This is a genomic window from Streptomyces sp. NPDC033270 (assembly GCF_055576575.1).
This window is the reverse complement of the sequence record NZ_JBVIRA010000018.1, coordinates 91,669-149,339: the sequence shown is the minus strand read 5'-3', so window position 1 is coordinate 149,339 and position 57,671 is coordinate 91,669. Positions and strand designations below refer to the sequence as shown.

The following is a 57,671-nucleotide window of genomic DNA, read 5'->3' as shown; positions in this document are numbered from 1 at the left end:
CCGCCGACCTCCAGCTCACCGATGTCGCGGCGCTGGCCGCCGAACGCGTCGACTCCTGGCGCCCGTTGGCCGACGACAAGGGCGTCCGCCTCACCTACGAGGGGCACAGCGCGGTCACCGGCTGGGCCGACCCGGTCGCCCTCTCCAGCGCCCTGGACGCCGTCGTCGACAACGCCCTGAAGTTCACGCCGGCCGATCAGCCCGTCACCGTCGGGGTGGCGCCGGACGGGGAGCATGTGCACATCACCGTGGCCGACCGCGGCCCGGGCCTGACCGACGACGAGCTCGCACGGGTCGGCGACCGCTTCTGGCGCAGCGGCCGCCACCAGAACGTCTCCGGCTCCGGGCTCGGGCTGTCGATCACCCGCGCCCTGCTCGCCGCGGGCGGTGCGTCCATCGCCTACGCCCCGCACCCGCCGCACGGGCTGAGGGTCACCGTCACCGTCCCGCGCAGCGCCCCCTGACCGGGCCGCCGGGGGGCTCCGGGAACCTGTGCTACCGTGAACAGCGTTGCAGTTGTGGTACCCATGAACTTTGTGTGCGCCCGGAGGCTTGTAGCCCCGGGCGTTCCTTGTTTTCCGGAGGTTTCCGGTGTGGGGCGATCATCTCGGCGACAAGGGGACCGCGCAGTGCGGTCTCCGCCTTGCCCCATGATATGGAGAGAAACATGGCTTCCGGCACCGTCAAGTGGTTCAACTCGGAAAAGGGCTTCGGCTTCATCGAGCAGGACGGCGGCGGCCCCGACGTCTTCGCCCACTACTCGAACATCCAGTCCCAGGGCTTCCGTGAGCTCCTTGAGGGCCAGAAGGTCACGTTCGACGTGACCCAGGGCCCCAAGGGCCCGCAGGCGGAGAACATCATCCCCGCCTGACGCCCCCGCGTCCCGCGGACGGGGCCCGCACCGGCCAGCCCGGTGCGGCCCCCGTCCCGTATGACGGCAGCGCATCCCCGTCCCTCGGTCACCGAGTGTCGCCTGCGGGAGAGTGTGAGGCCGGCACGACCCCACCATCGCCTCCCCTGAAGGGTTTTCCGTGACACGAGCGACCGCATCGCGACCGAGCGCCGCCCCCCAGACGCCCGCCCCGGCGTCCGCCCCCACGCCGGCCGGCTCCTTCGACGAGTTCCCGCTGGCACCGGCCCTCCTCACCGCGCTGCGCGCGCAGGGCGTCACCCAGCCGTTCCCCATCCAGGCCGCCACCCTCCCCGAGACCCTCGCCGGCCGCGACGTGCTCGGACGCGGGCGGACCGGGTCGGGCAAGACCCTCGCCTTCGGGCTGGCGCTGCTCAGCCGTACGGCGGGCAAGCGCGCCGAGAGCAAGCGCCCCTTGGCGCTGGTCCTGGTGCCCACCCGCGAACTCGCCGGCCAGGTCACCGAGGCGCTCGCCCCGTACGCCGCGGCGGTGGGGCTGCGCACGACCACCGTCGTCGGCGGCACCTCGATCAACCGGCAGGTCGAAGCGCTGCGCAAGGGCGCCGAGGTGCTGGTCGCCACGCCCGGTCGGCTCGCCGACCTGCTGGACCGGCGCGCCTGCAAGCTGGACCAGGTCGCCGTCACGGTCCTCGACGAGGCCGACCAGATGACCGACATGGGCTTTCTGCCGCAGGTCACCCGGCTGATGGAGAAGGTCGACCCGGACGGGCAGCGGATGCTGTTCTCCGCCACCTTGGACCGCAACGTCGACAAGCTCGTACGCCGCTTCCTGACCGACCCGGTCACCCACTCCGTGGACCCGTCGGCCGCGACCGTCACCACCATGGACCACCACGTCCTGTACGTGGAGGACGTCGACAAGCGCGCCACCGTCGCCGAGATCGCCGCCCGTGACGGACGCGTGATCATGTTCGTGCACACCAAGCGCGGTGCCGACCGGCTCACCAAGCACCTGCTCGCCCAGGGCGTGCGCGCCGCGGCGCTGCACGGCGGCAAGACCCAGCCGCAGCGCACCCGCACCCTGGAGCAGTTCCGCACCGGCCAGGCCGCCGCGCTGATCGCCACCAACGTCGCCGCGCGCGGGATCCACATCGACGGCCTCGACCTCGTCGTCAACGTCGATCCGCCGACCGAGGCCAAGGACTACCTGCACCGCGGCGGCCGGACCGCGCGGGCCGGCGAGTCCGGCACCGTCGTCACCCTCGTCACGCCGGGGGAGCGCCGCGAGATGACCCGGCTGATGCGCCAGGCGAAGATCACCCCGGCCACCGCGAAGGTCCGGCCCGGAGACGCCGAGCTGGCACGGATCACCGGCGCGCGGACCCCGAGCGGCGTCCCGGTCCAGCTGGCCGTGCCGGCCCCGGCGCAGGGCTCGGGTGCCCGCGCCGGGTCGAGCGGTGCCGGTGGCGCAAGCGGTGGCGGTGGCGGCCGCCGGCGCCGCCCCCGCCGCGCCAGGCCCGCGCGCCGCACCGCCGGGGCCCCGCGCGCCTGACCGGCCGCGCGGGCTGCGCGAGGCAGCGCCCAGGGCGGGTGTTCAGGGCTTGACGGACACGTAATAGCGCCGGGCGCCCTCGTGCAGCCGCAGCGGATCGGTGAACACCGCCGTGCGCAGGTCCACCCGCTGCGCGGCGTGCACCTCGCGCCCGATCCGGTCCCGGCTGTCGATGACGGTCCGGGTGATGCCCTGGGTCAGGGCGGCGTCCGCGCGGTCCAGGGTCACCAGCAGGTTCGCCACCGCGATCGTCTTCACCGCCTGCCCGTCCTGGACGCGTGGATAGGCGTCGGCGGGCATCACCGCCGCGCGGTAGTAGCGGGTGCGCTCGCCCTGCCGGTGCAGCCCCTCGGCCAGATCACCGAGCTGGACCAGCCGGATCGGGAACCGCTGGGCGAGCAGCTGCACCGCCGTCGTCGGCAGCCCGCCCGACCAGAAGAAGGCGTCCAGCCTGCCCTGCTCCAGCAGCTTCGGCATCCGGTCGATGCCGACCCGCACGGGCGTGATGTCCTTGTCGAAGTCCAGCCCCGCCGCCGTCAGCAGCCGCCGGGTGATCAGCTGTACGCCGGAGCCGTCGGCGCCCACGCCCACCCGCAGCCGCCGCAGGTCCTTCGTCGAGCGCACCGCGGACTTCTTCGGCACCACCAGCTGTATGTAGTCGTCGTACAGCCGGGCACAGGCCCGCAGCCGGTCCGCGCCGGGCTCGCCCCGGCCGCGGTAGGTGGCGACCGCGTCCGCCGTCGCGATGGTGAACTGCGCGCGCCCGGCGACCAGCTGCCGCAGGTTGTCGATCGACCCCTCGCTGCGGGCCAGCCGGAGATCCACCTCCGGCATGTCGTGGGCCAGATCCTGCTTCAGCAGCTCCCCGTAGCGCGCGTACACCCCGGTCGGCACACCCGTCGCCAGCGTCACCCGCCCGCCCGGGGTGGGCTCGCCGCCCATCGACACCAGCCACCACAGCGCCGGCCCGAGGGCGACCAGCGCCGCGATCGCCACCAGGAGAGTCCGGCGGCCGGTACGGGAGAGTGCGGTGAACATGGGCGGGATCCTGCCAGCCGCACGGCCTTATGGGGAGGGGCGGGCCGGTTTCCAAAGGTCATCGCCGGCCGGGCCGGACCTCCGGGCCGGCGGACCGGGGTACTCCCGGCACCGCCTACCCTTGTCGTATGACCAGCAGTGACCGGAGCCAGGCAGTGGACGTTCAGGAACCCAAGAGCTACGAAATCCGCACCTACGGGTGCCAGATGAACGTCCATGACTCCGAGCGGCTGTCCGGGCTGCTGGAGGAGGCCGGGTACGTACCGGCGCCCAAGGGCGGCGAGGGCGCCGACGTGGTCGTCTTCAACACCTGCGCGGTGCGGGAGAACGCCGACAACCGCCTCTACGGCAACCTCGGGCAGCTCGCCCCGAAGAAGGCCGCGCGCCCCGGCATGCAGATCGCCGTGGGCGGCTGCCTCGCCCAGAAGGACCGCGACACCATCGTCAAGAAGGCCCCCTGGGTCGATGTGGTCTTCGGCACCCACAACATCGGCAAGCTGCCGGTCCTGCTGGAGCGCGCCCGCGTCCAGGAGGAGGCGCAGGTCGAGATCGCCGAGTCGCTGGAGGCGTTCCCCTCGACCCTGCCCACCCGCCGCGAGAGCGCGTACGCGGCCTGGGTCTCCATCTCGGTCGGCTGCAACAACACCTGTACCTTCTGCATCGTCCCGGCGCTGCGCGGCAAGGAGAAGGACCGCCGGCCCGGCGACATCCTCGCCGAGGTCGAGGCCCTGGTCGCCGAGGGCGTCAGCGAGATCACCCTGCTCGGCCAGAACGTCAACGCCTACGGCTCCGACATCGGCGACCGCGAGGCCTTCAGCAAGCTGCTGCGCGCCTGCGGGTCCATCGAGGGCCTGGAGCGGGTCCGCTTCACCTCGCCGCACCCGCGCGACTTCACCGACGACGTGATCGCCGCCATGGCGGAGACGCCGAACGTCATGCCGCAGCTGCACATGCCGCTGCAGTCCGGCTCCGACCGCGTCCTGAAGGCCATGCGCCGCTCGTACCGCCAGGAGCGCTTCCTCGGCATCATCGACAAGGTGCGCGCCGCGATGCCGGACGCCGCGATCTCGACGGACATCATCGTCGGCTTCCCGGGCGAGACCGAGGAGGACTTCGAGCAGACCCTGCACACGGTCCGCGAGTCCCGCTTCGCGCAGGCCTTCACCTTCCAGTACTCCAAGCGCCCCGGGACCCCCGCGGCCGACATGGAGGGCCAGATCCCCAAGGCCGTCGTCCAGGAGCGCTACGAGCGCCTGGTCGCCCTCCAGGAGGAGATCTCCTGGGAGGAGAACAAGAAGCAGGTCGGGCGGACGCTGGAGGTCCTGGTCGCCGAGGGCGAGGGCCGCAAGGACGACGCCACGCACCGGCTGTCGGGCCGGGCGCCCGACAACCGCCTGGTGCACTTCAGCCGCCCCGAGGAGCCGGTCCGGCCCGGCGACGTGGTCACCGTGGAGATCACCTACGCGGCGCCGCACCACCTCCTGGCGGAGGGGCCGGCCAAGGCGGTCCGCCGCACCCGGGCCGGCGACGCCTGGGAGAAGCGCAACGCCACCCCGGCCGAGAAGCCCAAGGGCGTGCTGCTGGGCCTGCCCACCATCGGGGCCCCGGCGCCGAGCCCCGCGCCCGCGGCCGGCTGCGGCTGCGACTGACCCGCAGGGAACGACCGGCCCCGGGGCGTTACGCTGCGTGGCATGCTCGTAGCCGCCGCCATCTGCCCCTGTCCGCCCCTGCTCGTCCCGGAGGTGGCCGCCGGCGCCGCACCCGAGCTGGACGCGCTGCGCGCCTCCTGCGTGGACGCGATCGGTGTGCTGGCGGCCGCCCGCCCGGACCGGCTGGTGGTCCTCGGCCCCGCTGAGGAGACCGGCCGGGGCCCGCACCCGCAGGGCGCCGTCGGCTCCTTCCGCGGCTTCGGCGTGGACCTCCAGGTCTCCCTGGGAGCCGCCGAGCGCGCGCCCGAGGGGGAGCTCCCGCCGTCGCTGGCCGTCGGCGCCTGGCTGCTGTCCCGTACGGACTGGAACGACGCGCCCGTGGAGGGGCTGGGCGTGGGGGAGTCGCTGCCCCTTGAGCGGTGTCTGCCGGTGGGCCGGGAGATCGCCGCCGCCGCGCCCCGGGTGGCGCTGCTGGTGATGGGCGACGGCAGCGCCTGCCGGACGGTGAAGGCGCCCGGCTACTTCGACGAGCGGGCCGAGGGCTTCGACGCCGCGGCGGGCCGCGCCCTGGGGGCCGCCGACCTCCCCGCGCTGACCGCGCTCGACGCGGAGCTGGCCGCCGGCCTGCAGGCGTCGGGACGCTCCTGCTGGCAGGTCCTGGCGGGTGCCGCCGAGGGCGCGGGCCTGACCGGCCGCCTGCTGCGCGAGGAGGCACCGTACGGCGTGGGCTACTTCGTCGCCACCTGGTCGTAGCCGGCGACGTCCCCGGGACACGACAGCGGCCGCGGGGTCGAGCCACCCCGCGGCCGCTGCGCCATGCCCGCTCCGGGCGCGGCGGGGCTACTGCCGCGCGCCCTCGCCGGACTCCCGGTCCGCCGCGGCCCGGGCCGACTGCTGCCGGGGGATCCCGGCGCTCTCGGCCGCCTGCTCGGCGCGGGGCTCGCCGTCGTCGGCCCGGGGGCCGTCCTCGGGGGCCGTCTCCCCGGTCGTGTCACCGGTCGTGTCACCGGTCGTGTCACCGGAAGCCTCCGGCGCCGCGCCCTTGGCCGCATCCCCTGCTTCCGCCGTGGCCGCCGCGTCCTGCGAGGCTTCGCCGCCCCCCGGGGCCTCCGCGGCCTCCTCGGCGCTCTCGGTCCGGTCGGCCTGCGCGGCGCCGGTCCGCTCGGCGGCGTCGGTGTCGTCGGCGGCGACGGTGTTCCCGGCGTCCTCGGCGTCCTTGGCGTTCTCGGCGTCCTTGGCGTCCGCCGAAGCGCCCGACTCCGCCGGCTCCTCCGCCTCGGCCGTCACCACCGCAGCGGCAGCCTCCTCCGTCGATGCTTCGGACTTGCGGCGGCGAAACCGCGAAAACACGCCCATAACTGCTCCTACGCTATTCATGTTGGGCGAAATCCCAGGCCGCCCGGAGCGGACCGTTGCGCCGCCCACGGGCGCCGGTGCTGCACCGGCTCTCGGGACCTCGCAACAGGCAACGACCCTCATCGGTGGCCCGTCACGTCGCTCGTTCGAGATGGGGGCGTGATGTTTGCGAGACTGACGGGGTGAACACCGCTGTTCCCGCTCCGCGGGTCATCGCCGTCGTCGGCCCCACCGCGGCCGGAAAGTCCGATCTGGGCGTCGCGCTCGCACAACACGTGGGCGGCGAGGTCATCAACGCCGACTCCATGCAGCTCTACCGAGGCATGGACATCGGCACCGCCAAACTCACGCCCGAGGAGCAGCAGGGCGTACCGCACCGCCTCCTGGACATCTGGGACGTCACCCGCGCCGCCAGCGTCGCCGAGTACCAGCGGCTGGCCCGCGCCGAGATAGACCGGCTGCTCGCCGAGGGCCGCACCCCGGTCCTGGTCGGCGGCTCCGGCCTGTACGTACGCGGCGCCATCGACGCCCTGGAGTTCCCCGGCACCGACCCGGAGGTGCGCGCCAGACTGGAGGCCGAACTGGCCGAACGGGGCAGTGGTGCCCTGCACGCCCGTCTGGCCGCCGCCGACCCCGAGGCCGGCCGCGCGATCCTGGCCAGCAACGGCCGCCGCATCGTGCGCGCCCTGGAGGTCATCGAGATCACCGGCCGTCCCTTCACGGCCAACCTCCCCGGCCACGACTCGGTCTACGACACCCTGCAGATCGGTGTCGACGTCGAGCGCCCCGAGCTGGACGAGCGGATCGCGCGGCGGGTCGACCGGATGTGGGAAGCGGGCCTGGTCGACGAGGTGCGCCGCCTGGAGGCCGAGGGGCTGCGCGAGGGCCTTACGGCGTCCCGGGCGCTGGGCTACCAGCAGGTGCTGGCCCAGCTGGCGGGGGAGTGCACCGAGCAGGAGGCGCGCGACGAGACGGTGCGCGCGACCAAGCGCTTCGCACGCCGTCAGGACTCGTGGTTCCGCCGGGACCCCCGGGTCCACTGGCTCAGCGGCGCGGCCGACCGTCGCGCGGAACTTCCCGGGCAGGCCCTGGCCTTGCTCGAACGACCGGTCACAGCCTGATCACGTCATGGCATCGGGACGCTCCGGCCGTCATCCGGGCCCCTGAGGCCGTGTCATCATCGACCTTCGATCGAGGCGTGCAGTCTGCAGTGGGGAGGGCGCGTGGCAATGGAGGCCGGCCCTCGCAACAGAGCCCAGCAGTCGGACGACGACGCTGATGCGGCACGGCTCGCCGACGACGGCCCGGACCCCCGGGACGCCCTGTCCGGCGCCGCCGACGTCGGTTCCGGACCGCTCACCGACCCGGACGCCCTGGACGACTCGGACGGCCCGGACGCCGGCGCCGACGGGCCCGGCGAGGGGGGCGAGTCCTTCCGGGAACTGCGCCCGCCGCGCCGGCTGCGCCTGTGGCAGCTCGCGCCGATCGTCGCTCTCGCCGCCGTCGGCTCGCTGATGTTCGCCTTCCCGCTCGCCTTCGAGTTCGGCGGTGACGGTGGCGCGGTGATCGCGATGCTCGGCCTGCTGCTGTGCTGCTGCGCCGCCGGCTGGGGCATGATGGCCGCCCGCCGCGTCGGCTACACCTGGCCCGGCCTCCCGGCGCGCGGCTCCGGCCGCCGCGCCAACTGGCGCGTGGTGCTCCTGTACGCCCTGGTGGTGGCCGTCCCCGCCTCGCTCGCCATCTGGCGCGTGGCCCGGCTGCGCTGACCGGCCGCCCACCGCGCGCTGCGCCCGTCGGGAGGTGCCGGGCAGCCGAGCCCCGCCTCCTCCGGGACGCCGCTCTCCGCGCCCCCGTCAAGCCGTTCCTCCCGTCACCCCCGTACGATGCAGGAGTGACCAGCACCGAGCGCATCGCCTTCCTCAAGGGCCACGGCACCGAGAACGACTTCGTGATCGTCCCCGACCCGGACGGCCGCCTCGATCTGCCCGCGACCGCCGTCGCCCGGATCTGCGACCGGCGGGCCGGGCTCGGCGGCGACGGGGTGCTGCGCGTCGTGCGGTCCGCCGCGCACCCGGAGGCGCGTGCCCAGGCCGACGAGGCCGAGTGGTTCATGGACTACCGCAACGGCGACGGCTCGATCGCCGAGATGTGCGGCAACGGCACCCGGGTCTTCGCCCGCTATCTGCTGCACGCCGGCCTGGTGGAGCCCGGCGACCTCGCCATCGCCACCCGCGCCGGCGTACGCCGTGTGCACCTGGCCAAGACCGGTGACGTCACGGTCTCCATGGGCCGCGCCGAGCTTCCCGAGGAGGGCGTCGTCGTCACCCTGGGTGGCCGCAGCTGGCCGGCCCGCAACGTGAACATGGGCAATCCGCACGCGGTGGCGTTCGTCGAGGATCTGGCGCACGCCGGTGACCTGCTGTCCGTACCGCCGTTCAGCCCAGCGGCGGTTTATCCCGACGGCGTGAACATCGAGTTCGTCGTCGACCGCGGCCCGCGCCATGTGGCGATGCGGGTCCATGAGCGCGGCTCGGGCGAGACCCGCTCCTGCGGCACCGGCGCCTGCGCGGTCGCCGTCGCCACCGCCCGCAGGGACGGCCTGGACCCGGCGCGGACCGGCACGCCCGTCACGTACACCGTCGACGTCCTCGGCGGCAGCCTGGCGATCACCGAGCTGCCCGACGGCACGGTCGAGATGACCGGACCGGCCGAGATCGTCGCCGAGGGCACCTTCGATCCCGCCTGGCTGACCGCCGCGCTCGCCTGACCGGACCGGGACGGATCCGGCCCGACCGGCCCCACCGCAGCGGTTCCAGCCAAAAGATTCGCTCGAACGGGTGATCCGTATCACTCTGAGCGAGAGGTGGACAGCGCTGCGTGATGGGCTCGATAGCATCAAGCACCGGCCCGGGCGTCCCAACTGACGCGTCCGGCCGCCGGTCGACGCTGCCGGAGGTGCCCATGAGCGCAGAGGCCACTGACCCTGGTAACGCTGGAGCAGCGGGCCGCAGGCGCGGCCGTCGCCGACTGGAACTCAGAGGGCTGCGCCGCATCGGCCGGGCCGCGCTCCTCGGCCCGGCACCGCGCGACGGCCTTCCGCACGCCCTCGAACACGTCGCCAAGGTGCATCGCGGCCATCACCCCGACGCCGACCTGGACACCCTCGCCAAGGCCTATCAGCTCGCCGAGTCCTCGCACCGCGGCCAGCTCCGCAAGAGCGGCGAGCCGTACATCACCCACCCGCTGGCGGTGACCCTGATCCTCGCCCAACTGGGCGCGGAGACCACGACGTTGACCGCCTCTCTGCTCCACGACACCGTCGAGGACACCGAGGTGACGCTCGATCAGGTGCGGGAACGGTTCGGCGCCGAGGTCAGCTACCTGGTCGACGGCGTCACCAAGCTGGAGAAGGTCGACTACGGCGCGGCCGCCGAGCCGGAGACCTTCCGCAAGATGCTGGTGGCGACCGGCAACGACGTCCGGGTGATGTCCATCAAGCTCGCCGACCGGCTGCACAACATGCGCACCCTCGGGGTGATGCGGCCCGAGAAGCAGGCCCGGATCGCCAAGGTCACCCGCGATGTGCTGATCCCGCTCGCCGAGCGCCTCGGTGTCCAGGCGCTCAAGGCCGAGCTGGAGGACCTGGTCTTCGCGATCCTGCACCCGGAGGAGTACTCCACCACCCGGGCCCTGGTCCGCGAGTACGCCACCCGGCCCGACCCGCTCGCCGCCATCGCGCAGCGGGTGCGCACGGTCCTGGCCGAAGCCGGCATCGACGCCGAAGTCCTCGTCCGCGCACGGCACTTGGTCTCCGTGCACCGCGTGCGGCTGGCGCGCCACGAACTGACGGGCGCGGACCTGGGGCGGCTGCTGGTGCTCGTGGCGGAGGACGCGGACTGCTACGCCGTCCTCGGTGAGCTGCACACCTGCTTCACCCCGGTCGTCTCCGAGTTCAAGGACTTCATCGCGGCGCCCAAGTTCAACCTCTACCAGTCGCTGCACACCGCCGTCACCGGCCCGTCCGGGGAGATCGCCGAGACGCTGATCCGCACCCACCAGATGCACCGGGTCGCCGAGGCCGGGGTGATCGCGCTGGGCAATCCCTACGCCCCCACCGACGGCGCGGACACCCCCGAGGGCGAGCGCGCCGACCCGACCCGCCCCGGGTGGCTCTCCCGGCTGCTGGAGTGGCAGCGCACCACCCCCGACCCGGACACGTTCTGGACCTCACTGCGTGACGACCTCGCCCAGGACCGGGAGATCACGGTCTTCTGCGCCGACGCCGACACGGGTCGCGCGGCGGGTTCGACCGGGGCCGGCGGCGGCGCCATCGGCCTGCCCGCCGGGGCGAGTTGTGTGGACGCGGCGTACGAGCGGCACGGCGAGGCGGCGCACTGCTGTATCGGCGCCCGCGTCAACGGCCGGCTCGCCACGCTCGCCACCGTCCTGCACGACGGCGACAGCCTGCAGCTGCTGATGGCCCCGGACTCCGCGGCCGGCCCCTCGCCCGAATGGCTCGACCACGCCCGAACACCCGCCGCCCGGCTGGCCATCGCCCGGTGGCTCGCCGGGGAACCGGGCGCCCGCCCGGCGGCCCCCGGTGAGGGACCCGCCGCGGCGCCCCCCGCCGACCGCCCCGCCGCCGGCCCGGACCGCTCGGGGGCCACCCAGGCCACTCGCGGCTCGGTCCTGGCGGTCGCGGACCTGCCCGGCGCCGCGGTCCGGCTGGCCGGCTGCTGCACCCCGGTACCGCCGGACACCGTCACCGGATTCGCCGTACGCGGCGGCACGGTCACCGTCCACCGCGCCCTGTGCCCCGTGGTGGCCCGTATGGCGGCCACCGGCCGTCAGCCGGTCACGGTGCGCTGGCGGGGCGCCGGCCAGGGCGGCCACGGCTGCCGGGTCACCCTGACGGCGGAGGCCTTCAGCCGGCCGCACCTGCTCGCCGACCTCACCGAGGCGATCGCCTCCCAGGGCGCCGCGGTGGTGTCGGCCGCCGTCGAACCCCCGCACGAGCAGCGGGTCCGCCATACGTACACGCTCCATCTGCCCAACGCCGCCGGCCTGCCGTCCCTGATGCGGGCGATGCGCCAAGTGCCCGGCGTCTTCGACGTGTTGCGGGCCGGCCGCACCCGCCAGGCCGCCGCCCTGCGCCCCTGAGCCGCCACCGCCCGCCCGCCGACCGGCCGCAGGGAACGCGCCCCAGGGCCTGTCCGATGGGTCAGGGCCGGAAAGGCCCCAGGTCGTGTCCGCAAAGTGCCGTCGTCCGCCCGCAGGCCAGGCGGGACTTTGCGGACACGACCTAAGACGGACGCACGATCCGCCGCCCGTTCGGGTGTCGTTTGCCGCCTTGCCCACGGCGGAGGCGGCCGCGTTGGTAGCCGTAGTTCATGTCCCTTGACTCGCGTCGACCGTCCGCCGACTCCGACCGCCCCCTGCCCGCTGCCCCGAGCGGCCGGATCCGCTGGACCGGCCGCCGGGCCACCGCCCTGGGGCTGGCCGCCGTCGCCACCCTCGGCGTGGCCGCGCCGCAGCCCGCGGGGCCGCAGGGCCTGGGCGACCGGCTCTTCCCCACGCTCGGCAACACCGGCTACGACGTCACGTCCTACGACGTCACCCTGGACTACTCGGGCCACAACGACCGGCCGCTGAAGGCCACCACCGAGATCACCGCCAAGGTCACCACCGAGCTCGACCACCTCAACCTCGACTTCGACCGTGGCGCCGTGAGCTCCGCGAAGATCGACGGGCAGCCCGCCCAGCACGAGCAGCACGGTGAGGACCTCGTGCTCACCCCGGCTGCCCACCTGTCCCGGGGGAAGGAGGTGAAGATCGTCATCCAGCACACCAGCGACCCCCGCGGCAAGAGCGACGGCGGCTGGATCCGCACCTCCGACGGGCTGGCGATGGCCAACCAGGCGGACGCCGCGCACCGCGTCTTCCCCTGCAACGACCACCCCTCCGACAAGGCGCTGTTCACCTTCCACATCACCGTGCCCCAGGAGCTGACCGCCGTCGCCAACGGGCTGCCGGTGGGCTCGGGCAGCCGGGCGGCGCGGCGCACCTGGACCTATCGCACCGGCCACCCGATGGCCACCGAGCTGGCGCAGGTCTCCATCGGGAAGTCCAGTGTGCTGCTGCGGAACGGGCCGCACGGCCTGCCGATCCGCGACGTCGTACCGACCGTGGACCGGCACCTCCTGGAGAAGTGGCTGGCCAGGACCCCGAACCACGTCTCCTGGATGGAGCGCAAGCTCGGCCCCTACCCCTTCGAGGCGTACGGGGTGCTGATCGCCGACGCCAGGACCGGCTTCGAGCTGGAGACCCAGACCCTCTCGCTCTTCGAGAAGAGCCTGTTCACGAACCCGCAGCTGCCCGCGTGGTACGTCGAGTCCGTGATGGTGCACGAGCTGGCCCACCAGTGGTTCGGCAACAGCGTCAGCCCCCGGCGCTGGTCCGACGTCTGGCTCAACGAGGCCCATGCCACCTGGTACGAGGCCCTCTACGCCCAGGAGAAGGGCGGCCGGATCTCCCTGGACAGCCGTATGCGCAGCGCCTACGAGCAGTCCAACGGCTGGCGCGCCGAGGGCGGGCCGCCCGCCGCGCCCAAGGCCCCCAGCCCCGGCGAGAAGATCAGCCTCTTCCGCCCGGTGGTCTACGACGGCAGCGCACTGGTCCTGTACGCCCTGCGGCACAAGATCGGCGCCGCCGCCTTCGACCGCCTCGAACGCGAGTGGGTGACCCAGCACCGCGACGGCGTGGCGGACTCCGCCGACTTCATCGCGCTGGCCTCCAAGATCTCCGGACAGAACCTCGCGAGCTTCTTCAAGGGATGGCTCTACGGCGAGCGGACGCCTCCGATGCCCGGCCACCAGGAGTGGCGGCCGAGGAAGGCGACCGGGAACCCCGGAATGCCCGCAAGGCCCGGAAAACCCGCGTGACGGCCCTCCCTGGCCCGTGCGACCATCTTCGGGTCGACGACGACCGGCCCGGGAATCTCCGGGACGCCTCGTACGTTGACACCAGCGACAGTCCCGGTGGGACCGGCAGGTCCCCTTGAGGGCTTCCCAACGACGCAAAGGATCAAATGACCTCCTCTTCTTCCCTTCCGCAGGACCGGCAGCGCCTCCCCGAGAGCCTTCGGGCCGACGCCCTGATGGAAGAGGACGTCGCCTGGAGCCACGAGATCGACGGGGAGCGTGACGGCGACCAGTACGACCGCTCGGAGCGGGCCGCGCTGCGCCGCGTCGCGGGCCTGTCCACCGAGCTCGAGGACGTCACCGAGGTCGAGTACCGCCAGCTGCGCCTGGAGCGCGTGGTGCTCGTCGGTGTCTGGACCGCGGGCACGGTGCAGGACGCGGAGAACTCCCTGGCCGAGCTCGCAGCGCTGGCCGAGACCGCCGGTGCCCTGGTGCTCGACGGCGTCGTCCAGCGCCGTGACAAGCCCGACCCGGCCACGTACATCGGCTCGGGCAAGGCGCTGGAGCTGCGGGACATCGTGCTGGAGTCCGGCGCCGACACCGTGGTGTGCGACGGTGAGCTCTCCCCGGGCCAGCTGATCCACCTCGAGGATGTCGTCAAGGTCAAGGTCGTCGACCGGACCGCGCTGATCCTCGACATCTTCGCCCAGCACGCCAAGTCCCGGGAGGGCAAGGCGCAGGTCGCGCTGGCGCAGATGCAGTACATGCTGCCCAGGCTCCGTGGCTGGGGCCAGTCGCTGTCGCGGCAGATGGGTGGCGGTGGCTCCGGTTCGGCGGGCGGCGGTATGGCCACCCGTGGTCCCGGTGAGACCAAGATCGAGACGGACCGGCGGCGGATCCGCGAGAAGATGGCGAAGATGCGCCGGGAGATCGCGGAGATGAAGACCGGCCGGGACATCAAGCGCCAGGAACGCCGGCGCAACAAGGTCCCCTCGGTCGCCATCGCCGGCTACACCAACGCCGGCAAGTCCTCGCTCCTCAACCGCCTCACCGGTGCCGGTGTGCTGGTGGAGAACGCCCTGTTCGCCACCCTGGACCCGACCGTGCGGCGGGCCGAGACGCCCAGCGGGCGGCTCTACACCCTCGCCGACACCGTCGGCTTCGTCCGGCATCTGCCGCACCACCTCGTCGAGGCGTTCCGCTCCACGATGGAGGAGGTCGGCGAGTCCGACCTCATCCTGCACGTGGTCGACGGCTCGCATCCGGTGCCGGAGGAGCAGCTGGCCGCCGTCCGCGAGGTGATCCGCGATGTGGGCGCCACGGACGTGCCCGAGATCGTGGTCGTCAACAAGGCCGACGCGGCCGATCCGCTGGTGCTCCAGCGTCTGCTGCGCCAGGAGAAGCACGCCATCGCGGTCTCGGCCCGTACGGGCCAGGGCCTGGCGGAGCTGCTGACCCTGCTCGACGACGAGCTGCCGCGGCCGCAGGTCGAGATCGAGGCGCTGGTGCCCTACACCCAGGGTGCCCTGGTCTCGCGGGCGCACGCCGAGGGCGAGGTCATCTCCGAGGAGCACACCGCGGACGGCACGGTCCTCAAGGCGCGGGTGCACGCGGAGCTGGCCGCGGAGTTCGAGCCGTTCGTGCCGGCGGCGTAACCGGCCCGCAGGAGACACGACGAAGGCCCGCCCCGGGGAGACCGGGGCGGGCCTTCGTCATGGTCGTTCATGGAGCGGCGCGGGGACGCCGTCGGCACGCCGGAGCGCCCCCGCCGTGGACGGCTACTGCTTGGCAGCCCACTTCTTGCTCATGTTGTCGAACAGGGTCTTGGCCTCGGCACCCAGGTGCGGACCGGCCGACCAGCGGGCCGGACGCGGACCCATCGACATGTTGGAGACCAGCACCGGCTTGCCGTCGGCGCCCTTGATGAACCAGGGGCCACCGGAGGAGCCACCGGTCATGGTGCAGCCGATGCGGTACATGGTCGGCTTCTTGGCGTCCATCGTCAGACGGGTCGGCTTGTCGGTGCACTGCTGCTGCGCCGCACCGTCGAACGGCGCCTCGGCCGGGTAGCCCTGCGCGGTCAGGCTCGGGATCTTGCCCATGGCCGGGGCGTTGAAGTCGACCGCGTACGCGCCGCCGGCGACCTCTTCCAGCGACTTGCCGCCGGTGGACGACTCCGGCTTCACATGCATCAGCGCGTAGTCGTACGGAGCCATCGGCACGCCCGGAACGGCGCCGCCGTCCTTGATCCACTCATTGGACGTCGCCATGTCGTCGGCCCACCACTTGCCCGCCGGGACGCGGTCCTCGAAGGGCGTGGCCTTCAGCTTGTCGGCGGAGACGCCGTTCTTGTTGAAGTTCGGCACGAACATCATGTTGCGGTACCAGCCGCCGTTCTTGCCGGCGTGCACACAGTGCGCGGCGGTCCACACGAGGTTGGACTTGCCGGGGTGCGCCGGGTCCTTGACGACGGTGGCCGAGCAACGCGACTCGCCCTCAGGGGTGCTGAACAGCAGCAGACCCACACCGGCAGCGGTGGAGGTGTAGGGGGTCTTGACCGGCTGAGCCTGGACGGCGGCCGGCTCGGGGTCGGTCTTGCCCTGGTCCTCGGAGATGTCCCCGGGCTTGCTGGGGTCCTTCGGGGGCTTGACCTTTTCGATCTTGTCCGGGTTCCAGAAGTCCTTGATGATCGGGTTGATGAACTCCCCGGCCTCCCGGAGCCACTTGTCCCTGTCCCAGTTCTTCCACGCGCCGTTCTTCCACTTGTCCAGGTCGACGCCGTGCTCCTTGAGCTTGTCCTGGATGTCCTGGGGGATCTTGATCTCACCCCCACCCGTGGTGTCCGCCGCGGACTGGCTGGGCTTGGCGTCCGCGTTGCCGCCCTCGGGGCCGCAGCCGGTGGCGGTCAGAGCCACGACGGCGGTGAGAGCGGCGGCGGCCAGGACTGGCCGGCGTATGGATCGCATGGGTGTTGTCCCCCTGGGTGAATCGGGCTGAGCCGGTGTGGCATGAGCGGAGTCGCGCCGGATGGAACTTGTCATGAACCCCAAGATCTCGGCGCAACACCCCACTATGCCGGTGACGAGGGAGACGGCGGTACTCGGGGTCCCGGTTCCCAGCCGTCAAGGATCTTGTTCGCAACCGTGATCCGGCGTCGCCGGCGTCGTTGGTACGTACGGGGGACAGCCGGGCTGCCCGCACGACCCGCGCGCTGTTCAGCAGCTCACCAAGCAGGAGGACACAACTGCCGTGGCGTTGACCGACACCGTGCCGGCGGCCGCGCCGCCGGCCCACGAGGGGATTCTGCGCCGACAGTCCCTGCGTGAGTCCGCTGCCCGCACCTACGCACGCTCGCTGCCCATCGTCCCGGTGCGCGCCCGCGGGCTGACCATCGAGGGCGCCGACGGCCGGAGATACCTCGACTGCCTCTCCGGCGCCGGCACCCTGGCCCTCGGCCACAACCACCCGGTGGTGCTCGAAGCGATCCGCGCGGTCCTCGACTCCGGCGCGCCGCTGCACATCCTCGACCTGGCCACGCCCGTCAAGGACGCCTTCACCACCGAGCTCTTCGCCACGCTGCCCGCCGAATTGGCGGACAACGCCCGCATCCAGTTCTGCGGCCCGGCCGGCACGGACGCCGTCGAGGCCGCCTTCAAACTCGTGCGCACCGCGACCGGCCGGGACGGCCTGATGGCGTTCTCCGGCGCCTACCACGGCATGACCGCCGAGGCGCTCGCCGCCTCTGGGGGAGCGCAGCACACCAGCGTGGTCCGGCTGCCCTACCCGTACGACTACCGCTGCCCCTTCCAGACCGGTGGCGAGCGCGGCGCCGAACTCGCCGCACGCTGGACCCAGAACCTGCTCGACGACCACAAGAGCGGGGTGCCCCGGCCGGCCGGGATGATCCTGGAACCCGTCCAGGGGGAGGGCGGCGTGATCCCCGCCCCGGACAACTGGCTGCGGCGGATGCGGGAGCTCACCGCCGCCCGGCAGATCCCCCTGATCGTGGACGAGGTGCAGACCGGCGTCGGCCGCACCGGCACCTTTTGGGCGGTCGAACACAGCGGCATCGTGCCGGACGTGATCGTGCTGTCGAAGGCGATCGGCGGCAGCCTGCCGCTCGCCGTGATCGTCTACCGGGAGGAGCTCGACGCCTGGCAGCCCGGCGCGCACGCCGGCACCTTCCGCGGCAACCAGCTCGCCATGGCCGCCGGAGCCGCCACCCTCGCCTACGTCCGCGCCAACGGCCTCGCCGCCCGCGCCGCCGAACTCGGCGCCCGGATGCTCGCCCGGCTCCGCACCCTCGCCGACGCCCACGACTGCATCGGCGACGTCCGCGGACGCGGACTGATGCTCGGCGTCGAACTCGTCGACCGGGAGGCGGACGCCGACGCCACCGGCGCCCGCCCCGCCGCCCCCGAGCTCGCCGCCGCCGTCCAGCGCGCCTGCCTCAACCGCGGCCTGATCGTCGAACTGGGCGGCCGGCACTCCGCCGTCGTCAGGCTGCTGCCACCCCTGACCATCACCGACGAACAGGCGGACGCGATCCTCGACCGCCTCGCCGACGCCGTCCTGGCGGCGGTCCGCACCACCCCCGGGCCGACGGGCTCATCCCCCACGACACTGCGAGGCACCTCCGCATGAACGAACGCCCCGGCCCCGACAACGCCCAGCCCGCCGAGCGGATCCCGGACCGGCACCACAGCGCCGGCACGCTGGAGTCCGTACCGCGCCAGCAGCGACGCACCCCCGGCGACACCTGCCACCAGCAGACCCACGAAGAACCCTGCCAGGCCACCGGTCCGGGCGCTCCCGGCCGCCACGAGCGGGCCCGCCACGGCGACCACGACCCCCTCGACCACCCGGACCCGGCGGTCGCCGCCGACGCCGCCGGCATCGAGCACCTCCTGCGCTGCTGGCTCCGCGAGAACGGCACCGCACGCCCGGCCGGCGGCCGCCTGCGCATCCCCCTGCGAGCCGCCGCCAGCGCCCTGCACATCCCCGTCCGCTACTGGTCACCCACCGGCTGGCACCGCCTGGGCGCGCCCACCCTCGAAGGCACCCCGGCCGGCGCCGCCCCGCTGGACGCCGTCACCCTCGCCGCGCTGCTGCGCCGGGAGGCCGCGCACGGCGGCGACCGGCGGGCCTCGGACGGCGGCGAGCACCGAGTGGCGGACGGCGAACGGCCGGAGCCGGAGGCCGAGCAGCCGCAGACACCGGACGGCGAGGGCGCCGAACTCATCGGACGGGTCGCCAACTCCGTACGCAACGTGGCCACCTTCCTCGCCGACCGTCGCGCCAGGCCCGCCGACGACCATGGCGACCTCTTCCTCGAAGCCGAGCAGTCCCTGCTCCTCGGCCACCCGCTGCACCCCACGCCCAAGAGCCGCGAGGGCCTCTCCGACGCCGAGACCCGCGCCTTCTCGCCCGAACTGCGCGGCGCCTTCCCGCTCCACTGGGTGGCCGTGCACCGCTCCGTCGTCGCCACCGACTCCGCCTGGACCGAACGCGGCAAGCCCGTCTCCGCCGAGCAGCTCGCCGCGCGCCTCGCGGGAGACGGCCTGTCCCTGCCGGAGGGGACCGTGCCGCTGCCGCTGCACCCCTGGCAGGCCAGGGAACTCGCCGACCGCCCCGACATCGCCGCACTCCGCGAGGCCGGTCTGCTGCGCGACCTCGGGATCCACGGCCCCCGCTGGCACCCCACCTCCTCCGTCCGCACCGTCTACCGCCCCGGCGCGGACGCCATGCTCAAACTCTCCCTCGGGCTGCGCATCACCAACTCCCGCCGGGAGAACCTCCGCAAGGAACTCATCCGCGGGGTCGAGGTGCACCGGCTGCTGCGCACCGGCCTCGCCGAGCAGTGGCAGGCCGCCCATCCCGGCTTCGACATCGTCCGCGACCCGGCCTATCTCGCCGTCGACGGCCCCGACGGCGAACCCGTCCAGGGCCTCGACGCCGTCATCCGCCACAACCCCTTCAGCACCGGCGACGACGCGGTCTGCATCGCCGGCCTCACCTCTCCCCGGCCCTGGCCCGGCCACGCGGGCGCCCGCTCCCGCCTCGAGGACCTCGTCGGCACGCTCGCCGCCCGCACCGGCCGCGCCCTGGGCGCCGTCGCCACCGAGTGGTTCCTGCGCTACCTCGAAGCGGTCGTACGGCCCCTGCTGTGGCTCGACGGTACGGCCGGCGTCGCCCTGGAGGCCCACCAGCAGAACACCCTGGTGCTGCTCGACCCCGACGGCTGGCCCGTCGGCGGCCGCTACCGCGACAACCAGGGCTACTACTTCCGCGCCTCCCGCCGCGCCGAGCTGGAGCGACGGCTGCCCGGCATCGGCGCGGCCAGCGACACCTTCGTCGCCGACGAGGTCACCGACGAGCGCTTCGCCTACTACCTGGGCATCAACAACGTCCTCGGCCTCATCGGCGCCTTCGGGGCCCAGCGCCTGGTCCGCGAGGAGATCCTGCTGGCCGCCTTCCGGCGATTCCTCGACAGCGCCGCCGCAGCGCCCCGCGCGCACCGCTCCCGGCTCCCCGACCAGCTGCTGTCCGCCCGCACCCTGCGCTGCAAGGCCAACCTCGCGACCCGCCTGCACGGGCTCGACGAACTCGTCGGCCCGGTCGAGACCCAGTCCGTCTACGTCACCCTGCCCAACCCCCTGGCCTCCTAGCCGCCCGCCACAGCCCGCCGCAGCGAAGTCACCCCACGAGCCCCCGGCGCCGGCATCCCGCGACCCACAAGGCCACGCGGGAGCCGGCCACGAGAGGAGAGCGTCGCCGTGCCACCCACCGAGTCCGGCCTCGGCTCCAGCTCCGACGACACCCAGGATCGCCGACTCCCGCCGGAGTCGCGCGCGCTGCTCACCGGAGGACGCCGTCGGCCGTCGCGCCCGGTCCTCACCGGCACCGGCCCGCTGCTGGACAACCTGGCGGGCTGGGGACCGGCCGACACCACCGCCGGGCCGTTCGAACTCGTTCCCGTCCGGCCGGCCCGCGACCTCGACCGGATCACCGGCTGGATGAACGATCCCGCAGTCGCGGCCTTCTGGGAGCTGTCCGGACCGCCCGGGACCACCGCCGCCCATCTGCGCGACCAGCTCGACGGCGACGGCCGCAGCGTGCCCTGCCTCGGTGTGCTGGGCGGCGTCCCGATGAGCTACTGGGAGATCTACCGCGCCGACCTGGACCCCCTGGCCCGCCACTACCCGGCGCTGCCCCACGACACCGGGATCCATCTGCTCATCGGCGGTGGCGCCGACCGCGGCCGCGGCCTGGGCAGCACCCTGCTGCGCGCCATCGCCGACCTCGTGCTCGACCGCCGCCCGCAGTGCACGCGGGTCATCGCCGAGCCCGATCTGCGCAACACCGCCTCCGTCGCGGCCTTCCTGGCCGGAGGTTTCCGCTATACCGAAGAGCTCGAACTGCCCGGCAAACGCGCGGCGTTGATGATCCGCGACCGCGCCCACCGCCACCTGCACTGAATCCGGGGCCGTCCATCGCCGTTCCCGGTCCGGTCCGCCGTCCACCGCGCCGCCCCGGTTGTCCCCCGCACGTGCCGGAGCGGTCCCGCTTCGAGGGAGTCCCGTCTTGCCGCCTGAACCCCAGCCTTCGCACAGCGCCTGGCAGCACGCCGCGCGCCGACTGTTCGCCAAGATCCTGGCCGAGTTCGCGTACGAGGAAGTCCTCACCCCCGAGCCCGACGGCACCGCCGCGGACGGCACCCCGCAATACCGCCTGCCGGTCACCGACGAGCTGGTCTACCGCTTCCGCGCCCGCCGGGGCGCCTACGGGCACTGGCGCGTCGACCCCCACTCGATCACCCCGGCGACCGACCCCTTCGACTTCCTCACCCACGCCCACGACACCGTCCTGCACCTGTCCGGCGACACCACCGGACACCTGATCCGCGAGCTGACCGCCACCCTCGCCGCCGACACCCGCCTCGACGCCACCGCCCTCAGCGCCGCCGAGCTCGCCGACCTCGACTACGCCTCCCTCGAAGGGCACCAGACCGGCCACCCCTGGCTCGTCGCGAACAAGGGACGGCTCGGCTTCTCCGCCGCCGACGCGGCGACCTGGGCCCCGGAAGCCCGCACCGCCCAGCGCCTGCCCTGGCTCGCCGCGCACCACCGCCTCGCCCACTACCGCGGTATCCCCACGCTCGCCACCCCCGATCGTCTCTACGGCGAGGAACTCGCCCCCGCCACCCGTCACGCCTTCGCCCGCGCCATCACCGACCAGGGCCAGGACCCCGCCGACTACCTCTATCTCCCCGTGCACCCCTGGCAATGGGACGAGACCATCGCCCCGCTCTTCGCCCCGCAACTCGCCGACAGATCCATCATCGCGCTGCCCACTGACAACGACCTCCGCCTGCCGCAGCAGTCGATCCGCACCTTCCTCAACCTCAGCCGGCCCGAGGCCCGTACGGTCAAACTCCCGCTGTCCATCCTCAACACCCTCGTCTGGCGCGGTCTGCCCACCGAGCGCACCCTCGCCGCGCCGGCCGTCACCCGCTGGGTCCACGGACTGCGCGACGCCGACCCCTACCTGAGCGACGAGACCCGGGTGATCCTGCTCGGCGAGACCGCCTCCGTCACCGTCGAGCACCCGCTCTACGACCGGCTGCCCGGCGTCCCGTACCAGTTCAAGGAGTTGCTGGGCTGCATCTGGCGCGAGCCGATCAGCGGATACCTCGACCCGGGCGAGCGCGCCCGCACCCTGGCCTCGCTGCTGCAGACCGACCCCCGGGGCCGGGCCCTGACCACGGAGCTGGTGCACCGCTCGGGGCTGCCCCCGCGCGAGTGGCTCGGCCGGCTCTTCGCCGCGCTGCTGCCGCCCCTGCTGCACTTCCTCTACCAGTACGGCACGGTGTTCTCCCCGCACGGCGAGAACGCCATCGTGGTCTTCGACGAGCACGACGTGCCCACCCGCCTCGCGGTCAAGGACTTCGTCGACGACGTCAACACCACCTCCCAGCCGCTCCCGGAGCACGACTCCATGCCGGACGACGTCCGCACGGTGCTGCTGACCGAACCGCCCTCCTTCCTCACCCAGTTCATCCACTCCGGCCTGTTCGTCGGCGTCTTCCGCTACCTCGCGCCGCTGTGCGCGGACCAACTGGACGTCCCCGAGGCCGAGTTCTGGTCACTCGTACGGGCGGAGATCCTGCGCCACCACGAACGCTTCCCCGGCCTGAAGGAGCGGCACGAGACGTTCGACCTGCTCACCCCGCGGATCGAGCGGCTCTGCCTGAACCGCAACCGTCTGCATGTGGACGGTTACCGCGACCGCCACGAGCGCCCGCACGCCGCCGTCCACGGGACCGTCCCCAACCCCCTGCACGCCCCGTGACCGGACCGGCTGTCAGTGGTCCCGCGTAGGCTTGCAGCGCTATGACGAAGCCCTCCCTCCCCGATCTGCTGCACGCCGCCGTCACCGCCGTCGGCGGCACCGAGCGCCCCGGCCAGGTGGCGATGGCCGAGGCCGTCGCCGAGGCCGTGGACGAATCCGCCCACCTCCTCGTCCAGGCCGGCACCGGCACCGGAAAGTCCCTCGGCTATCTGGTGCCGGCGCTCGCCCACGGCGAGCGGGTGGTGGTCGCCACGGCCACTCTGGCGCTGCAGCGCCAGCTGGTGGAGCGCGATCTTCCGCGTACGGTCGACGCGCTGCATCCGCAGCTGCGCCGCCGCCCGGAGTTCGCCATGCTCAAGGGCCGCTCCAATTACCTGTGCCTGCACCGCCTGCATGAGGGCGCCCCGCAGGAAGAGGAGGACGGCCTCTTCGACGTGTTCGAGCAGGCGACCCCGACCAGCAAGCTCGGCAAGGACCTGCTGCGGCTGCGCGACTGGGCGGACGAGACCGAGACCGGCGACCGCGATGCCCTGACCCCCGGCGTCTCGGACCGCGCCTGGGGGCAGGTCTCGGTCTCCTCCCGGGAGTGCCTGGGCGCGTCGAAGTGCGCCTACGGCGCGGAGTGCTTCGCCGAGGCCGCGAGGGAGCGCGCCAAGCTCGCCGATGTCGTCATCACCAACCACGCGCTGCTCGCCATCGACGCGATCGAGGGCGCCCCGGTCCTCCCGCAGCACGAGGTCCTGATCATCGACGAGGCCCATGAGCTGGTCTCCCGGGTCACCGGCGCCGCCACCGGCGAGCTCACCCCCGGCCAGGTCAACCGCGCCGTGCGCCGGGCCGCCAAGCTCGTCAACGAAAAGGCCGCCGACCAGCTCCAGACCGCGGCCGAGACCTTCGAGCGCCTCATGGAGCTGGCGCTGCCCGGCCGCCTGGAGGAGATCCCCGAGGACCTCGGCTACTGCCTGATGGCGCTGCGGGACGCCGCCCGTACGGTCGTCTCGGCACTCGGCTCGACCCGCGACAAGTCGGTCCAGGACGAGGACGCCGTCCGCAAGCAGGCCCTCGCCTCCGTGGAGAACGTCCATGCCGTGGCCGAGCGGATCGCCAACGGCTCCGAGTGCGACGTGGTCTGGTACGAGCGCCACGACCGCTTCGGCGCGTCCCTGAGGGTGGCGCCCCTGTCGGTCTCCGGCCTGCTGCGCGAGAAGCTCTTCGAGGACCGCTCGGTGGTCCTCACCTCCGCCACCCTCAAGCTCGGCGGCGACTTCAACGGCGTCGCGGCCTCCCTGGGCCTGTCCCCCGAGGGCACGGAAGGGGAGGACGTCCCCCCGTGGAAGGGGCTGGACGTCGGCTCCCCCTTCGACTACTCGAAGCAGGGGATCCTCTACGTCGCCAAGCATCTGGCCCAGCCGGGCCGCGAGGGCAGCCGTACCGACATGCTCGACGAGCTCACCGAGCTGATCGAGGCGGCCGGCGGCCGCACGCTCGGCCTGTTCTCCTCCATGCGCGCCGCCCAGGCCGCCGCCGAGGAGCTGCGCGGCCGTCTGGACATGCCGATCCTGCTCCAGGGCGAGGAGACCCTGGGCGAGCTGATCCGCACCTTCGCCGCCGATGCCCGTACGTGCCTGTTCGGCACCCTCTCCCTGTGGCAGGGCGTCGACGTCCCGGGGCCGAACTGCCAGCTGGTGGTGATGGACCGGGTCCCGTTCCCGCGTCCCGACGACCCGCTGATGAGCGCCCGCCAGAAGGCCGTGGAGGAGTCCGGCGGCAATGGCTTCATGGCCGTCGCGGCCACCCATGCGGCCCTGCTCATGGCCCAGGGCGCCGGACGTCTGGTGCGTGCCACGGGAGACCGCGGTGTCGTCGCCGTGCTGGACCCCCGCGTCGAGCGGGCCCGCTACGGCTCCTTCCTGCGCAAGTCCATGCCGGACTTCTGGTACACCACCGACCGCAACCAGGTCCGCCGCTCACTGGCGGCCATCGACGCGGCGGCGAAGGCGGCGGAGGGCGGGGAATGACCCTTCGCGGGCCGGTACGGCAACATGCGGGGCCCGTACCGCAACCATCAATTGAGCAACCCCCACCAGCCGCAACGACCTCCGCGAAAGCGGCGCCGGCTTAGGGCCTGTCCGATGGGTCAGGGTCGGACAGGCCCTAGGCGCAAAAACAGCGGGCCCCGGAACCGGCGCAGTGGTCCCGGGGCCCGGTCGTGAGGGCTGGGTCAGACCCGCCGCAGTACGGCCACCACCTTGCCGAGGATGGTCGCCTCGTCGCCGGGGATCGGCTGGTACGCGGCGTTGTGCGGCAGCAGCCACACATGGCCGTCCTCGCGCTTGAAGCGCTTGACGGTGGCCTCGCCGTCCAGCATGGCGGCCACGATGTCGCCGTTCTCGGCGACCGGCTGACGGCGGACGGTGACCCAGTCGCCGTCGCAGATGGCGGCCTCGATCATGGAGTCGCCGACGACCTTCAGCACGAACAGTTCGCCGTCGCCGACGAGCTGGCGGGGGAGCGGGAACACATCCTCGACCGACTCCTCCGCGAGGATCGGGCCACCGGCGGCGATCCGGCCGACCAGCGGGACGTACGACGCGGCGGGCTTGCCCGCGGTCTCGGTCGCCGCGGTCGTGGGCTGGTCGGAGCCGCGGACCTCGTACGCCCGGGGGCGGTGCGGGTCGCGCCGCAGGAAGCCCTTGCGTTCGAGCGCCATGAGCTGGTGGGCGACGGACGAGGTGCTGGAGAGCCCGACGGCCTGGCCGATCTCCCGCATCGACGGCGGGTACCCGCGCCGCTGCACCGAATCCCGGATCACCTCGATCACCCTGCGCTGGCGGTCCGTGAGCCCCGAGCTGTCGGCCCGGATCCCTGGTGGCCGTCCGGGCAGCGAGCGGGCGGGCTTCTGCTCTTCGGAGTCCAACGTGGCGTCGTCCATCGGCCGCTGTGCCTTCTGCTGATGCTCGAACCGGCTCTGGGAGTGGCTTTGTGCGGTGATGGTCGCGCTGTCTGCGGTGGTGGTCACGTCGGCCCCTCTCGAAATGTTCTCCCTAGTTAGCCAACGGTAGTTGCTTTCGAAAGGTTGCGCCAAACACACGTTCGAGTGAAATATTCGCTGATTGGCTGACCCGATCAAGTGGCTGGGTGTATGGCCGAATGGCATTTCGGAGCTCCGGCGTTCGCTTCCGACGGGGCCCCGGCATCGGCCGGAGGGTCGGGGTCTCGGCGGTCGGGGTTGACGCCGAGCCGGGCGCCGCAGCCGGGGCCGATTCTTCCATCCCCGCCCCGCCGCGCCGCCGGCCGGGTGGCTTCCCGTACCCTCGTGGGCGACCGCCCGGCCCGCCTCCGTCGCGACACGCGGTAGGCGGATGTAAGCGGCCCGACACCACATCTAGTGGTTGTATGCGTGCGGTCGCCCAGAAGTTGTGGTGCCTGGTCCTTCGCGGGCCCCGGTATCGCCTATGCTGGTGACCGCTCCGAAGGGCCCATGCGGACCGGCGGAGGTAATTCGTCGTGCGCCGGGATCGATGGCGTACGTACGTCCGTATAGCGAGGGTGAGGAGGGTGGAGCCATGCACTGCCCCTTCTGCAGGCACCCAGACAGCCGGGTCGTCGACAGTCGGACCACCGACGACGGGACGGCGATCCGCCGGCGCCGCCAGTGCCCCGACTGCTCCCGCCGTTTCACGACCATCGAGACGGCGTCGCTGATGGTGATCAAGCGGAGCGGGGTCACCGAGCCCTTCAGCCGCAACAAGGTCATCGCGGGAGTGCGCAAGGCGTGCCAGGGCCGCCCGGTCACCGAGGACGCCCTCGCCAAGCTCGGCCAGCGGGTCGAGGAGGCGGTGCGTGCCACCGGCAGCGCCGAGCTGTCCACGCATGACGTCGGGCTCGCCATACTGGGCCCGCTGCAGGAACTCGACCTCGTCGCGTACCTGCGCTTCGCGTCCGTCTACCGGGCGTTCGACTCGCTCGAGGACTTCGAGGCGGCCATCGCCGAGCTGCGGGAGCAGCGCGAGCAGGGACCGCCCGGGCAGGAATGCGGGACCGACGGGAAGGCCGGCGGCCCGGCCGTCCCCGTGCCCGCCACCGCCGCCGACTGAGCTCGGCGCGCATCCAAGATCTGTATCGGGGCGAGAGCAGGGCGTCCCGATACCAGCAAGACAAACACCGTGCCACGGAATGCGTGCGCACATATGGGCGTTTGCCCGTATACAGGGAGGCGGAATGACAGAGACGACGAGCGGCCCGGCACGAGGCTCCCGCGCCAAGGGCAGCAAGGCGAGCAAGGGGCTGCGTATCGAGCGCATCCACACCACCCCCGGCGTGCATCCGTACGACGAGGTGGAGTGGGCGCGCCGTGACGTCGTCATGACCAACTGGCGCGACGGCTCGGTCAACTTCGAGCAGCGTGGCGTCGAGTTCCCCGACTTCTGGTCGGTGAACGCGGTCAACATCGTCACAAGCAAGTACTTCCGTGGCGCGGTGGGCTCCCCGACCCGTGAGGCGAGCCTCAAGCAGCTCATCGACCGTGTGGTCAAGACGTACCGCAAGGGCGGCGAGGAGCACGGTTACTTCGCCTCCCCGGCGGACGCCGAGATCTTCGAGCACGAGCTGGCGTACGCCCTGCTGCACCAGGTCTTCAGCTTCAACTCGCCGGTGTGGTTCAACGTCGGCACCAAGCAGCCGCAGCAGGTCAGCGCCTGCTTCATCCTGTCCGTCGACGACTCCATGGAGTCGATCCTGGACTGGTACAAGGAAGAGGGGATGATCTTCAAGGGCGGCTCCGGCGCCGGCCTGAACCTCTCCCGCATCCGCTCCTCCAAGGAGCTGCTCTCCTCCGGTGGCAACGCCTCCGGCCCGGTCTCCTTCATGCGCGGCGCCGACGCGTCCGCCGGAACGATCAAGTCGGGCGGCGCCACCCGCCGCGCGGCCAAGATGGTCGTCCTGGACGTCGACCACCCGGACGTCGAGGCCTTCATCGAGACCAAGGTGAAGGAGGAGGAGAAGATCCGCGCGCTGCGCGACGCGGGCTTCGACATGGACCTGGGCGGCGACGACATCACGTCCGTCCAGTACCAGAACGCCAACAACTCGGTCCGGGTGAACGACGAGTTCATGAAGGCCGTGGAGTCCGGCTCGAAGTTCGGGCTGCGCGGCCGGATGACCGGTGAGGTCATCGAGGAGGTCGACGCCAAGGGACTCTTCCGCAAGATGGCGGAGGCCGCCTGGGCGTGCGCCGACCCCGGCATCCAGTACGACGACACCATCAACCACTGGCACACCTCGCCGGAGTCGGGCCGGATCACCGCGTCCAACCCGTGCAGCGAGTACATGCACCTGGACAACTCCTCGTGCAACCTCGCCTCGCTCAACCTCCTGAAGTTCCTGCGCGACGACGACCTGGGCAACCAGTCCTTCGACGCCGAGCGCTTCGCCAAGGTCGTCGAGCTGGTCATCACCGCGATGGACATCTCCATCTGCTTCGCCGACTTCCCCACCGAGAAGATCGGCGAGACCACCCGGGCCTACCGCCAGCTCGGCATCGGCTACGCCAACCTCGGCGCCCTGCTGATGGCCACCGGCCACGCCTACGACTCCGACGGCGGCCGCGCGCTGGCCGGCGCCATCACCTCGCTGATGACGGGCACGTCGTACAAGCGCTCCGCCGAACTGGCCGCGGTCGTCGGCCCGTACGACGGCTACGCCCGTAACGCCGACGCCCACAAGCGGGTCATGAAGCAGCACTCCGACGCCAACGGCGTCGCGGTGCGCATGGACGACCTGGACACCCCGGTGTGGGCCGCTGCGACCGAGGCTTGGCAGGACGTGCTGCGCCTGGGCGAGAAGAACGGCTTCCGCAACGCGCAGGCCTCCGTGCTCGCGCCGACCGGCACCATCGGCCTGATGATGGACTGCGACACCACGGGCGTCGAGCCGGACCTGGCCCTGGTGAAGTTCAAGAAGCTGGTCGGCGGCGGCTCCATGCAGATCGTGAACAACACGGTCCCCAAGGCGCTCAAGCGGCTCGGCTACCAGCCCGAGCAGGTCGAGGCGATCGTCGCCCACATCGCCGACCACGGCAATGTCGTCGACGCCCCCGGCCTCAAGCCCGCGCACTACGAGGTCTTCGACTGCGCCATGGGCGAGCGCGCCATCTCCCCGATGGGCCACGTCCGCATGATGGCCGCGGCGCAGCCCTTCCTGTCCGGTGCGATCTCCAAGACGGTCAACGTCCCGGAGTCGGCCACCGTCGAGGAGATCGAGGACGTCTACTTCCAGGGCTGGAAGCTCGGCCTGAAGGCGCTGGCGATCTACCGCGACAACTGCAAGGTCGGCCAGCCCCTCTCCGCCAAGAAGAAGGAGGAGGAGAAGAAGGCCGAGACCGAGCCGGTCGCCGAGAAGAAGGTCGTCGAGTACCGCCCGGTGCGCAAGCGCCTCCCCAAGGGCCGTCCCGGCATCACCACCTCCTTCACGGTCGGCGGCGCCGAGGGCTACATGACCGCCAACTCCTACCCGGACGACGGTCTCGGTGAGGTCTTCCTGAAGATGTCCAAGCAGGGCTCGACCCTCGCGGGCATGATGGACGCCTTCTCCATCGCCGTGTCGGTGGGTCTGCAGTACGGCGTCCCGCTGGAGACCTACGTCTCGAAGTTCACCAACATGCGGTTCGAGCCGGCCGGCATGACCGACGACCCGGACGTGCGGATGGCCCAGTCGATCGTCGACTACATCTTCCGCCGCCTGGCGCTGGACTTCCTGCCGTTCGAGACCCGCTCGGCGCTCGGCATCCACTCCGTCGAGGAGCGCACGCGCCACCTGGAGACCGGTTCGTACGAGCCGTCCGACGACGAGGTCGACGTCGAGGGCCTGGCCCAGTCGGCGCCGCGCCAGCTGGACCCGGCGCCGGTGGTGAAGAGCGTCGAGGAGGCCGCCGCCCCGGCTCCCAAGCAGGCGCACACCAACGCCGAACTGGTGGAGATGCAGCTGGGCATCAACGCCGACGCGCCGCTGTGCTTCTCCTGCGGCACGAAGATGCAGCGGGCCGGCAGCTGCTACCTGTGCGAGGGCTGCGGGTCGACCAGCGGCTGCAGCTGAGCGTGAGCGGGCCGCGCGGGAGAGGGTTTCCCGCGCGGGCCGCGCCCTGAGCCCCGTGGCTCAGCGGCTTGTGGAGGGGACCGGCCTGGTGCCGGTCCCCTTCGCCGTGTCCGGGGAGCCGCCGCGTGGCCCGGAGTGCGGGCGGACGAGTGTGTGGACGAGCGCGGCGCCCAGGTGGACGGCGGCGACGGTGAGCAGCAACAGGGGCGGCGGCAGCGCGGCGGCCGCGCCTACCGGGACGGCCCGCAGGCCGCCGTGGTGGTGCGCGGTCAGTGCCCCATCTGGCGGGCGAAGGTGTCGGGGTCGGTGTCGAAGCCCTGGACCGCCGAGTGGAATCGCCAGTTGCCCGCCTCGTCCCGGGCGAATTCGGCGACCTTCGCCGCGGTGGACTGCGCGACCTCGGCGAAGTCGTACGACGCCAGCTCGGTGTACCCCTCGCGGATCAGGGCGGCGGTGTTCTGTATGTCGCCGAAGACCTTGCGGCTCCCGCCCTGCTGGATGGCCACCCCGACGACGACGCGGGTGTAGGTGTCGGCCAGCCGGTCCAGCTCCAGCGTCATGATCTCGTCGAAGCCGAATCCCTGGCCGGTCCGGCTGTCCCGGTTGAGGGTGATGGTCCCATCGGGCGACCGGCTGTCGAAGGCCACCAGATAGGCGGGGTCGCCGTGCGGGGCGTCGGCCGTATAGGTCGCCGCGATGATGTCGAGGTCATTGTCCGGCGTGCCGATGGGGCTGGGGTCCCACTTGAGCGTTACCTCGACCTTCTCGATCCCTTTGTTGAGCGTGCTCACCGGGCTTCCTTCCGTCATCTCCCGGGACGCGGCTCGACCCATGCGGTCACGCGGACGCCCCAGGACTTCCCGTTGGCTGACCATCGTGCCACGCCTCGCGCCCGCGGGGTGGCTGAACTGCCCCTGGTCAGAAGCGGATTGAGGGCCATCGGGATGGCCGGAAAGTGCCCTTCCGGGGAGATCGGCCGGGTGGCACCGCAGGAAGGCCGGCGTAGGCGGTGCGAAGGATTTCGGCCAGCGGTGGGCTGACGGCAGCCTGTGCCACGGCGGAGGGGGGCTCGGCGTCGATGTGCCCATCGACCCGCGTCCGTAAGGAAATTCGGGGTGGTCGGAGTGTGACGGGCAGTGATCCGGATTCGCTCCCGGGCCGTACGATGGCGCGGTGCTGGTCAAGTGGATTCGCCTCACCGTCGTGGACCGTCGAGGGTTCGAGCGGGGGCAGCGGAAATGGGCGGGGCTGCTGGGTGAGCCGGGGTTCCGAGGGCAGGGCGGCGGCTGGAGCCGGGGACGGCCCGGCGTCGCGCATCTGGTCGCCTTCTGGGAGAGCCGGGCGTTCTACGACTCCTTCATGGCGCGCTCGCACGACCGCCTGGCGGCCGCGCAGGTCGGCACGTACAAGGACGCCCAAGTGCGGCTGTTCGAGCACGAGTTTGACGTGAAGGTGGGTTTCCGCCCGGTCTTCGCCGATGTGGACGTGCTGCGGCTGGCGCACTGCCAGGTGCGCGAGGACCGGGTGGATCACTTCATGCTGATGCAGGAGAAGGTCTGGAACCCGGCGATGGCGGGTTCACCGGGAATGCTGCGAGGGATGCTGGGGCGGGCTCCGGGGGAGGAGTTCCTGGTGCTGTCGATGTGGCAGTCGGCCGCGGAGCGGGGGAAGTACCGGCCCGAACGGGTGGAGCGGCTGGCGCTGCGGGCCCAGATAGGTGCGGATGTCCGGGCGATCGCCGGAGATGTGGTGCAGCTCGAACCGTCGTGGACGGTGTGACGGGCGCATACGGGGTGCCGGGCGCGCTCAGGGGGCCGCATCCGGGGTGCTCCCGACCCTGCCACTGGTGGTGAAGGCCCCTGCGCGGGCGGCGGCCAGCGTTGCCACGACGGCCTGGTCGGCGTGTGTGTCGTCGACCGGCTCCCGGGTGATGAACAGCCGGAGGAAGAGCGGCGCGGAGACGGACCGGACGAGTGCGCCGGCGTCGATGGCGGCTTCCGGGGCGCCGGGGCGGATGTCCGCCGGAGTCGGCAACTCCCCGCGGTGCAGCGCTCGTTCGACGATGGTCTCGCACCGCGCGAACCGCTCGGCGTAGTACGCGCGCAGGGCCTCGGCCGCGCGCTCCGACTGGAATGCGGCGGCGATCATCGCGGAGCCCGACGCCGCCACGGCCGGGTCGGCGAAGGAGGTGACGACCTCATGGGCGAGGGCGCGCAGATCGCCCTCCAGGGATCCGGTGTCCGGCGGGGCCCAGCTGTCCTCGCCCGCCAGGGCCAGGGCGTCCGCCACCAGCCCCTCGACGTCCTTCCAGCGGCGGTAGAGCGTCGTCTTGTGCACGCCGGAGTGCTCGGCGACGTATTCGACGGTCAGGCCCGGGTAGCCGTGCTCGGTGAGGCCGGCCAGGACGGCGTCGCGGACGGCGGCGCGGGTGCGGGCGGTGCGGCCGCCGGGGCGCCGGGTGCCGGGGGTGGGGGCGTTGCCGTCGGGCGCCTTCTCGGCCGTCTCCTCGGCCGGTGTCCGAGGCTTCGCCGCAGCCGCGTTCGTGTCGTCGCCAGTCAATTGCAACTCCGGTTGCGTTAGTGGGTCCGCATGTGTCATCCTCATCGTAATGCAACATCGGTTGCATTTATTGGGGGGAGGGTCGAGTGCCCACACAGATCTCAGTGCACGGCATCACCAAGTCCTACGCCGACCGGCTGCTGCTCGACGGCGTCTCGCTGTCGATCCGCCCCGGCGAGCGCGTGGGGATCGTGGGGGAGAACGGCGCGGGAAAGTCGACGCTGCTGCGCATCGTCGCGGGCGTCGAGCAGCCCGATGGAGGCCATGTGGTGCGCCACGCCGACGGCGGTGTCGGCTACCTCGGCCAGACCCCCGACCTCCCGCCGGACCACACCGTCCAGGACGCGATCGACGCCGCCCTGGCGGACCTCAGGGCGATGGAGCAGCGGCTCAGGGCGCTGGAACGCGAGCTCGGGGACGCCACCCCGGAGGCGCTGGAGGAGTACGGCGACCTGCTCACCCTCTTCGAGCTGCGCGACGGCTATGCAGCCGACGCCCGCGTCGACAGGGCGATCCATGCCCTGGGACTGGAGCGCCTGGGCCACGACCGGCTGCTGGGCGGCCTCTCCGGCGGCGAACAGGCCCGGCTCGGGCTCGCCTGTCTGATCGCCGCGGCACCCGAGGTCATGCTCCTCGACGAGCCGACCAACCACCTCGACGCCGCGGCTCTGGACTGGCTCGAAGGCGCCCTGCTCGCCCACCGCGGCACGGTCCTGGCCGTCTCCCACGACCGGCTCTTCCTCCAGCGGATCGCGACGGAGATCGTCGAGGTCGACGCGGACCGCCGGAGCGTCGTCCGCCACGGCGGGGGCTATGACGCCTTCGTCGCCGCCCGGGCAGCCGCCCGCCGCCGCTGGGAGCAGGGGTACGCCCAGTGGTGCGAAGAGATCACCCGGCTCACCGACTTCGCGGCGGGGACGGCGCGCGTCGTCGCCCAGGGCCGGCCCATCAAGGACGGCAACAAGATGGCCTACGACCGGGACAAGGGCCGCGTCCAGGCATCCGTGTCCAGCAGGGTGCGCCATGCCCAGGAACGGCTGCGCAGACTCCGCGAGGCCCCCGTCCCCAGACCGCCCGAACCCCTCCGCTTCCAGGCGGCGCCGGACCTCGGCGACGCCGAGGGCACCCTCGTCCGGCTCGACGGGGTGCGGGTGGGGGACCGGCTGGCGGTGGACTCGCTCACCGTCGCCGCCGGTGAACGCCTGCTGATCCACGGCGCGAACGGCGCGGGCAAGACCACGCTGCTGCGGGTCCTGGCCGGTGTCGCCGAGCCCGACAGCGGCACGGTCCTGCGCCGGGGGCGGATCGGCTTCCTCGCCCAGGAAATACCGGTCTCCCGTCCGGCCGAGCCCCTCCGGGCCGCGTTCCGCCGAGGCCTGGGCGGGGACGCCGAGGAGCTGACCGCGCTGCTGCTGTCGTTCGGGCTGTTCCGCGAACGCGACCTCCAGGTACCCGTCGGCGCGCTCTCGGCCGGCCAGCGGCGCCGGCTCGCCCTGGCCAGGCTGCTGGCCCGCCCGGCCGACCTGCTGCTGCTCGACGAGCCGACCAACCACCTGGCCCTCGGCCTCGTCGAAGAGCTCGAAGCGGCCCTGGCGGCATGGCCCGGTGCCCTGGTCGTGGTCTCCCACGACCGCCTGCTCCGCCGCCGCTTCGGCGGCCGCCCCTACGAGATACGCGACGGCCGCCCGGCTCTCGTCGCCTGCTGACGGGGCCCGCCGGGGCGGCCTGCGGCATGTACAGGGCAGGCGCTTTAGGCTGGCGGCATGGCTCGGCCCCGACGCATCGTGCTCCTCCGCCATGGCGAGTCGGAGGGGAACGTCGACGACACCGTGTACGAGCGGGAACCCGATCACGCCCTCGCCCTTACGGAGGCCGGGCGGCGCCAGGCCGAGCAGGCCGGTGGTCCGCTGCGGGAGATGTTCGGCGAGGAGCGGATCTCCGCCTATGTCTCGCCCTACCGCCGCACCCACCAGACCTTCCGGGCGCTCGCCCTGGACCCCACCAGGATCCGGGTCCGGGAGGAGCCCCGGCTGCGCGAGCAGGACTGGGGAAACTGGCAGGACCGCGACGACGTACGGCTGCAGAAGGCCTACCGCGACGCCTACGGCCACTTCTTCTACCGCTTCGCCCAGGGCGAGTCCGGCGCGGACGTCTACGACCGCGTCGGCGCGTTCCTGGAGAGCCTGTGGCGCAGCTTCGAGGACCCGCACCACCCGCCGAACGTCCTGATCGTCACGCACGGCCTGACCATGCGGCTGTTCTGCATGCGCTGGTTCCACTGGACAGTGGCCGAATTCGAGTCGCTGTCCAACCCTGGCAACGCGGAGTGGCGCACCCTGCTGCTCGGCCCGAACGGCCGCTACGGCCTCGACCGGCCCTTCGAGCGCTGGTGTGAACCCGAGCCTTATGGCGTCACCGGTTAGAGTGCACACCGATGACCGCCGACCATCGTGACGCCGACCGCTTCGAGCGGGCTCTGGCGAGCCTGCGCGGACTGGCCGTGGGCGACGCCCTCGGATCCCAGTTCTTCGTCCCCGCCCACTACCCCGCCCTCAAGCGCCGCGAGCTGCCGCCCGCTCCCTGGCAGTGGACCGACGACACCGAGATGGCCTGCTCCGTCCTGGCCGTGCTCACCGGCCATGGCCGGATCGACCAGGACGCCCTGGCCCGCTCCTTCGCCGAGCACCACGACTTCGACCGCGGCTACGGCCCGGCCGTCAACCGCATGCTCCGACTGATCCGCGAGGGCGGCGACTGGCGCGAGCTGGCCTCCGGGCTCTTCAACGGCCAGGGCTCCTGGGGCAACGGCGCCGCCATGCGGATCGCTCCCCTCGGCGCCTGGTACGCCGACGACCCGGAGCAGGCCACGCACCAGGCGGAGATCTCCGCCTACACCACCCACCAGCACCGCGAGGCCGTCGTCGGCGCCATGGCCGTCGCCGCCGCGGCCGCCCTGGTGGCCGACCCGGCCCGCGAGACCGGCCCCGAGCAGCTGCTCGACGGCGTACTGGAGCTGATCCCGCGCAGCGCCGTACAGGCCGGGCTGCGCCGGGCCCGCGACATGCTCGACTACGGCGACTCCGGCACCGTCGCCGCCGTCCTGGGGTGCGGCCGACGCACCAGCGCCCACGACACCGTGCCCTTCGCCCTCTGGGCGGCCGCCCGCCACCTCGGCAACTACGAGCGGGCGTTTTGGACCACCGCTCAGGCCGGCGGCGACGTCGACACCACCTGCGCCATCGTCGGCGGCGTCGTCTCCGCCGGCCGCGTCGGCGCCCCGCCCCAGGCCTGGCTGGAGGGCACCGAGCCGCTCCCCGCCTGGACTCCCACCGCCGCCGGCTGACCACACCCGCGCCGCCGCGTTCACCGCCCCTAGGCGGGAAGATCGTCCGCCTCCGCTCCCGTATGCGCCCATGCCTCCAACGGGCGGCCGCCCACGGCGACTTCACCCCGGCCCGGCCATGCGGGAGGTGAGGCGTCCGCGGTCTTCGGCGTGCTCCGCGCCCCCGCCGCGCGCCCCTGCGCATACCCGTCGGTAGCGGCGCCGGCCGACCCGCCGGAACCGCCGCCCACATCGTTTGTCGCCAGGTGCGAAGCCGATGCGGACTGCTGGGCCGAATAGGCGTAATCTTGCTGGCGCCATGCCGTACGAGCCCCCCACCCATACCGTTGAGCGATCATTGCGCGCCACGACGGGCGCCAAGATCGTTGCAGGGATCGACGAGGTCGGACGCGGAGCCTGGGCCGGCCCGGTCAGCGTCTGCGCAGCCATCACGGGTCTGCGTCGACCGCCCGACGGACTCACCGATTCCAAGCTGCTGACCCCCAAGCGCCGCACCGCACTGTGCGAGGTGCTCGGCGAATGGGTCACGTCGTACGCCCTGGGGCACTCCTCCCCGGAGGAGATCGACGAACTCGGCATGACCGCCGCACTGCGCCTGGCGGCCGCACGCGCCCTGGAGGCGCTGCCGGTCCGGCCGGACGCGGTCATCCTCGACGGAAAGCACGACTACCTGGGTACGCCGTGGCGGGTCCGCACGGTCATCAAGGGCGACCAGTCCTGCATCGCGGTCGCCGCCGCGTCCGTGATCGCCAAGGTGCGACGCGACGCGATGATGGCCGAACTCGGCCTGGAATACGCCGACTTCGACTTCGCGGCCAACGCCGGCTACCCCTCGCCGACCCATCGCATCGCCCTGGAGGAGTACGGTCCCACGCCGCACCACCGACTGTCGTGGTCCTACATGGACGCCCTGCCCCGGTGGCGGCATCTGAAGAAGGTGCGCGTCACCCCCGAAGCAGCCGCTCTGCGAGCCGGTGGCCAACTCGGCTTCGACTTCTGAGCGGTGCGGGCATCAATTCGGTACCCGATGACGTGTCCCGCACTTACGTTTGATAGACATCGTCTTATGCCTCTCATCCCCGAGGAGCCTCAGATTCACGAGAGTGTCCCGGGTCCCCGCGCAACTCCGGCCGCCGGCCGTACCGCGCCGACCCCCCGTCCTGTCCCTGGTCCCGGCCCCCGCCCCGCGCCTCCGCGCGGAGCCCCCGCGGCCAGTGCCCGTCCGGGCAAGCCCGGACCCGCCGCCCCGCCGCGTGGGCCTGTCGCCGCTCCGCCGGCGCAGCGCACCGGCTCCCCGCAGCCCCCGACCGGCACGACCGGCACCGCGGGAGCCCAGCTCCAGCTGATCCCGGCCCCCGCCGACGGCGCCATCGACGCCGCCGACGAGGCCGTCGACCTGCTGCTGGACTCCGGGCGGGCGCCGGCCGACATCCTGGTGCTGACCACCGGCGAGACCCATCCGTGGGCCGCGCACGAACTGTCCTTCGGCGAGGCGTCCTACTGGGCCCAACACGACGCCGCGGACGATGTGTTCTACGCGGACGCCGGCGCCGAACGCGCCACCGGCCGGCCCGTCGTGGTCGTCGCCGTCAACGGCGGCACGGACGAGGTCACCGCACGGGCCCTGCCCGCCGCGATGGCCCGCGCCGGAACGCTGCTGATCGTCTGCGGGGACCCGCAGCGGATCAACGCCGTTCTCGGCGCGCACGCCTGATCCCGTTCGCCGTAAGCAGCCCGTCGGCCCCAGCGGCCGCCGGGCTCGCTCGCGTTCCCGGATGCCGGCCGCCGCGGCGCTGAGCACCATGGCGGCGCGGTACGGCCGGGCCGCCCCGCGGCCGGCCACCCCCTGGGTGTCCGGTGCGGTCAGCGCGCCGCCGTGTGGCGATGGGCCTCCGGGGCGCCGCCGCCGGTGCTGCGCGGGGCCGACCGGCGCGGGGCGGCCGGCGTGGTCATACGGGGAGCGTCCGAGCGCGTCGACGCCGCCCGGGGCGCGGGTATCCGACCCGACCCCATGCGGTGTGCGGGCGCGCCCGGCCTGTCTGTGAGGGGCCTGCCGGGGCGGCGCCCGCCGCGGCCCTCTCCCAGCACCTGCCAGCGGTCGGAAGTCAGCGTGATGTACGCGCCGCAGCGGAGCCCGTGCAGGGTGCAGGCATCGCGCAGGCCCCACATCCACGCCCCGTCGGTCTGTGTCCAACGGGCCTCGCCCTCACGGCAGTAGAGCAGCACGGCCGTACGGACCGGGGAGCGCAGCCGCAGGTCGTGCGGGATGACCCGGCGCAGATGTGTCAGCAGCGCATTGCGGAACTCCCAGCCGTCGGGAGCGGCCGCGGGCTCGGTGAACGACGCGCTGGCCGTCACCCGCTCCTGCGGGTCGAGCACCGCCACGATGGCCGTCGACGGTCCCGGGCGATGACGATCGTGCAGGCCGGTGACGACCTCACGGGGGTTGCGCAGCAACGGGATACCGGCGGAGGCCCATTCGGCGGGCTCCAGCATCCGGCCCAGTCGGGCGGCTGAGTCGGCGGACGTGGGCGGGGGCGTATGCGGGGGCGGGGCGAAGCCGAAGGTCACGTTCCTCCCTTCGTCTACGCGTCAGCGCGTAGGGTGTGACCGGGTGCGCCTGTGCACCAGGGCACGGCCCTGCCTGAGCACGGACGGCCGGTACGGGGAAGCATCTCCAATTCTTGCGGTCGTACAGGCATGCGGGCAACGAGCAATTTCCGCACGCGCCCCGGAATCACCCGGTACATCGCAAATGTCTGTGCCCCTTCGCGCCGACCCGTGCCGCACTGCCACCACCCCTTTAAGGCGAGGACCAGCGCAAACGCCCCCCTTCGCCCCCGGCTCGGGCGGCCACGGCCGGCGTCGGCCAAGAGCCGCCCCGGGAGCCGGCCGGTCGTGGCCGGCCCTTCAAGCGCTGTGATCCGGTCATCCCTGATCGGCGGGTGGCTTGTCGACCCTTCGCGAGCCGCCTGTCACGCGGCGTGAGGTGGCTGATTGTCAGTGCCATCGGGTTGCATGGGGGCATGGACGACATGGAGCTGCGCACCGAAGCCGACACCATCCTCGCCGAGCTCGTCGGCGACCCGGGGGGTTCGGCGCGGTTGCGGGAGGACCAGTGGCAGGCGGTGGCGGCTCTGGTGCGGGAGCGCCGGCGCGCCCTGGTGGTGCAGCGCACGGGCTGGGGCAAGTCGGCGGTGTACTTCGTCGCCACCGCTCTGCTGCGCCGGCGCGGCTCCGGCCCGACGGTGATCGTCTCGCCGCTGCTGGCGCTGATGCGCAACCAGGTCGAGTCGGCGGCCCGGGCGGGAATCCGGGCGCGCACCATCAACTCGGCCAACCCCGAGGAGTGGGACACCATCCACGAGGAGGTGGAGCGCGGCGAGACCGACGTGCTCCTCGTCAGTCCGGAACGTCTTAATTCTGTGGATTTCCGCGAGCAGATGCTGCCCAAGCTCGCGGCCACGACCGGTCTGCTGGTGGTCGACGAGGCGCACTGCATCTCCGACTGGGGCCACGACTTCCGCCCGGACTACCGCAGGCTGCGGGCGATGCTCGCCGAGCTCGCCCCGGGTGTGCCGGTGCTGGCCACCACCGCGACCGCCAACGCGCGGGTCACCGCGGACGTGGCCGAGCAGTTGGGCACCGGCGCCGGCGAGGCCCTGGTGCTGCGCGGCCCGCTGGAGCGGGAGAGCCTGAGGCTGGGGGTGGTCCGGCTGCCGGACGCCGCACATCGCCTGGCCTGGCTCGCCGAGCACCTGGAGGAGCTGCCGGGCTCCGGAATCATCTACACGCTGACGGTGGCCGCGGCCGAGGAGGCCACCGCCTACCTGCGGCAGCGCGGCTTCCAGGTGGCCTCCTACACGGGGCGCACGGAGAACGCCGATCGGCTGCAGGCCGAGGCCGACCTGCTGGCGAACCGGGTCAAAGCGCTGGTGGCGACGTCGGCGCTGGGCATGGGCTTCGACAAGCCGGACCTGGGCTTCGTGCTCCATCTCGGCTCGCCGTCCTCACCGATCGCCTACTACCAGCAGGTCGGCCGCGCGGGCCGCGGTGTGGCCCATGCCGATGTGCTGCTGCTACCGGGCAAGGAGGACGAGGCCATCTGGCGCTACTTCGCCGACACCGCCTTCCCGCCCGAGGCGCAGGTCCGCCAGACCCTGGCGGCCCTCGCCGAAGCGGGGCGGCCGCTGTCCGTGCCGGCCCTGGAGGCGACGGTGGATCTTCGGCGCAGCCGGCTGGAGACCATGCTGAAGGTGCTCGACGTCGACGGCGCGGTGAAGCGGGTGAAGGGCGGCTGGACGGCCACGGGAGCCGAGTGGGTCTACGACGCCGAGCGGTACGCCTGGGTCGCCCGGCAGCGGGCCGCCGAGCAGCAGGCCATGCGCGACTACGTGAGCACGTCCCAGTGCCGGATGGAGTTCCTGCGCCGGCAGCTGGACGACGAGGGGGCGGCCCCGTGTGGCCGCTGTGACAACTGCGCCGGCCCCTGGGCCGATTCCTCCGTTTCGTCGGAGACGCTGACGGCGGCGGCGAAGGAACTGGATCGCCCCGGGGTGGAGGTCGAGCCGCGCCGGATGTGGCCGACGGGGATGCCCGCACTGGGCATCGACCTCAAGGGCCGTATCCCGGCCAAGGAGCAGTGCTCCACCGGGCGTGCCCTGGGACGTCTCTCCGACATCGGCTGGGGCAACCGGCTGCGCCCGCTGCTGGCCGAGAACGCGCCGGACGGGCCGGTTCCCGACGACGTCCTGCGGGCCGCGGTGGAGGTCCTCGCCGATTGGGCGCGCTCTGCGGGCGGTTGGGCGTCGAACGCCCCGGGCGCCGCCGCCCGGCCGGTGGGTGTCGTCGCCGTGCCGTCCCTGGCCCGCCCGCAGCTGGTGGGTTCGCTCGCCCAGGGGATCGCCGCCATCGGCCGCCTCCCCTTCCTGGGCACCCTGACGTACACCGGGCCGGACGGCGCGCACACGGCGCGCCGCAGCAACTCCGCACAACGCCTCAGGGCGCTCTCCGGTGCCTTCACCGTGTCCGAGGAACTGGCCGGTGCGCTGGCGCACTCTCCCGGCCCCACGCTGCTCGTGGACGACTACACCGACTCCGGCTGGACCCTCGCGGTCGCCGCCCGCCTGCTCCGCCAGGCAGGCAGCGATGGGGTTCTTCCGCTGGTCCTCGCCGCGGCGGGCTGAGCTTCCCCATGCCGTTCCTGGACGGGAGCGGCAAGCCGGGGTGGCCGGATCACCGTGGGCCGAGGGCGGGTTGTCGGTGGTGACGGGGGCCGGCACACGTGCGGCGGCCGGAGTCGGACGTCCTCGCCGCCAACCCGCAGGCCGCCGGACGAGACGCAGCGACCCTGGAAGGGCGTCAACTACCGAGCGACATATCCGGGTTGGGTCAGCGCGCAGCGACAGCTCGCAGCCCGTCATGCTGGGCACTGCGGGTCACATACAGGATACCGACCAGTATGGGAAGGCCACGTATCCGGCCAGGCTGGCTTACTTGCTGCGGATCAGGTAGGTTCTGGAACGATCTTGGTTTGGCGGGTCGGCTACGACTGAGGGCCACTCCGGCTGCCTGTGGGCGGCCAGGTGGCATGTCGTGCACTTAACGGGGGTGTTGTGCACCTATCGGGGGGTAGGGACGTGAGTTCGTCCGGAAGTTGCTGTTTCGGTACGCCGATACGTAGGTCTTGCCGACCTGGTGAAACGGCGTGAGCGGCTCGGTGAGCGGTCACCGGGGCCACTGCCCCGAGTGCGGGACGACGCAGAGCGCCAAGCTCGAATTATCCTTATTTTTCCGGAAGCGAGTTGCCGAGGACGACGGCGCCCTGCGGGGTGCGGCCGGCGTCGTCGAGTACGCGGCGAACCTCGTCGCTGCCGAGCCGGCCGACCAGTTGAGGCCGACCGCGCAGGCGGTGCGCCGACGCACGGCGCAGCGCCCGCAGTTCACGGCCGTCGACGGTCACGGCCTCGCGGAGACGACCGACTCCGCGACACAGAGCAGCATGGGCGCGCACTCCGCGCCCGACACACCCTTACGGATCGGCCGCCCTCCGGCCGGACGTCACAGCTGTGCGCTGGACGCCGGACCGCGGCCGGTACCGCAGTACGCGGCCGGTGAGCCGCGCGTATCAGGGCCGGGGAGCCACGCTCCCGCCGCCACTCGTCCGAGCGCGACGACGCAGGCGGCCCGGCGGGCTCAAAACGCTCCGCGGAACATCTTCGAACGCCCCACGGGTCCTGGCATCCCGTCGCAGCGGCTTTCCGGGGAAAAGTCACCGGCAAATGACCTGGCGGCGTCCGCCGTCGAATGCTTAGAGTGGATCACGGAAACCCGGCCCAGTGGCCCGCCTCACTTATGGGGATGGCCACGGCAGCCATCCGTCTTATTACGCCATGGCGGCCGGATTTTAGCGGCAGGGCGAAATGTTTGGCCGACGCGGTCTCTCTAGTGTTGCCGTAGCTGTGCAGTTTCGACTCCGACCACTTCCACGCCGGCATGCTCTTCATTGCCGCGCGGCAGGGGCGTAGCGAGAGACCTGATCTCCCGGCCATTGTCCGTGGCAGCCATGCGTACACTTCCGGTTTCATCGAGAACTACGACCCGGGCTGCCGCCATGTCGGCATGACCTGACCACCGTGGACGATCGCCGAAAATGGGCAAGGCTTTGTCGCGACAGTGCGGCGACGTCGTCGTACACCTTTCCTGAGAAAGCGAGGGAAACATGAGCAACCCGTTCGATGCGGAAGACGGCAGTTACTACGTGCTCACCAACGAGGAGGGGCAGCACTCGCTCTGGCCGGCGTTCGCCGAGGTCCCGGCCGGTTGGTCGATCGCCTTCGGTGAGGCCGACCGGGCGGCGTGCATGGAGTACGTCGACACGAACTGGACCGACCTGCGCCCCAAGTCGCTCGTCGCGGCTACGGGCGACATCGAGAAGTAAGACGCCTCTTCGATGCAAGGCCGTCGGGAGTTTTCAGCTCCGCCGGTGGGTACTGCGCAGAGACTGCGCAACGCAAGATGAAATTGGAAGGTAGTTCAATCTATGACGGCAAAGCCAGGCTCATCCATAGCAGACGTTGTTGGGATCGGGTTCGGACCTTCCAATCTCGCGCTGGCGATCGCTCTTGAAGATATCGCCGAGGCCGGAGCGGGATCGCCGGAAGTCGGCATGAAGTTCTATGAGCGGCAGCCTGAATTCGGCTGGCACCGCGGCATGCTGATGGAAGACGCAACAATGCAGGTATCCTTCCTCAAGGACCTGGCGACCATGCGCAATCCGATGAGTCGGTACACGTTCGTGTCCTATCTCCAGGACAAGGGCAGGATCGCCGAATTCATCAACAGCAAGACCCTTTACCCGCTGCGTGTCGAGTTCCACGACTATCTGGAGTGGGCGGCCCACCGATTCCAGTCGAACGTGTCGTACGGCACCGAGATCACCGGCATCCGGCCGGTGGTCGAGGACGGTGTGGTGGAGTACGTCGACGTAGTGGCCCGCGCGACGTCCGGCGGCCCCGAAACCGTCGTCCAGCGCACGCGGAACGTCGTGATCGGCCTGGGGCTGACACCGCGGCTCCCGGAGGGCATCGAGGAGTCCGAGCGGATCTGGCACAGCTCACGGCTGCTGCACCGGGCGGGTGCCGTCACCCACACCCCTCGGAGCCTCGTCGTCGTGGGCTCCGGTCAGAGTGCCGCCGAGGCCGCCGACTACCTGCACCGCACCTTCCCCGACGCCGTCGTGCACACCGTGCTCTCGCGCTACGGCTACAGCGTCGCCGACGACAGCCCGTTCGTGAACGGGATCTTCGACCCGGAGGCGGTCGACCAGTTCTTCGACGCTCCGGCCGAGGCGAAGCAGCGCCTCCTCGACTACCACGGCAACACCAATTACTCGGTGGTCGATCTCGACCTGTCCCAGGACCTGTATCGCCGGAGCTACCAGGAGAAGGTTCTCGGCAGGCAGCGGCTGCGGATGCTCAACACCTCGCGCGTCACGTCCGTCGACGAGCACGCTGACGGCGTACGGGTCGCGGTGGAGTCGATGTCGTCCGGCCATGTCCAGACCCTTGAGGCGGATGCCGTCGTCTTCGCCACCGGTTACCGGCCGACCGACCCGGTACCGCTGCTCCAGGACCTGATCTCCGAGTGCAAGCGCGACGAGGAGGGGCGCCTCGGCGTCGAGCGCGACTACCGCGTGACCACTTCCGACGCGGTGCGCTGCGGGATCTACGTCCACGGCGCGAGCACCGAAAGCTCCCACGGCCTTTCGGCCGGCCTCCTGTCCAACACCGCGGTCCGATCCGGTGAGATCGCCGACTCCATCCTCAAGAGGTAGCCATGTACGTTCCCTCGTTCTACCAAGCAGAAGACCCGGTGTGGCTCCGCCGCATCGTCGAGCAGTACCCCCTGGCCACGATGATCACCAACGGTCCGCAGATGCCGTACGCCACACATCTGCCGGTGATCTTCAGCCCTGATGACGCCTCAGGGGACGGCGGCCCGGAGGGTGCGACGCTGCTCGGCCACATGAACCGGGCCAACTCCCATTGGGACTCGCTGGCCGACGGCGCCCACGCCCAGCTGATCTTCACCGGGCCGCACGGCTATGTCACCCCGACCGTCTACGAGACGACGCCGGCGGCACCGACCTGGAATTTCGTGTCGGTCCACCTTCAGGGGAAGCTGGAGCTCATCCCCGGTTTCGAGGAGACGCTCGAAGTCGTCCAACTGACGGTCCAGGCCTATGAGAAGAACTTCGGCGACGGCTGGGAGATGGACGGTTCGCTGGACTACTTCCGGCACATCGGTCCGGCGGTAGGCGCCTTCCGTTTCCAGGTGGAGTCCGCGGACGGCATGTTCAAGCTCAGCCAGGAGAAGGACCCCGAGGTCCGCGAACGGGTCGCCGACCGCTTCGGCGCCGGTGACACCGGGCGGGGCCGGGAACTGGCCTCCTTCATGCGGAAGTTCAACCAGCCCGACCAGCACAGCGCCTGACGCAAGGAAGACCCCCGAGATCCGGGGCGTCCGCGGGAACCTCCGGCCTCCCGGAGGCCCGCGTCCGGCTTGCCGAGGTACCACCCCACGCTTCCGGTGCGAGCCGCAGCCGTGCCTCATCGAGCCCTGAACACTCATCGTCCTTTACCAGAGGAGCGTGCCCGTGCCCATCACCGACGTGATCCGTCCGGCACATCAGTACGGTCAGCCCCGGGTGGCGACCCCGCGTCGCCTCCTGATGTGCCGTCCCAGCCATTTCGGCGTCGTCTACTCCATCAATCCGTGGATGCACCCGGAGAAGCCGTGCGATCGTGAGCTGGCGCTCTCCCAGTGGGAGAAGCTGCACGAGCTCTACCTTTCGCTCGGCCACACCGTGGACGTGATCGAGCCGATACCCGGGCTGCCCGACATGGTGTTCGCCGCCAATGGCGCGACGGTGGTGGACGGCAAGGTGCTCGGGGCGCGCTTTCGCCATGCGGAGCGGACGGCCGAGGGGCCCGCTTATCTCTCGTGGTTCCAGGAGCAGGGATTCGCGGAATTCCTGTGGCCGGAGTTCATCAACGAGGGGGAGGGCGACTATCTGCTCGTCGGCCGGCGCATCCTGGCGGGCACCGGATTCCGTACCGACCAGCGCTCGCACGCCGAGGCCCAGGAGTTCTTCGGACTCCCCGTCACCGGCCTGACGTTGGTCAATCCCAACCACTACCACCTCGACACCGCACTGGCGGTGCTCTCGCCCGACGAGGTCATGTACTACCCGGAGGCCTTTTCGCCCGGCAGTCGGGCCGTGCTCAGGGAGATGTTCCCCGACGCGATCCTCGCGTCCCCCGAGGACGCCGCGGTATTCGGGCTCAACGCGTTCAGTGACGGCTTCAACGTGGTCCTTCCGCAGGCGGCCACGGGCCTCGCCGAAGAACTGCACAGGCGCGGGTTCAACCCGATCGGTGTGGATCTCTCCGAACTGCTCAAGGCAGGAGGCAGCGCGAAGTGCTGCACCCTGGAACTGCGTCCCGACGGAGCACGTCGGACGACGGCTTGAGCAGCGGCGTCCATTCGCGTGCTATTTGACGGCGGGACTCAAGGGGGCTTCGGTAATGGATTATGACGTTGTTGTGGTGGGCGCGCGATGTGCGGGTGCATCGACCGCCCTATTGCTGGCCAGGCAGGGGCGACGCGTTCTCCTGGTCGACAAGGCGACTTTCCCGTCGGACACGATGTCGTCGCTCTATATTCACCAGCCGGGGGTGCAGCGGCTTGCGCAATGGGGCGTGCTCGACGCCGTCGTGGCCTCCGGCTGCCCACCTCTCGACACCATCAGCCACGAGATCGACGGTCTTAGCCTGACCTCGGCGGCGCCGGCGATGGACGGTGTGTCCGCCGCCTACGCGCCCCGGCGGTACATCCTCGACGATCTCCTCGTCCGGGCCGCCGTGTCGGCCGGCGCCGAATTCGTGGACCGCGCGCAGGTACGGGAGTTGGTCTGGGACGACGATCGGGTTGCCGGGGTCCGCATGCGGGTCGGCGAGTCGATGACGACCGTGTCGGCCGGCCTCGTCATCGGGGCCGACGGCATGCGCTCGAAGGTCGCCGAGCTGGTCGGCGCTCCCGTGGTCCGGTCGCATCCGCTGGCAAGCTGTGTGTACTACACGTTCTGGCCCGGCCTGCGCACTGGATTTGGATTCCATGAAAGGGTGGGGCGGTGGATCGCCCGGATTCCGACCCACGATGACCTCACGATCGTGGCCGCATATCTGCCGCAGGACGAATTCCCGGTGGCCCGCCGCGATCCCGAGGCGGCGTATATGTCGGCCGTCGAGTCGGCCGCTCCGCAACTGTACGAACAGTTGATGTCCACCGAACGCGCCGATCGGTGGCGGGGAACGGGGGATCAGCGGAACTTCTTCCGCAAGGCGCACGGACCGGGCTGGGCGCTGGTGGGCGATGCCGCTCACCATCTCGACACGATCAGTGCTCGGGGTATCACCAACGCGCTGATCCAGGCCGATCTGATCGCCGATTCCCTGTCCGGTGTGGAGGCGGCGGATACGGCCGCCGTCGACGAGGCGACGGCGCACTTCGCGAAGGCGATGAGTGCCGTGCTGGAAGAGCCGTATATGAGCACCCTTGAGCTGGCGAGCCTTCATCCGACAAAGGCAAGGCTGCGCATGTTGCACGGCATTGCCGGGTCGCCGGAACTCACTTCCCGGTACTTTGCCCTGGTGGCGGGAGTCATAAAAATGCGCGAATTCATGACGGCCGATGTCGTGGACGTGCTGTAGTCGGTGCGGGCACCCGCCCCGTCACCGAGTCGCCGAGATCTCATGCTTGCGAACGTGATCTTGACCTGTTAGGTTCGATCTGAAGCTTGTGTGAGATCTGCGCCGGTCGAGTGCCCTGCGGGAACAATGCAGACCCGGAACCCCGGCAACTTCTCCTTGAATCGTAGACGGCCTTCTGTGACTACTGACGAATAACGGCTTGCAAACGACTTGCAGGTACTTTCTCGGGCTGAGTTCCCGGGAATTCATTGGCGTGGCCATACTCGAAAGTCCGACATCCGCCTGAGCCCCTGCCTCCGGGAGATCCGGCAGTGGCCCCGTGTGCGTGTCGCATGGCCGCGCCGCATCCCTGTGGCTCGCTGGCAGTTCTCTGCTGCCCGCTGGAAGTAAGGTTGAGCATTGATCCCCTTGTCTTTTGCGCAGCGTCGGTTGTGGTTCGTCCACCAGCTGGAGGGGTTGTCGGCGACGTACAACATTCCGCTGGTGCTGCGCTTGACCGGTGGGCTCGATGCCGGGGCGCTGGGTGCGGCGGTCGCCGATGTCGTGGGTCGCCACGAGAGTCTGCGGACGGTGTTCCCTGCCGTGGACGGGGTCCCCGAGCAGCGCGTCCTCGATGCGGCCGGGCTGGACTTCGGGTGGGAGGTCGTCGACGCCTCGGGCTGGCCGGCGGGTGAAGTGGACGACGCCGTCGCGAAGGTGGCGTGGTACGAGTTCGACCTGGCCGCCGAGGTCCCCTTCCGCGCACGGCTCTTCAGGCGGTCGGCCGAGGAGCACCTGATGGTGCTCGTGATGCATCACATCGCGTCGGACGGCCTGTCGCTGGCACCGCTCCTGCGGGACGTCGAACTGGCCTACCGGGCGCATGCCGTCGGCGAGGCTCCCGGTTGGGCGCCGCTGCCGGTGCACTACACCGACTACACGCTGCGGCAGCGCGAGATGCTCGGAGACGAGACGGACCCGGACAGTGTGCTCGGCCGTCAACTGCGGTTCTGGGAGCGGACGCTCGCCGGTTTCGAGGGGCGGCTGGAGCTTCCGACGGACCGGCCGTATCCGGCGGCGGCCGACTACCGGGGCGACCGGATCGCCGTGGAGTGGCCCGCGTCGCTGCAGGAACAGGTGCGGCAGGTGGCGCGCGCACATCGGGCCTCCGGTTTCATGGTCGTCTCGGCGGCGCTGGCGCTTCTGCTGTCCAGGCTGAGCGGCAACCCCGATGTGGCCTTCGGTGTGCCGACCACGGGCCGGCGCGATGCCGATGTCGCGGAGCTGGTGGGGTTCTTCGCCAACACGCTCGTGCTCCGCACGGACGTTTCCGGCGATCTGACCTGCGCGGAGCTGCTGCGGCAGGTCCGCGAGCGGATCCTGGACGCGTCGGCGCATCAGGACGCGCCGTTCGACGCCCTGGTCGACCTGATCAACCCCGCCCGCTCGCAGGCGCATCACCCGCTGGTCCAGGTCATGCTCGGGTGGCAGAACAACATCTCGGCCGACCTGGACCTGCCGGGTATCCGGGCCGACATCGTGCCCACCGCCTCCCACGCCGCGCGCATGGACCTGACTTTCAGTCTCCGCGAGCGCTACACCGAGTCCGGCGAGCCGGCGGGGATCGGTGGTGTGGTCGAGTACCGCACCGACGTGTTCGACGCGGCGACGATCGAGTCGATGGTGGCCCGGCTGCAGCGGATCCTCTCCGCGATGGTCGCCGACATGGATCAGCCGGTGCTCTCGGTCGACCTGCTCGATGACGACGAGCGCGCACGACTCGACCGGCTGGGCAATCGTGTCGTGCTCTCGGAGCCGGTCGCGGGCGCGTCGATACCCGAGCTCTTCGCGGCTCGGGTACGGCGGGCCGCGGACGCCGTGGCGGTGGTGTTCGAGGGCCGGTCGTGGACGTACCGGGAGGTCGACGAGGCGTCGGCCCGGCTCGCGCATCTGCTGGCCGGCCGCGGTGTGGGCGCGGGCGACACCGTCGCCCTGCTGCTGCCGCGCTCCGCCGAGACCGTGTTCGCGGTCCTGGCCGTGCTGAAGCTCGGCGCCACGTATGTGCCGATCGACGTCAAGCACCCCGACGACCGGGTGGCCTTCATCCTCGGCGACGCGGCTCCGGCCGCCGTCGTGACCACGGCCCAACTGGTGCACCGGGTCGACGGGTTCGACGTCGCGGTGGTGGACGTCGACGACCCCGGCCTGGCCGCGCAGTCGGTCGCCGCCCTGCCCGTCCCCGACGCCGACCGCGTCGCCTACATCATCTACACGTCCGGCACCACCGGTGTCCCCAAGGGCGTCGCGGTCACCCAGGCGAGCGTCACGCGGCTGTTCACCTCGACGGCCCCGGGATTCTTGCCGTCCCCTGACCAGGTGTGGTCGCTGTTCCACTCCTACGCGTTCGACGTGTCGGTGTGGGAGATGTGGGGTGCGCTGCTGCACGGCGGGCGCCTGGTCGTCGTCTCCGAGGACGTCGTCCAGTCCGCCACCGACTTCCACCGGCTGCTCCTCGACGAGCACGTCTCCGTCCTCAGCCAGACGCCGTCGGCCTTCTACGCCTTGCAGGCGGCCGACATGCGGCAGCCGGACGGGCGCCGGCTGGACGCCCTGGAAGCCGTGGTCTTCGCGGGCGAGGCTCTCGAACCGTCCAAACTGCGGGCGTGGCTCGATCAGCGTGCGACCTGGCCCCACCTGATCAACATGTACGGCACGACGGAGACCACCGTCCATGCGTCGTTCCGGAGCATCGTCGCCGCGGACCTGGACAGCCATGTGAGCCCCGTGGGCGTCCCCCTTGCCGACCTGGCCTTCTTCGTCCTGGACGCCGGTCTGCGGCAGGTGCCGGTCGGCGTGGTCGGCGAGCTGTACGTGGCGGGCCCCGGCGCCGGCCTGGGCTACGTGGGCCGTGGTGGCTTGACGGCGTCGCGGTTCGTGGCGAATCCGTTCGGTCCTGCGGGTTCGCGGATGTATCGCACGGGTGATTTGGTGCGGTGGAACTCCGGCGGTGAGTTGGAGTATGTGGGGCGTTCGGACGACCAGGTGAAGATCCGTGGTTTCCGGGTGGAGTTGGGTGAGGTCGAGGCTGCTCTGGCGGGTGTGGCCGGGGTGGAGCGGGCCGCTGTGGTGGTGCGGTCGACCGATGCCGGTAAGCAGTTGGTGGGCTATGTGGTGCCCGCCGATGCGGTCGCCGGTGTGGATGGTGCGGTGGTGCGCGGTGAGGTGGCCGTGCATCTGCCGGAGTACATGGTTCCTGCGGTGGTGATGGTCGTCGAGGATCTGCCGCTGACGGTGAACGGCAAGTTGGACAAGCGGGCTCTGCCGGAGCCGGAGTTCACGGGTGGGGTGTATCGGGCGCCGTCGTCGCCGGTGGAGGAGATCCTCGCGGGGATCTTCGCCCGGGTGCTGGGTCTGCCGCAGGTGGGCGTGGACGACTCCTTCTTCGACCTGGGCGGAAACTCCCTGTCGGCGATGCGGGTGGTCGCGGCGATACGCGAGTCCTTCGACTCCGAGATCGGTGTGCGCTCGCTGTGGGATGCGTCGTCGGTGGCGGGACTGGCCCGATTGGTGGGTGCGCTGCCGGGTGCGGGTGCGGGTGCGGCGTGGGTTCCGGTGGTGCGTCCTGAGCGGTTGCCGCTCTCGTTCGCGCAGCGGCGGCTGTGGTTCATTCACCAGTTGGAGGGGTTGTCGGCGACGTACAACATTCCGCTGGTGCTGCGGCTGAGCGGTGAGTTGGACGTACGGGCGCTGGGTGCGGCGGTCGCCGATGTGGTGGGTCGTCACGAGAGTCTGCGGACGGTCTTCCCGGACGTGGACGGTGTGCCCGAGCAGCGCATCCTCGACGTGGCCGAGGCGGACTTCGGCTGGGAGGTCGTCGACGCCACCGGATGGACGGAAGCGCAGAGAGACCACGCCGTCGGCGAGCGAGGTCGGCACGGGTTCGACCTGGCCGCCGACATCCCCTTCCGCGCAACGCTCTTCGCGGTGTCGGCCACCGAGTACCGGCTGGTGCTCGTCATGCACCACATCGCGGGCGACGGCTGGTCGCTGGCGCCGCTGCTGCGCGACCTGTGGGACGCGTACGCAGCGCGCACCACGGGTGACGCGCCCAGCTGGGAGCCGCTGCCGGTCCAGTACGCCGACTACACGCTCTGGCAGCACGAACTCCTCGGCGAGGAAGCGGATGCGGGCAGTGTGCTCCGTCGGCAGATGGAGTTCTGGGAGCGGACACTGGCCGAGCTTCCCAGCAGGCTGGAGCTTCCCACCGACCGGCCGTACCCGGCGGAGGCCGATCAGCACGGCGGCCGGGTCGTCGTCGACCTGCCCGTGGAGTTCCAGGAGCTGGTGCAGCGGGTCGCGCAGGAGCGCGATGCCACGACGTTCATGGTGATGTCGGCGGCGCTGTCGGTGCTGTTGTCGCGGTTGAGCGGCAGTGCGGATGTGGCGTTCGGTGTGCCGACGGCGGGCCGTGGGCGGACCGAGTTCGACGACATGGTCGGGTTCTTCGTCAACACGCTGGTGCTGCGGACGCAGGTCTCGGGTGAGCAGAGCTTCGGTGAGCTGCTGGGACAGGTCCGGGAGCGGAGCCTGGACGCCTTCGCGCACCAGGACGTGCCCTTCGACGCCCTGGTGGACCGGCTCAACCCCGTCCGCACCCAGGCCCATCACCCGCTGATCCAGGTGCTGTTCGCCTGGCAGAACAACACGCTGCCCGACATCTCGGTGCCGGGAATCGGCATCGACATCGCGTCGGTCGACATCGAAGCCGCCCGGATGGACCTGGCGTTCAGCCTGCGGGAGCGGTTCGACGATGCCGGCCGGCCCGCGGGCATCGGCGGCGTCGTCGAATACCGCACCGACGTGTTCGACGCCGCGACCGTGGAACGCATGATGGCGCGCTGGCAGCAGCTGCTGACCGCCGTGGCTGCCGACGCCGACCGGCCGTTGGCGTCGCTCGACGTCCTCGACGAGGGGGAGCAGGCCCGGCTGGATGTGCTGGGCAACCGGGCGGCGCTGTCGGAGCCGGTTGCGGGCACGTCGGTTCCCGAACTCTTCGCCACTCAGGTACGGCGGGCTCCGGACGCCGTGGCGGTGGTGTTCGAGGACCGGTCGTGGACGTACCGGGAGCTGGACGAGGAATCGTCGCGGCTCGCGCACCTCCTGTCCGGCCGCGGTGCGGGTGCCGGGGACGTGGTCGCGCTGCTGCTGCCCCGTTCGGCGCACACCGTGATCGCCATTCTGGCGGTGCTGAAGCTGGGCGCGGCGTATCTGCCGATCGATGTGAACAACCCGGACGAGCGCGTGGCGTTCGTGCTCGACGACGCCGCGCCGGTGGCCGTGGTGACCACCCGGGAGCTCGCGGACCGGCTCGACGGGAGCCGGGTGGCGGTCGTGGACGTCGAGGACCCGACGCTCGGCGACCAGCCGTCCGAGGCCCTGCCGTACCCCGACGTGGACCAGGCCGCCTACGTCATCTACACCTCCGGGACGACCGGCACCCCCAAGGGCGTCGCGGTCACGCACCGCGGCATCGCGGACCTGATCGTCACCCACCTCCAGCGACTGACCGCATCCGGCGCTCCGGGCACCGGCTCCCCGCAGCCGCACGAGCACGTGTGGACCCTGTTCCACTCGTACGCCTTCGACTTCGCGGTGTGGGAGATGTGCGGCGCGCTGCTGAACGGCGGGCGCCTGGTCGTGGTCCCCGAGGAAGTCGTGTACGCGCCCTCCGACTTCCACGACCTGCTCGTCGACGAACAGGTGACGGTGCTGACCCAGACGCCGTCCGCGCTGGGACGGCTGTCTCCGGAGGGACTGGCGTCGATCGCGGTGCTGCTGGTCGGTGGCGAGGCCTGCCCGGCCGAGCTGGTCGAGCGCTGGGCACCCGGCCGCGCCATGATCAACGCCTATGGCCCGACGGAGTGCACCGTCTACGCCTCGATGAGCAGGCCGCTGGTCCCCGACGCGGCGGTGCCGATCGGCGCCGCCGGCTCGGGCACCGCGCTGTTCGTGCTGGACAGCGCACTGAGCCGGGTCCCGGTGGGGGTCGCCGGCGAGCTGTATGTCGCCGGACGCGGTGTCGCGCGCGGCTACGTACACCGTTCCGGACTGACGGCGTCGCGGTTCGTGGCGAACCCGTTCGGCCCGGCCGGTTCGCGGATGTACCGCACCGGTGACCTGGTGCGGTGGAACCACGACGGTGAGCTGGAGTACGTCGGGCGCGCCGACGACCAGGTGAAGATCCGCGGATACCGCGTCGAACTCGGCGAGATCGAGTCGGTACTGCGCGCCGGCCCCGGGGTGGGACAGGCCGCGGTCGTCGTCCGTGAGGACCAGCCGGGCCACAAGCGGCTGGTCGGCTATGTCGTCCCCGACGCCGACGGGGCGGGCGCGCTCGACGGTGCCCGGCTGCGCCGCCTGACGGGCGAGCGCCTGCCGGAGTACATGGTGCCCGCGGCGGTCGTGGTGCTGGACGCACTGCCCATGACGGTCAACGGCAAGCTGGACAAGCGGGCCCTGCCGGTGCCCGAATACGGCGACGCGGGCGGATACCGTGCGCCGACCACTCCGGCCGAGGAGACCCTCGCCGCCATCTACGCGCGGGTGCTGGGCGTGGAGCGGGTCGGCGTCGACGACTCCTTCTTCGATCTCGGCGGCGACAGCATCTCGTCCATGCAGGTGGTGTCCCAGGCCCGGGAGGCGGGCCTGCGCTGCAAGCCCCGCGACATCCTGGTCGAGCAGACCGTGGCGCGCGTGGCCCGGGTCCTTGGCATCTCCGGCCCGGACGAGCCGCAGGGCGCGCCGGACGACGACTCCGGTCCCCTCACGGCGACGCCGATCATCCGGTGGCTCGACTCCCTCCGGGCGCCGATCGGCGAGTTCAACCAGACCATGCTGTTCCAGGCACCGCCGCAGACGGAGTACCGCGACGTGGTCGCGCTCCTGCAGGCGCTGCTCGACCGGCACGCGATGCTCCGGCTGAAGGTGGGCGACACCCCGCCCGGTGAATCCTGGAATCCGACGATCCCGCCGGCGGGATCGGTCGACGCCGCCCGCTGCGTCACCGTCGTCGACGAGTTCACCGACACCTCCTTCACCGACGCGCTGCGGCAGCTGGACCCGCACGCCGGAGCCATGGTGCGCGCCGTCTGGGCCGCCCCGGCGAAGCGCCTGATGCTGGTCGTCCACCACCTCGCGGTGGACGTCGTCTCCTGGGGAATCATCCAGCGGGACCTGGCGGCCGGGTGGCGTTGCCTCGCGGACGGCCGACAGATCGCGCTGGACACCAGCGGCACCTCCTTCCGGCGCTGGGCCACGACCCTGGCGGACCACGCCACGTCCCCCGCGGTCGTCGACCGGCTCCCGGACTGGCAGCGGATCGAATCGGCCGCCGCCCTGCTGCCGACGCCGCGTCCGGAGGTCGACACCTGGCCGACCGTGGAGCAGCTGTCGATGTCGGTCGACCCCGCGCTGACGGACGTGCTGGTGACCGAGGCGACCGCGGCACTGCGGATCAACATCCAAGAGCTGCTGCTCATCGCGCTCGGCGCGGCACTGGCGCAGCAGCACCGGCACTTCGGCGCACCCCTCCGGATCGACGTGGAAGGCCACGGCCGCCGTGACGAGGTGGGCACCGGGCTCGATCTGACCAACACGGTCGGCTGGTTCACCGCCAAGTACCCGGTCGCGCTGACCGCCGCCCCGCTGGACCGGGACACCGTCCTCGCCGGCGGCCCGGCCCTGGGCGAATGGGTCAAGGACGCCAAGGAACAGCTGCGTGCCGTCCCGGACGGCCTCACCTACGGCCTGCTGAAGTACCTCGGCGACACCGCGGAGCTGCCCGGCGGGGACCCGGCGGTCGGGTTCAACTACCTCGGCCGCCGCGGCACCCCGCAGACCGGTGAGCAAAGCGGTGACTGGCGGATCCTCGGACCGCTCGACGCCCCCGACGCCCGGCGCTTCACCTCGCAGTCGATGCTGCTGCCGCACACCGTCGACATCAACGCGGTCGTGCTCGACAACGGCGAACGGCCCGAGCTCCACGCGACCTGGAGCTGGGCCGGCGCGCGGGTCGACCGCGCGTACATCACCGGCCTCCAGGCGCGGTGGCACGACGTCCTGGCCGGGATCGCCGCGTATGTGACGAACGGCGGCGGCGGACTGACGCCCTCCGACGTCGTACCCGCATCGGTCACCCGGCAGCAGATCACCCGGCTCGAACAGGTCGTCGAGCCGGCCGACATCCTCCCGCTCACCCCGCTCCAGACCGGACTGCTCTTCCACCGCCGGACCGACGGGGCCGAGCCCGCCGAGCTGTACACCGTGCAGCTGGGCATCGAGATCACCGGTGCGCTGGACGCGGAGCGCCTGCGCGAGGCCGTGCACACGGTGATCGCCCGCCACCCCAACCTCGCGGCCAGGTTCGTCGCCGACCAGCTCACCGAGCCGGTGCAGATCGTGCCGAAGCACCCGGACGTGCCGTGGACCGTGGTGAGCGGCGACGCCGGCGACGACCAGGAGCTGCTCGACGCGGAACTGGCCGCCTGCAGCAGGCTGGAGGACGAGGCGCCGCTGCGCGTCCTGCTCCGCGCGACGGGGCCGGACCGGCACACGCTCGTGCTGTCCGTCCACCACATCGTGGTGGACGGCTGGTCGATCCAGATCCTGCTACGGGAGATCTTCGCCGCCTACCGGCATGAGCCCCTGGCGCCCGCCCCGGCGTTCCGGACCTATGTCGAGTGGCTGTCCGCCCAGGACTGGACCGCCGCACAGCGGCACTGGCAGCAGCTGCTGGCGGGGCTGGAGTCGCCGACCCTGGTGGACCCGGTCGAACGATCCGGCCCCGCCGGGCGAGCGCTGATCCGAGCCGACCTCCCGGCGCACACCACCCGTGCCCTGGAGCGGCTGGCGCGGTCGCAGAACACCACCCTGAACATCGTGCTGCAGGCCGCCTGGGCGCGACTGCTGGGCGCGCTGACCGGCGGCCAGGACATCGTCTTCGGCACCACCGTCTCCGGCCGTCCGGCGGATCTGCCCGGCAGCGAAGCGGCCGTGGGCATGTTCATCAACACGATTCCGGTACGCGCCCGGATGACCGCCGGGACGACAACGGCCGAACTGATCGGCACGCTGCGGGACGCCTACCACGACGGACTGGACCACCAGTTCATGGCACTGGCCGACGTCCAGCGCGCAGCGGGTCACCAGCGGCTCTTCGACGCGATCTTCGTGTACGAGAACTATCCGCTGGAGGCGTCCGGCGGACAGCTCGACACCACGGAGCTGGGCATCCGGATCGCCTCCAGCCGCGAGTTCACGCACTACCCGATCGCCCTGCAGGCCTGGCCGGGCCGGCAGCTGCGGCTCCGCCTCGAATACCGCACCGACGTCTTCGACGAAGCGGCGGCCGAGCGGATCGTGGCGCGGCTGGAGACCCTGGTGACCGCCATGGCGGCCGACGCCGATCGGCCGTTGGCGTCGCTCGACGTCCTCGACGAGGGGGAGCGGGCCCAGCTGGATGTGCTGGGCAACCGTGCGGTGCTGTCGGAGCCGGTCGCCGCCGTGTCGGTGCCGGTGCTGTTCGCCGGGCAGGTGGAGCGGACTCCGGATGCCGTGGCGGTGGTGTTCGAGGGCCGGTCGTGGACGTACCGGGAGCTGGACGAGGCGTCGTCGCGGTTGGCGCATCTGCTGGCGGGTCGCGGTGTGGGCGCCGGGGACGTCGTGGCGCTGCTGCTGCCGCGTTCGCAGCACACGGTGCTCGCGATCCTGGCGGTGCTGAAGCTGGGCGCGGCGTATCTGCCGATCGATGTGAACAACCCGGACGAGCGCCTGGCGTTCGTGCTCGACGACGCCGCGCCGGTGGCGGTCGTGACGACGCAGGCGCTGTCGGACCGGCTGTGCGGGCACGGCGTCGCCGTGGTGGACGTCGAGGACCCGGCCCTCGGCGACCAGCCGTCCGCGGCCCTGCCGTTCCCCGGTGCCGACCGGATCGCCTACCTCATCTACACCTCCGGAACGACCGGCACCCCCAAGGGCGTCGCGGTCACCCACGCCAACGTGACGCAGCTGTTCGCCGCGTCGCCACGGAAGTCCGAGCTCGCGCCCGGGCAGGTGTGGTCGCTGTTCCACTCCTATGTATTCGACGTGTCGGTGTGGGAGATGTGGGGTGCGCTGCTGCACGGCGGGCGCCTGGTCGTCGCCTCCGAGGACGCCGTCCGCTCCGCCACCGACTTCCATGGCCTGCTCGTGAAGGAGCAGGTCACGGTACTGACCCAGACACCGTCCGCTCTGGGCCGGCTGTCGCCCGAGGGACTCGACGGAGTGCGGACCGTCTTCGTGGGCGGCGAGGCGTGCTCGGCCGAACTGGTCGACCGCTGGGCGCCCGGCCGGGACGTGATCAATTCCTACGGCCCGACCGAAGGCACCGTCTACGCCTCGATGAGCGCACCCATGCAGCCCGGCAGGGGAGCCCCCATCGGCTCGCCCGTACCGGGTGACGCGCTGTTCGTCCTGGACGCCGGTCTGCGTCGGGTGCCGGTCGGCGTGGTCGGCGAGCTGTACATCGCCGGACGCGGTGTCGCACGGGGATACGTCCGTCGCCCTGGTCTGACGGCGTCGCGGTTCGTGGCGAATCCGTTCGGTCCTGCGGGTTCGCGGATGTATCGCACGGGTGATTTGGTGCGGTGGAA

Annotated in this window: 39 protein-coding genes (2 of these 39 only partly in view); 31 read left to right on the top strand and 8 right to left on the bottom strand. The window is 71.7% G+C overall.

Annotated features, from left to right (window positions below; all coding sequences use genetic code 11):
- The 3 genes from ACZ5XZ_RS24435 to ACZ5XZ_RS24425 all read left to right on the top strand — a co-directional run.
- Nucleotides 1-464: the 3' end of a sensor histidine kinase gene (locus ACZ5XZ_RS24435; RefSeq protein ID WP_468981452.1), read on the top strand. Its footprint begins 952 nt before the window's first position; the window shows 464 of its 1,416 coding nt (coding positions 953-1,416); its start codon lies beyond the left edge, outside the window; it ends in the stop codon at nucleotides 462-464.
- A gap of 203 nt (nucleotides 465-667) precedes the next feature.
- The gene (locus ACZ5XZ_RS24430; protein ID WP_384434400.1) at nucleotides 668-871 is read left to right on the top strand and encodes a cold-shock protein; all 204 of its coding nucleotides are present in this window, start codon (nucleotides 668-670) and stop codon (nucleotides 869-871) included.
- 160 nt (nucleotides 872-1,031) lie between these two features.
- Entirely contained in the window at nucleotides 1,032-2,423 is a 1,392-nt protein-coding gene (locus ACZ5XZ_RS24425) for a DEAD/DEAH box helicase (RefSeq protein ID WP_468981450.1), read from the top strand.
- Nucleotides 2,424-2,465: 42 nt separating this feature from the next.
- Here ACZ5XZ_RS24425 and ACZ5XZ_RS24420 read toward each other — a convergent pair whose 3' ends face one another.
- The gene (locus ACZ5XZ_RS24420; protein WP_468981448.1) at nucleotides 2,466-3,461 is read right to left on the bottom strand and encodes a TAXI family TRAP transporter solute-binding subunit; all 996 of its coding nucleotides are present in this window, start codon (nucleotides 3,459-3,461) and stop codon (nucleotides 2,466-2,468) included.
- Between the two features lie 128 nt (nucleotides 3,462-3,589).
- Between ACZ5XZ_RS24420 and miaB the strand changes: the two genes are divergently transcribed.
- Complete coding sequence (miaB, locus tag ACZ5XZ_RS24415; protein ID WP_468981445.1) at nucleotides 3,590-5,110, top strand: tRNA (N6-isopentenyl adenosine(37)-C2)-methylthiotransferase MiaB; 1,521 nt, start codon at nucleotides 3,590-3,592, stop codon at nucleotides 5,108-5,110.
- Nucleotides 5,111-5,152: 42 nt separating this feature from the next.
- Complete coding sequence (locus ACZ5XZ_RS24410) at nucleotides 5,153-5,863, top strand: class III extradiol dioxygenase subunit B-like domain-containing protein (RefSeq protein WP_468981443.1); 711 nt, start codon at nucleotides 5,153-5,155, stop codon at nucleotides 5,861-5,863.
- Between the two features lie 87 nt (nucleotides 5,864-5,950).
- Here ACZ5XZ_RS24410 and ACZ5XZ_RS24405 read toward each other — a convergent pair whose 3' ends face one another.
- Nucleotides 5,951-6,460, bottom strand: a complete 510-nt coding sequence (locus tag ACZ5XZ_RS24405; protein ID WP_468981440.1) for a hypothetical protein — start codon at nucleotides 6,458-6,460, stop codon at nucleotides 5,951-5,953.
- A gap of 188 nt (nucleotides 6,461-6,648) precedes the next feature.
- Here ACZ5XZ_RS24405 and miaA point away from each other — a divergent pair, with 188 nt between their 5' ends.
- The 6 genes from miaA (at nucleotide 6,649) to hflX (ending at nucleotide 15,041) form a co-directional block, all read left to right on the top strand.
- A complete protein-coding gene (gene miaA / locus ACZ5XZ_RS24400; RefSeq protein WP_384434382.1) occupies nucleotides 6,649-7,587 on the top strand; it encodes a tRNA (adenosine(37)-N6)-dimethylallyltransferase MiaA in 939 nt (312 codons plus the stop codon).
- A gap of 108 nt (nucleotides 7,588-7,695) precedes the next feature.
- Nucleotides 7,696-8,232, top strand: a complete 537-nt coding sequence (locus ACZ5XZ_RS24395) for a hypothetical protein (RefSeq protein ID WP_468981545.1) — start codon at nucleotides 7,696-7,698, stop codon at nucleotides 8,230-8,232.
- Nucleotides 8,233-8,357: 125 nt separating this feature from the next.
- Nucleotides 8,358-9,233, top strand: a complete 876-nt coding sequence (gene dapF / locus ACZ5XZ_RS24390; RefSeq protein ID WP_468981438.1) for a diaminopimelate epimerase — start codon at nucleotides 8,358-8,360, stop codon at nucleotides 9,231-9,233.
- A gap of 194 nt (nucleotides 9,234-9,427) precedes the next feature.
- Nucleotides 9,428-11,626 (top strand): RelA/SpoT family protein, encoded by a 2,199-nt coding sequence (locus ACZ5XZ_RS24385; RefSeq protein WP_468981436.1) that lies wholly within the window; start codon nucleotides 9,428-9,430, stop codon nucleotides 11,624-11,626.
- A 230-nt stretch (nucleotides 11,627-11,856) separates the two neighbouring features.
- A complete protein-coding gene (locus tag ACZ5XZ_RS24380; RefSeq protein WP_468981434.1) occupies nucleotides 11,857-13,407 on the top strand; it encodes a M1 family metallopeptidase in 1,551 nt (516 codons plus the stop codon).
- Nucleotides 13,408-13,553: 146 nt separating this feature from the next.
- Nucleotides 13,554-15,041 (top strand): GTPase HflX, encoded by a 1,488-nt coding sequence (gene hflX / locus ACZ5XZ_RS24375; RefSeq protein ID WP_468981432.1) that lies wholly within the window; start codon nucleotides 13,554-13,556, stop codon nucleotides 15,039-15,041.
- Nucleotides 15,042-15,164: 123 nt separating this feature from the next.
- On the opposite strand, the gene ACZ5XZ_RS24370 is transcribed toward hflX, so the two are convergent.
- A complete protein-coding gene (locus tag ACZ5XZ_RS24370) occupies nucleotides 15,165-16,352 on the bottom strand; it encodes a trypsin-like serine peptidase (RefSeq protein WP_468981430.1) in 1,188 nt (395 codons plus the stop codon).
- A gap of 283 nt (nucleotides 16,353-16,635) precedes the next feature.
- Between ACZ5XZ_RS24370 and ACZ5XZ_RS24365 the strand changes: the two genes are divergently transcribed.
- From ACZ5XZ_RS24365 to ACZ5XZ_RS24345, 5 genes are all read left to right on the top strand, one after another.
- Nucleotides 16,636-18,030: a diaminobutyrate--2-oxoglutarate transaminase family protein gene (locus ACZ5XZ_RS24365; protein WP_468981428.1), complete on the top strand. Its 1,395-nt coding sequence runs from the start codon at nucleotides 16,636-16,638 to the stop codon at nucleotides 18,028-18,030.
- A complete protein-coding gene (locus tag ACZ5XZ_RS24360; protein WP_468981427.1) occupies nucleotides 18,027-20,054 on the top strand; it encodes an IucA/IucC family protein in 2,028 nt (675 codons plus the stop codon). The genes ACZ5XZ_RS24365 and ACZ5XZ_RS24360 overlap by 4 nt, the downstream gene beginning before the upstream one ends.
- A gap of 108 nt (nucleotides 20,055-20,162) precedes the next feature.
- Complete coding sequence (locus ACZ5XZ_RS24355; RefSeq protein ID WP_468981424.1) at nucleotides 20,163-20,864, top strand: GNAT family N-acetyltransferase; 702 nt, start codon at nucleotides 20,163-20,165, stop codon at nucleotides 20,862-20,864.
- 106 nt (nucleotides 20,865-20,970) lie between these two features.
- A complete protein-coding gene (locus ACZ5XZ_RS24350) occupies nucleotides 20,971-22,737 on the top strand; it encodes an IucA/IucC family protein (RefSeq protein ID WP_468981423.1) in 1,767 nt (588 codons plus the stop codon).
- A 41-nt stretch (nucleotides 22,738-22,778) separates the two neighbouring features.
- Nucleotides 22,779-24,755 (top strand): ATP-dependent DNA helicase, encoded by a 1,977-nt coding sequence (locus tag ACZ5XZ_RS24345; protein ID WP_468981421.1) that lies wholly within the window; start codon nucleotides 22,779-22,781, stop codon nucleotides 24,753-24,755.
- Nucleotides 24,756-24,958: 203 nt separating this feature from the next.
- On the opposite strand, the gene lexA is transcribed toward ACZ5XZ_RS24345, so the two are convergent.
- Nucleotides 24,959-25,756: a transcriptional repressor LexA gene (gene lexA, locus ACZ5XZ_RS24340; protein ID WP_468981419.1), complete on the bottom strand. Its 798-nt coding sequence runs from the start codon at nucleotides 25,754-25,756 to the stop codon at nucleotides 24,959-24,961.
- Between the two features lie 547 nt (nucleotides 25,757-26,303).
- On the opposite strand from lexA, the gene nrdR reads away from it, so the two are divergent.
- Nucleotides 26,304-26,834: a transcriptional regulator NrdR gene (gene nrdR / locus ACZ5XZ_RS24335; RefSeq protein WP_384434346.1), complete on the top strand. Its 531-nt coding sequence runs from the start codon at nucleotides 26,304-26,306 to the stop codon at nucleotides 26,832-26,834.
- 124 nt (nucleotides 26,835-26,958) lie between these two features.
- Nucleotides 26,959-29,829 carry a vitamin B12-dependent ribonucleotide reductase gene (locus tag ACZ5XZ_RS24330; protein ID WP_468981417.1) on the top strand — a complete coding sequence of 957 codons (2,871 nt, stop codon included), beginning with the start codon at nucleotides 26,959-26,961 and terminating at the stop codon, nucleotides 29,827-29,829.
- Between the two features lie 269 nt (nucleotides 29,830-30,098).
- Here ACZ5XZ_RS24330 and ACZ5XZ_RS24325 read toward each other — a convergent pair whose 3' ends face one another.
- The gene (locus tag ACZ5XZ_RS24325) at nucleotides 30,099-30,620 is read right to left on the bottom strand and encodes a TerD family protein (protein WP_468981415.1); all 522 of its coding nucleotides are present in this window, start codon (nucleotides 30,618-30,620) and stop codon (nucleotides 30,099-30,101) included.
- A gap of 382 nt (nucleotides 30,621-31,002) precedes the next feature.
- On the opposite strand from ACZ5XZ_RS24325, the gene ACZ5XZ_RS24320 reads away from it, so the two are divergent.
- Nucleotides 31,003-31,608 carry a YdbC family protein gene (locus ACZ5XZ_RS24320; protein ID WP_384434336.1) on the top strand — a complete coding sequence of 202 codons (606 nt, stop codon included), beginning with the start codon at nucleotides 31,003-31,005 and terminating at the stop codon, nucleotides 31,606-31,608.
- A gap of 27 nt (nucleotides 31,609-31,635) precedes the next feature.
- Here the strand turns inward: ACZ5XZ_RS24320 and ACZ5XZ_RS24315 are convergent, their stop codons facing one another.
- The gene (locus ACZ5XZ_RS24315) at nucleotides 31,636-32,388 is read right to left on the bottom strand and encodes a TetR/AcrR family transcriptional regulator (RefSeq protein ID WP_468981412.1); all 753 of its coding nucleotides are present in this window, start codon (nucleotides 32,386-32,388) and stop codon (nucleotides 31,636-31,638) included.
- A gap of 86 nt (nucleotides 32,389-32,474) precedes the next feature.
- Between ACZ5XZ_RS24315 and ACZ5XZ_RS24310 the strand changes: the two genes are divergently transcribed.
- The 5 genes from ACZ5XZ_RS24310 to ACZ5XZ_RS24290 all read left to right on the top strand — a co-directional run bounded on the left by ACZ5XZ_RS24310 (nucleotide 32,475) and on the right by ACZ5XZ_RS24290 (nucleotide 37,445).
- Nucleotides 32,475-34,094: an ABC-F family ATP-binding cassette domain-containing protein gene (locus ACZ5XZ_RS24310; protein WP_468981409.1), complete on the top strand. Its 1,620-nt coding sequence runs from the start codon at nucleotides 32,475-32,477 to the stop codon at nucleotides 34,092-34,094.
- A gap of 57 nt (nucleotides 34,095-34,151) precedes the next feature.
- Complete coding sequence (locus ACZ5XZ_RS24305; RefSeq protein ID WP_468981407.1) at nucleotides 34,152-34,811, top strand: histidine phosphatase family protein; 660 nt, start codon at nucleotides 34,152-34,154, stop codon at nucleotides 34,809-34,811.
- Nucleotides 34,812-34,822: 11 nt separating this feature from the next.
- Nucleotides 34,823-35,731 carry an ADP-ribosylglycohydrolase family protein gene (locus ACZ5XZ_RS24300; RefSeq protein ID WP_468981405.1) on the top strand — a complete coding sequence of 303 codons (909 nt, stop codon included), beginning with the start codon at nucleotides 34,823-34,825 and terminating at the stop codon, nucleotides 35,729-35,731.
- A gap of 298 nt (nucleotides 35,732-36,029) precedes the next feature.
- Nucleotides 36,030-36,731 carry a ribonuclease HII gene (locus ACZ5XZ_RS24295; RefSeq protein WP_468981404.1) on the top strand — a complete coding sequence of 234 codons (702 nt, stop codon included), beginning with the start codon at nucleotides 36,030-36,032 and terminating at the stop codon, nucleotides 36,729-36,731.
- Nucleotides 36,732-36,797: 66 nt separating this feature from the next.
- On the top strand, nucleotides 36,798-37,445 hold the full coding sequence (locus tag ACZ5XZ_RS24290) for a hypothetical protein (RefSeq protein ID WP_468981402.1): 648 nt from the start codon (nucleotides 36,798-36,800) through the stop codon (nucleotides 37,443-37,445).
- Between the two features lie 149 nt (nucleotides 37,446-37,594).
- Here the strand turns inward: ACZ5XZ_RS24290 and ACZ5XZ_RS24285 are convergent, their stop codons facing one another.
- A complete protein-coding gene (locus tag ACZ5XZ_RS24285; RefSeq protein WP_468981400.1) occupies nucleotides 37,595-38,302 on the bottom strand; it encodes a hypothetical protein in 708 nt (235 codons plus the stop codon).
- 455 nt (nucleotides 38,303-38,757) lie between these two features.
- Between ACZ5XZ_RS24285 and ACZ5XZ_RS24280 the strand changes: the two genes are divergently transcribed.
- Nucleotides 38,758-40,917 carry a RecQ family ATP-dependent DNA helicase gene (locus ACZ5XZ_RS24280; RefSeq protein WP_468981397.1) on the top strand — a complete coding sequence of 720 codons (2,160 nt, stop codon included), beginning with the start codon at nucleotides 38,758-38,760 and terminating at the stop codon, nucleotides 40,915-40,917.
- 599 nt (nucleotides 40,918-41,516) lie between these two features.
- On the opposite strand, the gene ACZ5XZ_RS24275 is transcribed toward ACZ5XZ_RS24280, so the two are convergent.
- Nucleotides 41,517-41,693, bottom strand: coding sequence for a hypothetical protein (locus ACZ5XZ_RS24275; protein ID WP_468981395.1), 177 nt, complete (start codon nucleotides 41,691-41,693; stop codon nucleotides 41,517-41,519).
- A gap of 759 nt (nucleotides 41,694-42,452) precedes the next feature.
- Between ACZ5XZ_RS24275 and ACZ5XZ_RS24270 the strand changes: the two genes are divergently transcribed.
- The 6 genes from ACZ5XZ_RS24270 to ACZ5XZ_RS24245 form a co-directional block, all read left to right on the top strand.
- Nucleotides 42,453-42,671, top strand: a complete 219-nt coding sequence (locus ACZ5XZ_RS24270; RefSeq protein WP_468981394.1) for an MbtH family protein — start codon at nucleotides 42,453-42,455, stop codon at nucleotides 42,669-42,671.
- A gap of 102 nt (nucleotides 42,672-42,773) precedes the next feature.
- Nucleotides 42,774-44,066 (top strand): lysine N(6)-hydroxylase/L-ornithine N(5)-oxygenase family protein, encoded by a 1,293-nt coding sequence (locus tag ACZ5XZ_RS24265; RefSeq protein ID WP_468981391.1) that lies wholly within the window; start codon nucleotides 42,774-42,776, stop codon nucleotides 44,064-44,066.
- 2 nt (nucleotides 44,067-44,068) lie between these two features.
- Nucleotides 44,069-44,725 carry an FMN-binding negative transcriptional regulator gene (locus ACZ5XZ_RS24260; protein ID WP_468981389.1) on the top strand — a complete coding sequence of 219 codons (657 nt, stop codon included), beginning with the start codon at nucleotides 44,069-44,071 and terminating at the stop codon, nucleotides 44,723-44,725.
- Nucleotides 44,726-44,888: 163 nt separating this feature from the next.
- Entirely contained in the window at nucleotides 44,889-45,764 is an 876-nt protein-coding gene (ddaH, locus tag ACZ5XZ_RS24255) for a dimethylargininase (RefSeq protein WP_468981388.1), read from the top strand.
- Nucleotides 45,765-45,819: 55 nt separating this feature from the next.
- Nucleotides 45,820-47,004: an NAD(P)/FAD-dependent oxidoreductase gene (locus ACZ5XZ_RS24250; protein ID WP_468981387.1), complete on the top strand. Its 1,185-nt coding sequence runs from the start codon at nucleotides 45,820-45,822 to the stop codon at nucleotides 47,002-47,004.
- Between the two features lie 408 nt (nucleotides 47,005-47,412).
- Nucleotides 47,413-57,671 carry the 5' portion of a non-ribosomal peptide synthetase gene (locus tag ACZ5XZ_RS24245; protein WP_468981385.1) on the top strand. 4,534 nt of this gene lie beyond the right edge of the window, so the window shows 10,259 of its 14,793 coding nt (coding positions 1-10,259); it begins with the start codon at nucleotides 47,413-47,415; the stop codon falls past the right edge of the window.

Bases quoted from the DNA above. Each gene is read 5' to 3' on its own strand.
- ACZ5XZ_RS24430 (WP_384434400.1), top strand. From the start codon at position 668: ATGGCTTCCGGCACCGTCAAGTGGTTCAACTCGGAAAAGGGCTTCGGC.
- ACZ5XZ_RS24420 (WP_468981448.1), bottom strand. From the start codon at position 3,461: ATGTTCACCGCACTCTCCCGTACCGGCCGCCGGACTCTCCTGGTGGCG.
- miaB (WP_468981445.1), top strand. From the start codon at position 3,590: ATGACCAGCAGTGACCGGAGCCAGGCAGTGGACGTTCAGGAACCCAAG.
- ACZ5XZ_RS24410 (WP_468981443.1), top strand. From the start codon at position 5,153: ATGCTCGTAGCCGCCGCCATCTGCCCCTGTCCGCCCCTGCTCGTCCCG.
- ACZ5XZ_RS24395 (WP_468981545.1), top strand. From the start codon at position 7,696: ATGGAGGCCGGCCCTCGCAACAGAGCCCAGCAGTCGGACGACGACGCT.
- ACZ5XZ_RS24385 (WP_468981436.1), top strand. From the start codon at position 9,428: ATGAGCGCAGAGGCCACTGACCCTGGTAACGCTGGAGCAGCGGGCCGC.
- ACZ5XZ_RS24380 (WP_468981434.1), top strand. From the start codon at position 11,857: ATGTCCCTTGACTCGCGTCGACCGTCCGCCGACTCCGACCGCCCCCTG.
- hflX (WP_468981432.1), top strand. From the start codon at position 13,554: ATGACCTCCTCTTCTTCCCTTCCGCAGGACCGGCAGCGCCTCCCCGAG.
- ACZ5XZ_RS24370 (WP_468981430.1), bottom strand. From the start codon at position 16,352: ATGCGATCCATACGCCGGCCAGTCCTGGCCGCCGCCGCTCTCACCGCC.
- ACZ5XZ_RS24360 (WP_468981427.1), top strand. From the start codon at position 18,027: ATGAACGAACGCCCCGGCCCCGACAACGCCCAGCCCGCCGAGCGGATC.
- ACZ5XZ_RS24345 (WP_468981421.1), top strand. From the start codon at position 22,779: ATGACGAAGCCCTCCCTCCCCGATCTGCTGCACGCCGCCGTCACCGCC.
- nrdR (WP_384434346.1), top strand. From the start codon at position 26,304: ATGCACTGCCCCTTCTGCAGGCACCCAGACAGCCGGGTCGTCGACAGT.
- ACZ5XZ_RS24330 (WP_468981417.1), top strand. From the start codon at position 26,959: ATGACAGAGACGACGAGCGGCCCGGCACGAGGCTCCCGCGCCAAGGGC.
- ACZ5XZ_RS24305 (WP_468981407.1), top strand. From the start codon at position 34,152: ATGGCTCGGCCCCGACGCATCGTGCTCCTCCGCCATGGCGAGTCGGAG.
- ACZ5XZ_RS24300 (WP_468981405.1), top strand. From the start codon at position 34,823: ATGACCGCCGACCATCGTGACGCCGACCGCTTCGAGCGGGCTCTGGCG.
- ACZ5XZ_RS24295 (WP_468981404.1), top strand. From the start codon at position 36,030: ATGCCGTACGAGCCCCCCACCCATACCGTTGAGCGATCATTGCGCGCC.
- ACZ5XZ_RS24290 (WP_468981402.1), top strand. From the start codon at position 36,798: ATGCCTCTCATCCCCGAGGAGCCTCAGATTCACGAGAGTGTCCCGGGT.
- ACZ5XZ_RS24280 (WP_468981397.1), top strand. From the start codon at position 38,758: ATGGACGACATGGAGCTGCGCACCGAAGCCGACACCATCCTCGCCGAG.
- ACZ5XZ_RS24270 (WP_468981394.1), top strand. From the start codon at position 42,453: ATGAGCAACCCGTTCGATGCGGAAGACGGCAGTTACTACGTGCTCACC.
- ACZ5XZ_RS24265 (WP_468981391.1), top strand. From the start codon at position 42,774: ATGACGGCAAAGCCAGGCTCATCCATAGCAGACGTTGTTGGGATCGGG.
- ACZ5XZ_RS24260 (WP_468981389.1), top strand. From the start codon at position 44,069: ATGTACGTTCCCTCGTTCTACCAAGCAGAAGACCCGGTGTGGCTCCGC.
- ACZ5XZ_RS24250 (WP_468981387.1), top strand. From the start codon at position 45,820: ATGGATTATGACGTTGTTGTGGTGGGCGCGCGATGTGCGGGTGCATCG.